Origin of the sequence: Burkholderia sp. E168m15 (assembly GCF_016586105.1) — a bacterium.
GTDB classification, from domain to species: Bacteria; Pseudomonadota; Gammaproteobacteria; order Burkholderiales; family Burkholderiaceae; genus Burkholderia; species Burkholderia orbicola.
The window spans coordinates 1-46,901 of record NZ_BCPO01000154.1 but is presented as its reverse complement, the minus strand read 5'-3'; the positions used below and the strand labels follow the sequence as shown (position 1 = coordinate 46,901).

Annotated in this window: 38 protein-coding genes, 1 tRNA gene and 4 pseudogenes; 28 read left to right on the top strand and 15 right to left on the bottom strand. The window is 66.7% G+C overall.

The genetic code is table 11. The annotated features are described in order from the left end of the window. On the top strand, positions 1-2,257 hold a 2,257-nt coding region (locus JMF86_RS22690; protein ID WP_201317154.1), incomplete at its 5' end, for a glycosyltransferase family 4 protein. A gap of 381 nt (positions 2,258-2,638) precedes the next feature. Here the strand turns inward: JMF86_RS22690 and JMF86_RS22685 are convergent. After that, positions 2,639-3,814: an acyltransferase gene (locus JMF86_RS22685; protein WP_011548080.1), complete on the bottom strand. Its 1,176-nt coding sequence runs from the start codon at positions 3,812-3,814 to the stop codon at positions 2,639-2,641. 219 nt (positions 3,815-4,033) lie between these two features. Here JMF86_RS22685 and JMF86_RS22680 point away from each other — a divergent pair, with 219 nt between their 5' ends. Next, on the top strand, positions 4,034-4,177 hold the full coding sequence (locus tag JMF86_RS22680; RefSeq protein ID WP_006479318.1) for a hypothetical protein: 144 nt from the start codon (positions 4,034-4,036) through the stop codon (positions 4,175-4,177). A gap of 230 nt (positions 4,178-4,407) precedes the next feature. Further along, on the top strand, positions 4,408-5,295 hold the full coding sequence (gene galU, locus JMF86_RS22675; protein WP_011548079.1) for a UTP--glucose-1-phosphate uridylyltransferase GalU: 888 nt from the start codon (positions 4,408-4,410) through the stop codon (positions 5,293-5,295). Between the two features lie 373 nt (positions 5,296-5,668). Here the strand turns inward: galU and JMF86_RS22670 are convergent, their stop codons facing one another. Continuing rightward, complete coding sequence (locus tag JMF86_RS22670) at positions 5,669-6,787, bottom strand: acyltransferase (protein ID WP_011548078.1); 1,119 nt, start codon at positions 6,785-6,787, stop codon at positions 5,669-5,671. A 267-nt stretch (positions 6,788-7,054) separates the two neighbouring features. Here JMF86_RS22670 and JMF86_RS22665 point away from each other — a divergent pair, with 267 nt between their 5' ends. The 3 genes and pseudogenes from JMF86_RS22665 (at position 7,055) to JMF86_RS22655 (ending at position 8,631) form a co-directional block, all read left to right on the top strand. Continuing rightward, entirely contained in the window at positions 7,055-7,504 is a 450-nt protein-coding gene (locus JMF86_RS22665; protein WP_011548077.1) for an HU family DNA-binding protein, read from the top strand. 220 nt (positions 7,505-7,724) lie between these two features. Further along, positions 7,725-7,814, top strand: a pseudogene (locus JMF86_RS22660) (ATP-binding cassette domain-containing protein); the annotation flags it as partial. 48 nt (positions 7,815-7,862) lie between these two features. Then, a pseudogene (locus JMF86_RS22655) lies at positions 7,863-8,631 on the top strand (AadA family aminoglycoside 3''-O-nucleotidyltransferase). A gap of 175 nt (positions 8,632-8,806) precedes the next feature. Here the strand turns inward: JMF86_RS22655 and JMF86_RS22650 are convergent. The 3 genes from JMF86_RS22650 to JMF86_RS22640 all read right to left on the bottom strand — a co-directional run bounded on the left by JMF86_RS22650 (position 8,807) and on the right by JMF86_RS22640 (position 12,190). Further along, positions 8,807-9,280 (bottom strand): VOC family protein, encoded by a 474-nt coding sequence (locus tag JMF86_RS22650; protein WP_011548076.1) that lies wholly within the window; start codon positions 9,278-9,280, stop codon positions 8,807-8,809. Between the two features lie 391 nt (positions 9,281-9,671). Then, positions 9,672-10,829, bottom strand: coding sequence for a porin (locus JMF86_RS22645; RefSeq protein WP_011694681.1), 1,158 nt, complete (start codon positions 10,827-10,829; stop codon positions 9,672-9,674). Positions 10,830-11,245: 416 nt separating this feature from the next. Beyond that, positions 11,246-12,190 carry a YihY/virulence factor BrkB family protein gene (locus JMF86_RS22640; RefSeq protein WP_011548074.1) on the bottom strand — a complete coding sequence of 315 codons (945 nt, stop codon included), beginning with the start codon at positions 12,188-12,190 and terminating at the stop codon, positions 11,246-11,248. A 142-nt stretch (positions 12,191-12,332) separates the two neighbouring features. Here JMF86_RS22640 and fdnG point away from each other — a divergent pair, with 142 nt between their 5' ends. The 7 genes from fdnG to JMF86_RS22605 all read left to right on the top strand — a co-directional run bounded on the left by fdnG (position 12,333) and on the right by JMF86_RS22605 (position 21,841). Continuing rightward, positions 12,333-15,404, top strand: coding sequence for a formate dehydrogenase-N subunit alpha (gene fdnG / locus JMF86_RS22635; protein ID WP_079999363.1), 3,072 nt, complete (start codon positions 12,333-12,335; stop codon positions 15,402-15,404). 10 nt (positions 15,405-15,414) lie between these two features. Then, positions 15,415-16,329 carry a formate dehydrogenase subunit beta gene (gene fdxH, locus JMF86_RS22630; protein ID WP_006479309.1) on the top strand — a complete coding sequence of 305 codons (915 nt, stop codon included), beginning with the start codon at positions 15,415-15,417 and terminating at the stop codon, positions 16,327-16,329. Further along, the gene (locus JMF86_RS22625) at positions 16,326-16,952 is read left to right on the top strand and encodes a formate dehydrogenase subunit gamma (protein WP_011548072.1); all 627 of its coding nucleotides are present in this window, start codon (positions 16,326-16,328) and stop codon (positions 16,950-16,952) included. The genes fdxH and JMF86_RS22625 overlap by 4 nt, the downstream gene beginning before the upstream one ends. A gap of 389 nt (positions 16,953-17,341) precedes the next feature. Continuing rightward, positions 17,342-18,277 (top strand): formate dehydrogenase accessory protein FdhE, encoded by a 936-nt coding sequence (gene fdhE / locus JMF86_RS22620; RefSeq protein WP_012338470.1) that lies wholly within the window; start codon positions 17,342-17,344, stop codon positions 18,275-18,277. A 74-nt stretch (positions 18,278-18,351) separates the two neighbouring features. After that, the gene (gene selA, locus JMF86_RS22615) at positions 18,352-19,791 is read left to right on the top strand and encodes an L-seryl-tRNA(Sec) selenium transferase (RefSeq protein WP_011694683.1); all 1,440 of its coding nucleotides are present in this window, start codon (positions 18,352-18,354) and stop codon (positions 19,789-19,791) included. Beyond that, entirely contained in the window at positions 19,788-21,713 is a 1,926-nt protein-coding gene (gene selB / locus JMF86_RS22610; protein ID WP_011548070.1) for a selenocysteine-specific translation elongation factor, read from the top strand. The genes selA and selB overlap by 4 nt, the downstream gene beginning before the upstream one ends. Positions 21,714-21,745: 32 nt before the next feature. Further along, positions 21,746-21,841 (top strand) — tRNA-Sec (locus JMF86_RS22605). A 125-nt stretch (positions 21,842-21,966) separates the two neighbouring features. On the opposite strand, the gene JMF86_RS22600 is transcribed toward JMF86_RS22605, so the two are convergent. After that, entirely contained in the window at positions 21,967-23,022 is a 1,056-nt protein-coding gene (locus tag JMF86_RS22600) for an aldehyde reductase (RefSeq protein ID WP_011694684.1), read from the bottom strand. Positions 23,023-23,081: 59 nt separating this feature from the next. Between JMF86_RS22600 and JMF86_RS22595 the strand changes: the two genes are divergently transcribed. The 3 genes and pseudogenes from JMF86_RS22595 to JMF86_RS22585 form a co-directional block, all read left to right on the top strand. Beyond that, positions 23,082-24,128, top strand: a complete 1,047-nt coding sequence (locus tag JMF86_RS22595) for an AraC family transcriptional regulator (RefSeq protein ID WP_011548068.1) — start codon at positions 23,082-23,084, stop codon at positions 24,126-24,128. 45 nt (positions 24,129-24,173) lie between these two features. After that, positions 24,174-24,320, top strand: a pseudogene (locus tag JMF86_RS22590) (LacI family DNA-binding transcriptional regulator); the annotation flags it as partial. 49 nt (positions 24,321-24,369) lie between these two features. After that, positions 24,370-24,900 (top strand): annotated as a pseudogene (locus tag JMF86_RS22585) (glycoside hydrolase family 3 N-terminal domain-containing protein); the annotation flags it as partial. A 78-nt stretch (positions 24,901-24,978) separates the two neighbouring features. Here JMF86_RS22585 and JMF86_RS22580 read toward each other — a convergent pair. Then, on the bottom strand, positions 24,979-25,797 hold the full coding sequence (locus tag JMF86_RS22580; protein ID WP_011548067.1) for a response regulator transcription factor: 819 nt from the start codon (positions 25,795-25,797) through the stop codon (positions 24,979-24,981). 175 nt (positions 25,798-25,972) lie between these two features. On the opposite strand from JMF86_RS22580, the gene JMF86_RS22575 reads away from it, so the two are divergent. Beyond that, positions 25,973-26,818, top strand: coding sequence for a carbon-nitrogen hydrolase family protein (locus JMF86_RS22575; protein WP_011548066.1), 846 nt, complete (start codon positions 25,973-25,975; stop codon positions 26,816-26,818). A 131-nt stretch (positions 26,819-26,949) separates the two neighbouring features. Further along, entirely contained in the window at positions 26,950-28,290 is a 1,341-nt protein-coding gene (locus tag JMF86_RS22570) for an APC family permease (protein WP_011548065.1), read from the top strand. A 41-nt stretch (positions 28,291-28,331) separates the two neighbouring features. Here JMF86_RS22570 and JMF86_RS22565 read toward each other — a convergent pair whose 3' ends face one another. Further along, a complete protein-coding gene (locus JMF86_RS22565; protein ID WP_011548064.1) occupies positions 28,332-28,685 on the bottom strand; it encodes a helix-turn-helix domain-containing protein in 354 nt (117 codons plus the stop codon). 92 nt (positions 28,686-28,777) lie between these two features. Between JMF86_RS22565 and JMF86_RS22560 the strand changes: the two genes are divergently transcribed. The 4 genes from JMF86_RS22560 (at position 28,778) to JMF86_RS22545 (ending at position 30,455) form a co-directional block, all read left to right on the top strand. After that, entirely contained in the window at positions 28,778-29,104 is a 327-nt protein-coding gene (locus JMF86_RS22560; protein ID WP_041489489.1) for a nuclear transport factor 2 family protein, read from the top strand. Beyond that, the gene (locus tag JMF86_RS22555; protein ID WP_011548062.1) at positions 29,104-29,883 is read left to right on the top strand and encodes an SDR family oxidoreductase; all 780 of its coding nucleotides are present in this window, start codon (positions 29,104-29,106) and stop codon (positions 29,881-29,883) included. Before JMF86_RS22560 ends, JMF86_RS22555 begins: the two co-directional genes overlap by 1 nt. A 28-nt stretch (positions 29,884-29,911) precedes the next feature. Beyond that, positions 29,912-30,127 carry a DNA-3-methyladenine glycosylase I gene (locus tag JMF86_RS22550; RefSeq protein ID WP_226292317.1) on the top strand — a complete coding sequence of 72 codons (216 nt, stop codon included), beginning with the start codon at positions 29,912-29,914 and terminating at the stop codon, positions 30,125-30,127. 115 nt (positions 30,128-30,242) lie between these two features. Beyond that, positions 30,243-30,455 (top strand): hypothetical protein, encoded by a 213-nt coding sequence (locus JMF86_RS22545; protein ID WP_041489409.1) that lies wholly within the window; start codon positions 30,243-30,245, stop codon positions 30,453-30,455. A gap of 61 nt (positions 30,456-30,516) precedes the next feature. On the opposite strand, the gene JMF86_RS22540 is transcribed toward JMF86_RS22545, so the two are convergent. The 3 genes from JMF86_RS22540 to JMF86_RS22530 form a co-directional block, all read right to left on the bottom strand. Further along, complete coding sequence (locus JMF86_RS22540; RefSeq protein ID WP_011548059.1) at positions 30,517-30,942, bottom strand: NUDIX hydrolase; 426 nt, start codon at positions 30,940-30,942, stop codon at positions 30,517-30,519. 188 nt (positions 30,943-31,130) lie between these two features. After that, positions 31,131-32,519 carry a nucleobase:cation symporter-2 family protein gene (locus tag JMF86_RS22535; protein WP_011548058.1) on the bottom strand — a complete coding sequence of 463 codons (1,389 nt, stop codon included), beginning with the start codon at positions 32,517-32,519 and terminating at the stop codon, positions 31,131-31,133. Between the two features lie 264 nt (positions 32,520-32,783). Continuing rightward, positions 32,784-33,743, bottom strand: coding sequence for a LysR family transcriptional regulator (locus JMF86_RS22530; RefSeq protein WP_041489408.1), 960 nt, complete (start codon positions 33,741-33,743; stop codon positions 32,784-32,786). A gap of 134 nt (positions 33,744-33,877) precedes the next feature. On the opposite strand from JMF86_RS22530, the gene JMF86_RS22525 reads away from it, so the two are divergent. The 3 genes from JMF86_RS22525 (at position 33,878) to JMF86_RS22515 (ending at position 36,330) form a co-directional block, all read left to right on the top strand. Further along, a complete protein-coding gene (locus tag JMF86_RS22525; RefSeq protein ID WP_011548056.1) occupies positions 33,878-34,597 on the top strand; it encodes an SDR family oxidoreductase in 720 nt (239 codons plus the stop codon). Positions 34,598-34,840: 243 nt separating this feature from the next. Further along, positions 34,841-35,176 carry a putative quinol monooxygenase gene (locus tag JMF86_RS22520; protein ID WP_011548055.1) on the top strand — a complete coding sequence of 112 codons (336 nt, stop codon included), beginning with the start codon at positions 34,841-34,843 and terminating at the stop codon, positions 35,174-35,176. After that, positions 35,173-36,330 carry an iron-containing alcohol dehydrogenase gene (locus JMF86_RS22515; protein WP_011548054.1) on the top strand — a complete coding sequence of 386 codons (1,158 nt, stop codon included), beginning with the start codon at positions 35,173-35,175 and terminating at the stop codon, positions 36,328-36,330. The genes JMF86_RS22520 and JMF86_RS22515 overlap by 4 nt, the downstream gene beginning before the upstream one ends. Before the next feature lie 36 nt (positions 36,331-36,366). Here JMF86_RS22515 and JMF86_RS22510 read toward each other — a convergent pair whose 3' ends face one another. Further along, positions 36,367-37,530 (bottom strand): MFS transporter, encoded by a 1,164-nt coding sequence (locus JMF86_RS22510; RefSeq protein WP_011548053.1) that lies wholly within the window; start codon positions 37,528-37,530, stop codon positions 36,367-36,369. Positions 37,531-37,753: 223 nt separating this feature from the next. Further along, entirely contained in the window at positions 37,754-39,934 is a 2,181-nt protein-coding gene (locus JMF86_RS22505) for an ornithine decarboxylase (RefSeq protein ID WP_041489407.1), read from the bottom strand. Positions 39,935-40,442: 508 nt separating this feature from the next. Here JMF86_RS22505 and JMF86_RS22500 point away from each other — a divergent pair. Beyond that, entirely contained in the window at positions 40,443-42,743 is a 2,301-nt protein-coding gene (locus tag JMF86_RS22500; protein ID WP_041489406.1) for an Orn/Lys/Arg decarboxylase N-terminal domain-containing protein, read from the top strand. A gap of 65 nt (positions 42,744-42,808) precedes the next feature. Next, on the top strand, positions 42,809-44,194 hold the full coding sequence (gene potE / locus JMF86_RS22495; protein WP_011548049.1) for a putrescine-ornithine antiporter: 1,386 nt from the start codon (positions 42,809-42,811) through the stop codon (positions 44,192-44,194). 3 nt (positions 44,195-44,197) lie between these two features. Here potE and JMF86_RS22490 read toward each other — a convergent pair whose 3' ends face one another. Beyond that, the gene (locus tag JMF86_RS22490; RefSeq protein WP_011548048.1) at positions 44,198-45,106 is read right to left on the bottom strand and encodes a LysR family transcriptional regulator; all 909 of its coding nucleotides are present in this window, start codon (positions 45,104-45,106) and stop codon (positions 44,198-44,200) included. A 198-nt stretch (positions 45,107-45,304) separates the two neighbouring features. Between JMF86_RS22490 and JMF86_RS22485 the strand changes: the two genes are divergently transcribed. After that, positions 45,305-45,889 carry a putative glycolipid-binding domain-containing protein gene (locus JMF86_RS22485; RefSeq protein WP_011548047.1) on the top strand — a complete coding sequence of 195 codons (585 nt, stop codon included), beginning with the start codon at positions 45,305-45,307 and terminating at the stop codon, positions 45,887-45,889. A 4-nt stretch (positions 45,890-45,893) separates the two neighbouring features. Here the strand turns inward: JMF86_RS22485 and JMF86_RS22480 are convergent, their stop codons facing one another. Next, positions 45,894-46,886 carry a sulfonate ABC transporter substrate-binding protein gene (locus tag JMF86_RS22480; protein ID WP_011548046.1) on the bottom strand — a complete coding sequence of 331 codons (993 nt, stop codon included), beginning with the start codon at positions 46,884-46,886 and terminating at the stop codon, positions 45,894-45,896. Positions 46,887-46,901: the final 15 nt, after the last annotated feature.

Genomic DNA, 46,901 nt, shown 5'->3' with positions numbered 1-46,901 from the left:
GTGCTTTCCCGACGCGGACCTGTTCAGCCTCGTCGATTTTCTCGACGACCGCGCATTCGTGCGCGGCAAGCCGGTGAGGACGTCGTTCATCCAGAAGCTGCCGTTCGCCCGCACCAAGTACCGCAGCTACCTGCCGCTGATGCCGCTCGCGATCGAGCAGCTCGACGTGTCCGAGTACGACCTCGTGATCTCGAGCAGCCACGCGGTCGCGAAGGGCGTGCTGACCGGGCCGGATCAGGTGCACATCAGCTACGTGCATTCGCCGATCCGCTATGCGTGGGACCTGCAGCACCAGTATCTGGAACAGTCGAACCTCACGCACGGGCCGAAATCGCTGCTCGCGCGGATGATCCTGCACTACATCCGCAACTGGGACACGCGCACCGCGAACGCGGTGGACGGCTTCGTCGCGAACTCCGCGTTCATCGCACGGCGCATCAAGAAGGTCTATCACCGCGACGCGGCGGTGATCTTTCCGCCGGTCGACGTCGACGCGTTCTCGCTGAACGCGGTGAAAGAGGATTTCTACCTGACCGCGTCGCGGATGGTGCCGTACAAGAAGATCGACCTGATCGTCGAGGCGTTTTCGCGCACGCCCGAGCGCAAGCTCGTCGTGATCGGCGACGGCCCCGAGATGCAGAAGATTCGCGCGAAGGCCGGCCCGAACGTCGAGATCATGGGCTACCAGCCGTTCGCGGTGCTGCACGACCGGATGCGGCGCGCGAAGGCGTTCGTGTTCGCGGCCGAGGAGGATTTCGGGATCTCGGTCGTCGAGGCGCAGGCGTGTGGCACGCCGGTCATCGCGTACGGCAAGGGCGGTGCGCTCGAAACCGTGCTCGACCCGCAATCGAACCTGCACCCGACCGGCCTCTTCTTCGACGAACAGACGCCGCACGCGATCGTCGCGGCCGTCGACGATTTCGAGCGTGCGCCGCAGCGCTTCACGCCTGACGCGTGCCGCGCGAACGCGGAGCGCTTTTCCGCCGACACGTTCCGGCGGCGCTTTCTCGACTACGTGGAGCAGGCGCTGCCCGGTTCGACCGCGCAGCGCGGCACGGCTGCCCCGCTGCCGGCCGCGCGCGGCCCGGCGACGCTCGTGCTCGACCAGAGCGGCGTGCTCGGCGGCGCCGAGCTGTCGCTGCTCGAGATCATGAAACACATGCGCGCGAACGCCGACGTGCTGCTGTTCGCCGACGGTCCGTTCCGCGCGGCGCTCGACGAGATCGGTGCGCGCGTCGACGTGGTCGAGCAGGGTGCGCTCGCGGGCGTGCGCAAGCAGGGCGGCGTGTCGTTCGGCGCGGTGAAGCAGCTCGTGCGGCTGGTGCGCGACGTCGCCCGGCGCGCGCGCCGCGCCGAGGTGATCTACGCGAACACCCAACGCGCGATGGTGGTCGCCGCGCTCGCCGGGCGGCTCGCGCGCAAGCCGGTGGTCTGGCACCTGCGCGACATCGTCAGCACCGATCATTTCGGCGGCAAGCAGTTGAAGGCGATCAAGTATTGCGCGCGGCTCGGCGTCACGCGCGTGATCGCGAACTCCGACGCTTCCGCGCAGGCGTTCCGCGCGCTGACGGGCTTCACGCCGCAGCACGTCGACGTCGTGTTCAACGGCATTTCGGCCGAACCGTTCGACGCGCTGGAAGGCGTGAGCCAGGCCGCGCTGCGCGCGCGCCTCGGGCTGCCAGCGGACGCCTGGCTGGTCGGCTCGTTCAGCCGTCTCGCACGCTGGAAGGGGCAGCACGTGCTGCTGGAGGCCGCCGCGCGGCACCCGGACATGCATGTGGTGCTGGTCGGCGCGCCGCTGTTCGGCGAGGACGACTATGCGGCGCAACTGCACGAATTCGTCGCGCAGCACGGGATGGACGAACGCGTGCATTTCCTCGGGTTCCAGCGCGACGTGGCCGCGTGCATGACGGCGGTCGACGTTGTCGCGCACACGTCGATCACGCCGGAGCCGTTCGGGCGCGTGATCGTCGAGGGGATGCTCGCGCGCCGGCCGGTCGTCGCGGCGCGGGCGGGCGGCGTCGTCGAGATCATCGAGGACGGCGACAACGGGCTGCTTTGCGAGCCGGGCAACGCGGCCGCGCTGGCCGATGCGCTGGCGACGCTCAAGCGTGACCGCGCGCTGCGCGAGCGGCTCGTCGCGAGCGGGCGTGCGACCGCGGTGCGCCGGTTCGGGACCGAAACCTACGTGGAGCGGGTCGAGAAGATCCTCGCGGATACGGCGAAAGCCGCCAAGGCCGCGAACGCGAAGAAGTAGCAGCCGGCGCGAGCCGGCGGGAAAGGGGCCCCCATGCGGCGTTGCGCTGCGCGGGGGCTTTGCTTTTCAGCGGGCGAGGTGTCTGGCTCCGGCAGACGGGTGTGTTTGCGTCGCGAATCCGCGGCGGGCGCGAGCGTGGCCGACCGTCATCTGAAACCCGGATCGAGCCATCGGCAACGCGAAGCGGGCAGGCGGACCGTTGAAGTCGTGCCGCGGCAAACCCCGCAGAGACGGCTTACGCGGGGCGTAGCGCGGTCGGAGAGCGGCAGGCTGCCGTTCCTTGTCGAACCGGCCCGCGACCGCGTGCCGGCCGTGAAAAAGCCCCCGCGCAGCGAGACGCCGCACGAGGGCTCCGAGACCGGACGGGCCGGCCGGCCCGCGTCAGACGGCCTGTTCGGGCGTCGACGCGACGACGCGGGCGGCGCGGGTCGGCTTGAAGCTGGCCGACCACATCATCGCCGGTCGTTCGAACATCCGGTAGAACAGGTACGCGACCGGAATCGCGACGGCCATGAACGCGAACGACGGCCAGATCGACAGTTGCAGTTCGGAGTGGAACAGCACCGAGCCGAGGCAGACGAACAGCGGCAGGTGGATCAGGTACAGCGAGTAGCTGAAGTCGCCGAACCAGCTCAGCACGCGCAGCGGCGGCGTCGGGCGCGGCGGGCGGGCGAGCGCGCGGTACAGGAAGCACGCGAAGCCGGCCGACCACAGCTGGAATGCACCGTACTGGCCGACATGGAACGCGCCGCAGCCGGCGGCCAGCAGCACGGCGGCCGCGACGTACCACGCGCGCGACGGCACGACGGCCGTGTCGCGTGACTGCTGCGCGCGCACGTCGGCGATCCATGCGCCGATCGTCCAGGACAGCCAGTACGACGTGAAGAACTGCAGGTCGTGCCGTTCGAGCAGCCACGCCGACGCGACGTTGACGAGCGCGACCGTGGCCACGACCGCCGGCATGCCGATGCGCCGGCGAAGCGCGAACAGCAGCGGATAGATCGCATAGAACTGCACTTCGAGCGACAGCGTCCACAGTGCGCCGTTCGACCCGTACGTGTAGCCGGCGACGCCCTGCAGCGAGAACAGGTTCACGAGGAACGCGACCAGGCCGACGTCGCGGATCTTGTGGCTGACGGGCTCGATCTGCAGGCTGACCGCGTCGAGCGCGAGCGTGAACAGCAGCGCGGCGAGCAGCACCGGGTAGATGCGCGCGAAGCGGCGCACCCAGAAGTTCGGCGCGTCGAGCCGGTACGCGGGGTTGGCCGCGAGCTTGAGCGCCGCGTTGCGGTGGATGCAGTAGCCGCTGATCACGAAGAAGATCGGGACGCCGGCGGAGCCCCATGCGAACGGGAAGGTCAGGTAGCCGGCGATCACGCCCGGGCTGAGTGCATGACCGTAAGCATGATGGAAGCTCTGCATGCCGACCCAGACGACCTGGCGGCAGTGGAAATAGGCGACGAGCAGCGCCGCGAAGCCGCGCATCGCGTCGATCACGTGTTCCTTGTGATCGGCGACGGGCGGCGCGGCCAGAGACGATCCGCTGAAAGCTTGCATGCGATTCGATTCCTTGCGACGGATGGACGGGAAGTTTGATCCAATCGTAATGCGCAAGAATTCGGTCAATGAATAAAAAAATCTCGCCCGGAAATATCGGTATTCCACATCATGGATTTATCCCGGCCGCGAAAGCGGTTCGTCGAGGGGCGCGAATTATTTGCCGATTTTTTTCTGATAGTTTGAAAGCTCCAGTTGATTGATGCAAGGAGCGGCAAGATGGACATGCATTGGATCGCGAGCGCTGCAGTACTGCTGGTCATGGCCGTTCTGTCGGCGTACCGCGAGGCGCTGAAGAACGAACCGATCCGCCCGGGCCTCGAGCGGGGCGGCGTGCCCTATATCGAGGAATTCGAATCGTAAGAATTTGTATCTGGAAAATCGGTAATTTGTTTCTGCTTCGGCAATCGGTTCGGCAATATCGACCGAATTGAAACGATTATATTTTTTCCGGAATAATTGGGCAATCAGTTCATATCGAAAATGAGCGGAGCGGAATTGGCAGTGCCGTCGATTCTCGATATGCCGTTCGGAACACAATCGCGCCGGGTCGCGGGTCGACGCGGCGCAGTCAACGCTATCAGGATGCGAACATGTTGAAAGTCACCAAGGCCGTGTTCCCCGTTGCCGGTCTCGGCACGCGGTTCCTCCCGGCAACGAAGGCGAGCCCGAAGGAAATGTTGCCCGTCGTCGACAAGCCGCTGATCCAGTACGCGGTCGAGGAAGCGATCAACGCCGGTATCACCGAGATGATCTTCGTCACCGGGCGCAGCAAGCGCGCGATCGAGGATCATTTCGACAAGTCGTACGAGATCGAGGCCGAGCTCGAGGCGCGCGGCAAGGAAAAGCTGCTCGAGCTCGTGCGCGGCATCAAGCCGAGCCACGTCAACTGCTTCTACGTGCGCCAGCCGGAAGCGCTCGGCCTCGGCCACGCGGTGCTGTGCGCGGAGAAGCTCGTGCACGGCGAGCCGTTCGCGGTGATCCTCGCCGACGACCTGCTGCACGGCGAACAGCCGGTGCTCAAGCAGCTCGTCGACGTGTTCGACCACTATCACAGCTCGGTGATCGGGGTCGAGACGATCCCGCGCGAGGACAGCCGCTCGTACGGCGTCGTCGAAGGCCGGGAATGGGAAGAGGACATCATCAAGCTGTCGGGCATCATCGAGAAGCCGGCGCCGGAGGATGCGCCGTCGAACCTCGGCGTGGTCGGCCGCTACGTGTTCATGCCGACGATCTTCGATCACCTGCGCAAGCTCAAGCCGGGCGCGGGCGGCGAACTGCAGCTCACCGACGCCGTCCAGTCGCTGCTCGCGAACGAACAGGTGCTCGCGTATCGCTACTACGGCACGCGTTTCGACTGCGGCAGCAAGATCGGCTATCTGAAGGCCACCGTCGAGCTCGCGCTCCAGCATCCGGAAGTGAGCCGCGAATTCGAGGCGTACCTGCGTACCTGCTTGCCCGCGCTGGCTGCCGTCGCTTAAAGCGGCCGCGCGCTCCGTCGTTTCAGGTGGTGGTTGTTCCGTTGGCCCCGGCCGCTCGCGCGCCGGGGCTTTTTTGTTTTTGCGGGCGCCCGAGCAGGATGCGCGACGTCTCGGTTGGCGTGCCGCGAACGTGCGGCAGGCGGTGTCCCGCGATGCGTGACGCGTACCGACGAGGCCGGACGTCGCGCGTGAAACCGGTGCCGAAGCATGCGCCGCGTGACCGGATCGGTGGAGGGGTTGCGCGGCATGCACGACACTCGCACGGGTGTCGCGCGATGACGCAGCGGCGGCTGCCATGCAGCCGGCCCTCGGGTGTCGCCGATATCGAAGCGTTCCCGTCCGGCTTTCGCCGTACGTCGCTTTCGCGTGCCGCTCAGCGCGGCGACGCGCTCGGCTGCGTGGCGAAGTGCCGGGCCAGCAGCGCGGCGATCGGCTTCTTGAAGTCGAGCAGCCGCTTTTCGAGATAACGCCAGGACAGGTGCGCGAGCAGCACGGCGAGCGCGAATTGCAGCATTTCCGGCAGCGCGTCGCGGACGATCTCCGGCATCGGCACGTGCGCGAAGGACGCGGGCAGTGCGCCGAAGCGCGCCGGAATCAGGTTGTGGAACAGATAGAAGCCGTAGCTGATCGTGCCGAGATAGGCGAGCGGCGCCCAGTCGAGCAGCGCGACGACGGGATGCTCGGGCGCGCTGACGATCCACAGCATCAGAGCGGCGAGCGACGCCGACAGGCCGAGATCCGCGAGCCCCGCGACCGCATCGGGCAGCGCCGTGAACGCCGGCAGCACGAGGAAGAACACGACGCCTGCCGCGCCGAGCCAGCCGGGCGGCACGCGGCGCGCGGCCGTCGCGCCGCGATCGGCGAGCGCCATCGCGCCGACGCCGCCGAGCGCGATCAGCGCGAAATTCCACGGGGAAAACGCGTAGATCAGCACCGGCGACGCGTCCGACAGGTAGAGCGCGAGATGCGCGATCGCGCACAGCACGACGGCCGCGACGCCGAGCGCGACGTGTCGCGCGGCGGGCACCGTGAGCAGCGCGAGCGGTGCGATCAGATAGAACTGCTGTTCAACGGCGAGGCTCCAGAAGTGCGACGTGGAGCCGGGCCAGCCGTCCTTGACGACGCCGATCCAGTAATTCGACAGGAACGCCGCGTGCCATGCGAGCCCGAGATTGACGCCGCGCTGGTAGAACAGCGCGTGTGCGATCGCGAGCGCGGCGAGCAGCAGGTAATACACGGGAAAGATCCGCAGCGCGCGCTTCGCGAGGAACAGCGCGAGTGCGTGACGGCGCGTCATGGTGCCGCGCTCGACCGCCTGGCGGTTGCGATGCAACTCGCCGACGATCAGGAATCCGCTGATGAGGAAAAACGTCCACACGCCGAGCTTGCCGACGTCGACGGCAAGGACATGGCCCTTGTGGGACAGGAAAACGAGGATGACGGCGAGGGCTCGCAGGCCGTCGAGTCCTTTGACGTATCTGACTTCGCGCATGGAGGCATCCGGGCATTGAGCGTGCCCAGTATAGGTGCGCAAATATCGAACGTAATTCGCGTTCGGACACGTTTGAGCCCATACGTGAAGGTGTTTTTGGATGCTCGAGCGTCGATGAAGTCGGTCGCGCGCAACAAAACCTGCGGGAAACCCCGCGAAAACGCATAAAAGTACTGCACGAAGCGTCAAGGCGCTTGTAGAATCCGGCGTTGAAGCGCGCGCGTTGCACGCTTCGTGTATCCAACGACCACACCTGGTAGGAGAAACATGGCGACTTCCGCAAAAAAGGTGGCCAAGAAGGCTGCCGCACCGGCGACCAAGAAAGTGGCTGCCAAAAAGGCTGCGCCCGCGAAGAAAGTAGTGGCCAAGAAGGCTGTCGCGAAGGCAGCACCGGCTGCTCCGACGCCGCTGAAGGACAAGTTCACGAAGGCATCGCTCGCAACGCACATCGCTGAGCGCGCAGCTGTCGAAGTGAAGGCGGTCAAGGCAGTGCTCGTCGCACTCGAGAACGTCGTGCTGGGCTCGGTCCACAAGAAGGGCGCAGGCGAGTTCACGCTGCCGGGTCTGCTGAAGATCACGGCGCAAGTCGTGCCGGCGAAGAAGAAGCGCTTCGGCAAGGATCCGTTCACGGGCGAAGAGCGTTGGTTCCCGGCGAAGCCGGCCAGCGTGCGCGTGAAGGCACGTGCGCTGAAGAAGCTGAAGGACGCGGCGGCGTAATGCCGCGCAACGACTGCCGAATGCATGTCGGCAGCCGTTGCGATGTCCCGAGATCCCCGTACGCGAAAGCGTGCGGGGATTTTTATTGCGCCGCGCAAAGCGCGCGGTAGCGAACAGGCGGCGTCGCGATGACGGGTTGCCTGACGCGTGGCACGCGGCGGATCGTATGTCGCGCATCTGCATCCCCATCGCCGAGCGGCGAGCTTCGTTCGCGCGACGCATGTCGGTGTCGGTGCGGCAGGGCGAAACGCTCGACATCGTCGGCGAATCGGGAGCGGGGAAGTCGACGCGCGCGATGGCGCTGCCCGGGTGTTGTTTCTTCGCGCTCCGTCGGGCGCGCATCGCCAGGTTTGTCGTCGTGACGGGCTTCATTCCGCACGACATCGCCGCACAGCTCGCCGCCGCGCGCGCCGTGATCGAACGGCACCTCGGTGCGACGCTGCAAGCGGTCCATCTGTTCGGATCGGCGCTCGACGGCGGCCTGAAACCGCGCAGCGACATCGATTTGCTGGTGACGGTCGCGGTGCGCCCGGACGAAGCGGTGCGACGCGCACTGCTGTCGGACCTGCTCGGCGCGTCGGCGCCGCCCGGTTGCAGCGGTGGCATGCGCGCGCTGGAGGTCACCGTCGTCGCGCACGACGACGTGGTGCCGTGGCGTCATCCGGCGCGACGCGAGTTGCAGTTCGGCGAATGGCTGCGCGGCGATCTGGAAGCTGGCATCGTCGAGCCGCCGCTGGTCGATCACGATCTGGCCATCCTGCTGACGAAGGCGCGGCAGCACGGTGTCGCACTGGTCGGGCCGCCTGCGGACGTGCTGTTCGAGCCGGTGCCCGCGCGCGACCGTTGCGCAGTGGGAAGCCGAACCGGACTGGCGTGGCGACGCGTGCAACATCGTGCTCGCGCTCGCACGCATCTGGTACAGCGCCGCGACCGGCGCGATCGCGCCGAAGGACGTCGCCGCGACGTGGGTGCTGGAGCGCCTGCCGGACGTGCACCGGCCGATCGTAGCCGCTGCGCGAGCGGCCTATCTCGATGGCGAAGCGGGCGCGGCAATCCTGTCGGGCGGACCGCTGGCCGAATTCATCGGCTACGCGCGGCGGACGGTCGAGTCGATGCTGTCGGCGTAGCGACGGGCGCCAGCGACGTACGCAAACGACGTACGCCAATGACGTACGCCACCGGGTTACCGGTCGGCCCACGGATAGCAAACGCATGCAAGCCCGCTACACGCGCAGCCCGTCGAGCCGAGCCCGTGCAGACGACCCGGCGCGGCGTCACGCGAGTGCGGCCCGACGCGCTCCGTCAGCCCGCGGTGCCCGCGAAGGCTGCCTTCAGCGCGGCGTCGTCGAACTTGGTCATCTGCATCATCGCGGCGGCCACGCGTCCCGCCTTGACCGCGTCGCGATCGGCCATCATCGGAATGAGCGCCTCCGGAACGATCTGCCATGACACGCCATAACGATCCCGCAACCAGCCGCAGCCGTCGGCCGTGCCGCCGTTGTCGAGCAGGGCGCTCCAGTAGCGGTCGAGTTCCGCCTGGTCCGCGCAGCTGACGAGCAGCGAGATCGTGTGGTTGAACGCCTCCGTGCGCGGGTGGCTCATCGCAAAAAATGGCTGCCCGAACAGATCGAATTCGACCATCCGCGTGCTGTCGGTGCCGGGCACCGCCGTGACGCGCACGATGCGCGAATCCGGAAAGATGCCGGCATAGAAGGCCGCTGCTTCTTCGGCTTCCGTCGAATACCAGAGAAAAGGCGTGATCTTCTGAATCGTCATGACGAGTCTCCTGTCTGTATGGGTCCGGGGCAAACCATGTGCCGCCATCGATACGACGGACGACGCCTGCCGAAATCGGCACGCGGCGCAAACAAATCCCGCTTCGGTTGAGCCGGCGATGCCGGCTGTGCGGATAGTAGTCGTCCTGCCGGGAAACGGCGACCTCGCCGGGCGTAGGAAACGGTGTCGCGGGCACCTTGCAGCCGCCAGGCGCCGCTGCGGGCGTGCCCACCTATGTCGGGGTGTCGGCTCGGGCGCGGCGGCCCTGCAGGCGATGTCGGCCTGCCACGGGGCGCGGACGAAAAAAAGCCAGCCGCGGCCGAAACCGGGGCTGGCTTTCCAGGTCGGCGGCAAGGCGTCGGAGACGCCAGGCACGCCGGATACTTCGTTTTTAGAACTTGTGACGCAGGCCGAGTGCGACGATTTCCTGCGAGCTCTTGCCGGCGATGCCGTACGAGCCGACCGACGCTTGCGCATCGGTACCGTCGGCGTTCTTGCCGCTTGCGTGCTGGTACGCGCCAACCAGGTAGATGTCCGTACGCTTCGACAGCGAGTAGTCCGCGCCGAGCGAAACCTGGTGGTACTTGGCGTCCGTCTGGCCGCTGCCCTTCGTGTAGATGTAGCCGACGCCCAGCAGCAGCGGTGCCGATGCCTGGTACGTGACGAATGCGCGACCCGTGTTGTACTTCTGGTTCGTGCCGAAGCCCGAGTTCGCATCCGCCTTGTATTGCGCGTTGCTGTAGCCGAGGCCGAACGTCACCGGGCCGAATGCGTACTGGCCAGCGACTTGCGCGATGCCGATCGACGATGCCGACGTGTACGCGTTGTTGATGAAGTTACCCGAGCCGTCGAAGATCGCGTCCGACGTGCCGGCCCAGCCGGTGCGCTGGCCAACTGCGCTCAGCGGAGCCGAGTTGTTCGCGTGGAAGTAACCTGCAGCCAGGCCGAGCGGGCCGTTGTTGTACGCTGCCGCTGCCGCCCACGTCTGACCCTTGCCGGTCGAGCCGGCGACGCCGCCGAGTGCGTACAGCGCTTCGACCTGGAGGCCTGCCCAGACCGGCGACGTGTACTTGATCGCGTTGCTGACGCGCAGGCTGTTGTCGTTGTTGTCGACGTCACCCGGCGTGGCGAACACGCTGCCGAAGTAGTTGTCAGCCGTGACTGCCTGGACCAGGTCGACCAGCGGGTCGTACTGGCGACCCAGCGTCAGCGTACCGTACTGGTCGCTTTGCAGGCCGACGAAGGCTTGACGACCGAACATGCGGCCACCCTGGCCCAGTGCGCCCGATGCCGAGTTGAAGCCGTTTTCCAACTGGAAGATCGCCTTCAGGCCGCCACCGAGGTCTTCCGAACCCTTCAGGCCGAAGCGGCTGCCTTGCAGGTTGCCGCTACCCATCGACCACGAATTGTTACCTTGACCATCGTTACCGTGAACATAGGTGATCGACGTGTCGATCACGCCGTACAGCGTGACGCTCGACTGAGCTTGAGCAGCGCCGGCCGCGCCCAGCAGGGCGAGCGAGAGGGTCGAGAGAGCAAGTTTCTTCATCGTTGAGTTTCTCCACGCAAGTGATTCATCGTTATTTGTTGCGGATTGGAGAATAGCTCAGTGCCATACACGCAAGAAAGCTTAAAAAATAAAGTGTCTCGAAAAGGTAACAGCAGGAAAAAGTCCATATATATCAAGCACATCAGAGACTGTTCCTGTTTATGAAATAGTTGACAATTGCTGCGCTGCGATTGTTTCAATAGCTGACGTGCATGGCGACACAACCCCTGTTTCGGCCCGTTGCAGCAAGGAAAAGAGGGTGTGCAAACGTTTGCGGTTGCAGGTGTGCGTGCGCCAACGTGTAAAGAAAGCGTCGACGCCGCGCGAATGCGCGGCGGACACCGGGGTTGCAAGGGAGCGGGAGGGTGTGCCTGGGCGCGCGAGATCGATGCGCGGCCCGTTTCAGGGCGGCGCAATCAGTCGTCGCGCGGGCGATCGTCGGCGTGACCGGGTCGAGCGGCTGGAGCCGGCGCGGCCGGCGCCGCATGCTCGGCCGGCCGATGCGCGTTGCCACGGGCCGCCGCGAACTCCGCGCCGAGCAGCAGCACGATCGCGGAGAAGTACAGCCACATCAGCAGGACCGCGAACGATCCGGCCGCGCCGAACGCACTCGCGGTGCCCGCATGCGCGAGATACAGCGCGAACAGCTTCTTGCCGCCGGAGAACAGGATCGCGGACACGATGCCGCCGATCGCGGCGTCGCGCCACGCGACGCGCGCATCGGGCAGGAATTTCATCAACGACGCGAACGCGGCGGCGAGCACCGCGATGCCGACGAAGAACTGCACGAGGTTCGTGACGACCACGTACGGCGAATCGCCCAGCAGCCAGGTGCCCACGAAGGTGATCGCGGTGTCGAGCACGAGCGACACGATCAGCAGGAACGCGACGCCGAGCACGAGCCCGAACGAGATCAGCCGGACCCGCACCAGTCCGAGCATGCTCGACCAGCGGCTTTCGGTGGCCGGCCAGATCACGCTGAGCGCGGCGCTGAGCGACGCGAACGTGGCCGACGCGCCGATCGCGAGCGCGGCGAACGAGATCAGCGTGGCGAGGCCGCCGCGCTCGCCGGCGCGGTGCGCGTTCTGCACGATCGTCTGGATGCTGGCCGCCGCGTCGTCGCCGATCAGCTGGTGCGCCTGTTCGAACACCTGGCCGCGCGCGGCGTCGTCGCCGTAGAACCAGCCGGCCACCGCGATCACCATCACGAGGGTCGGCGCGAGCGAGAACGCGGAGAAAAACGCGATGCCCGCGGCCATCGCGGAGCAGCGGTCGGACGAGAAGCGCTTGAACGCGGTGAGGGCCCAGTTGGCCTGCTGCTGGGCGAGGCGGGTGGCTTCGGAAGTGATCTGTCGTTTCATGACGGTTCGGTTGCGCGCGGAACGCGGATCATCTCAGTTAATCGGACAAATCGGTATTGATCCGAGGATTCGATCATAGTTGCCTGAACTGTCTATAATTCCTTTCAGTCGTACCCCACCCCACAATAACGCCGAGACCGCCATGCTACAAATGTCCCGGCGCCAGTTCCTGAAGGTGACGGCCACGTCGCTTGCCGGATCGAGTCTTGCCCTGATGGGCTTTTCTCCGTCCGAAGCGCTGGCCGAAGTCCGACAGTACAAACTGGCGCGCACCGTCGAAACGCGCAACACCTGTCCTTACTGTTCAGTGGGTTGCGGCATCCTGATGTACAGCCTCGGAGACGGCGCGAAGAATGCGCAGCCGAGCATCATCCATATCGAAGGCGATCCCGACCACCCGGTCAATCGCGGCACGCTGTGCCCGAAGGGCGCGAGCCTGATCGACTTCATCCACAGCCCGAACCGCCTGACGCACCCCGAGTATCGTGCGCCCGGCTCGGACAAGTGGGAACCCATTTCGTGGAACGACGCGCTCGACCGCATCGCGAAGCTGATGAAGGCCGACCGCGACGCGAACTTCGTCGAGACGGCCGAAGACGGCGCGAAGGTCAACCGCTGGCTCACGACCGGCATGCTGGCTGCGTCGGCGGGCAGTAACGAGGTCGGCTACCTGACGCACAAGACCATCCGCAGTCTCGGGATGCTCGCATTCGACAATCAGGCGCGTGTCTGACATGGCCCGACGGTGGCAGGTCTTGCCCCGACGTTTGGCCGTGGAGCGATGACGAACCATTGGGTCGACATCAAGAACGCGGACGTGATTCTCGTGATGGGCGGCAATGCAGCCGAGGCCCATCCGTGCGGTTTCAAGTGGGTAACGGAGGCGAAGGCGCACCGCAAGGCGCGGCTGATTGTCGTCGACCCGCGCTTCACGCGTACGGCCTCGGTGGCCGATTATTACGCGCCGATCCGCACCGGCACCGACATCGTCTTCCTGGGCGGCGTCATCAACTATCTGCTGACGAACGACAAGATCCAGCATGAGTACGTGAAGAACTACACGGACTTCTCGTTCATCGTGCGCGAGGATTTCGCGTTCAACGACGGCATCTATTCCGGCTACGACGCCGAGAAGCACGCGTACCCGGACAAATCGAGCTGGGACTACGAGCGCGGCGACGACGGCTTCGCGAAGGTCGATCCGACACTGCAGCATCCGCGTTGTGTATACAACCTGCTGAAGCAGCACTACGCGCGCTATACGGCGGAGATGGTCCAGCAGGTCTGCGGCACGCCGAAGGAGAAATTCCTGAAGGTGTGCGAGATGCTCGCGACCACGGCCGTGCCCGGCCGCGCCGGCACGGTGCTGTACGCGCTCGGCTGGACCCACCACTCGATCGGCGCGCAGATCATCCGCACCGGCGCGATGGTGCAGTTGCTGCTCGGCAACATCGGCATCGCCGGCGGCGGGATGAACGCGCTGCGCGGCCACTCGAACATCCAGGGGCTGACCGACCTCGGGCTGATGTCGAACCTGCTGCCGGGCTACATGACGCTGCCGATGCAGGCCGAGCAGGATTTCGACGCGTACATCAAGAAGCGCGTGCAGGAACCGCTGCGGCCGAACCAGCTCAGTTACTGGAAGAACTACAAGGCGTTCCACGTCAGCTTCATGAAGTCGTGGTGGGGCGACGCGGCCACCGCGGAGAACAACTGGGCCTACGACTACCTGCCGAAGCTGGACAAGCAGTACGACCTGCTGCAGGCGATCGAGCTGATGAATGCCGGCAAGATGAACGGCTACATCTGCCAGGGCTTCAACCCGCTCGCGGCGGCGCCGTCGAAGGTGAAGACGGCGGCGGGTCTCGCGAAACTGAAATGGCTCGTGATCATGGATCCGCTCGCGACCGAGACGTCCGAGTTCTGGAAGCACCACGGTGACTACAACGACGTCGATGCGTCGAAGATCCAGACCGAGGTGTTCCGTCTGCCGACCACCTGCTTCGCGGAGGAAAACGGCTCGCTCGTGAGTTCGAGCCGCGTGCTGCAGTGGCACTGGAAGGGCGCCGAGCCGCCGGGCGAAGCGAGGAGCGACCTCGAGATCATGTCGGGGCTGTTCCTGCGCATGCGCAAGCTGTACCAGAAGGACGGCGGCAAGTATCCGGACCCGATCGTGAACCTGACCTGGCCGTACGCGAACCCGGAGAGCCCGACGCCCGAGGAACTGGCGATGGAGTTCAACGGGAAAGCGCTCGCCGATCTGCCCGATCCGAAGGACCCGGCGAAGACGCTCGTGAAGAAGGGCGAGCAGCTCGCCGCGTTCGCGCAACTGAAGGACGACGGCACGACCGCGAGCGGCTGCTGGATCTTCTGCGGCGCGTGGACCCAGGCCGGCAACCAGATGGGGCGGCGCGACAACTCCGACCCGACCGGCATCGGCCAGACGCTGAACTGGGCGTGGGCGTGGCCGGCGAACCGGCGCATCCTGTACAACCGCGCGTCGTGCGACGTCGCGGGCAAGCCGTTCGACCCGACCCGCAAGCTGATCGGCTGGAACGGCAGCGCGTGGAAGGGCGCCGACGTGCCGGACTTCAAGGCGGACGAACCGCCCGAAAACGGGATGGGGCCGTTCATCATGAATCCGGAAGGCGTCGCGCGCTTCTTCGCCCGCGCGGGGATGAACGAAGGTCCGTTCCCCGAGCACTACGAGCCGTTCGAGACGCCGCTCGGCGCGAACCCGTTGCACCCGAACAACCCGCTGGCGCTGAACAACCCGGCCGCCCGCGTGTTCCCGGACGACCGCGCGTCGTTCGGCAAGGTGGCGGACTTCCCGCACGTGGCGACCACGTACCGGCTGACCGAGCACTTCCACTACTGGACCAAGCATGCGCGGCTGAACGCGATCATCCAGCCCGAGCAATTCGTCGAGATCGGCGAAGACCTCGCGAAGGAAGTCGGCGTCGCGCATGGCGAGCGCGTGAAGGTGTCGTCCAAGCGCGGCTACATCATCGCGGTCGCCCTCGTGACGAAGCGGATCAAGCCGCTGACGATCGACGGCAAGAAGGTCCAGACGGTCGGCGTCCCGTTGCACTGGGGCTTCAAGGGTCTGACGAAGCCCGGCTATCTCGCCAATACCCTGACTCCGTCCGTGGGTGACGGCAACTCCTATACACCGGAATTCAAGTCGTTCCTGGTGAAGGTCGAAAAGGCGTAAGGGGGAAGAGATGGCATTGCAATCGCTGGATATCAAGCGGGTCTCGGCCACCACGACGCCACCGCCCACGGTGCGCGAACCGGTGACCGGGAGCGTCGCGAAGCTGATCGACGTATCGAAGTGCATCGGCTGCAAGGCATGCCAGACGGCATGCATGGAGTGGAACGACCTGCGCGACGAAGTCGGCACCAACGTCGGCGTGTACGACAACCCGGCCGACCTGAGCGAGCATTCGTGGACGGTCATGAGGTTCTCCGAATACGAGAACCCGGCGGGCGACCTCGAGTGGCTGATCCGCAAGGACGGCTGCATGCACTGCGAGGACCCGGGCTGCCTGAAGGCGTGCCCGTCGCCGGGCGCGATCGTGCAGTACAACAACGGGATCGTCGACTTCCACGAGGAGAACTGCATCGGTTGCGGCTACTGCGTGACCGGTTGCCCGTTCAACGTGCCGCGGATCTCGAAGAAGGATCATCGCGCGTACAAGTGCACGCTCTGTTCCGACCGCGTCGCGGTCGGCCAGGAACCGGCCTGCGTGAAGACCTGCCCGACGGGCGCGATCGTGTTCGGCACCAAGGAGGACATGAAGCAGCACGCGGCCGAGCGGATCGAGGACCTGAAGGAGCGCGGCTTCGAGCATGCGGGGCTGTACGACCCGCAGGGCGTCGGCGGCACGCACGTGATGTACGTGCTGCACCACGCGGACAAACCGTCGCTGTACCACGGGCTGCCCGACAACCCGTCGATCAGCCCGATGGTGAAGCTGTGGAAGGGCATCGCGAAACCGCTCGCGGTCGCGGGCCTCGCGCTGACCGCGCTGGCCGGGTTCTTCCACTACACGCGGGTCGGTCCGAACGAGGTCACCGACGAGGAAGAAGCCGCTGCCCGCGACGAGGCACGACGCATCAAGGAGGACGCGAAATGAACCACGACGACCCCAACCTGATCGTCCGCTACACGCCGAACGAGCGCACGAACCACTGGATCACCGCGATCACGTTCGTGCTGCTCGCGTTGTCCGGGCTCGCACTGTTCCATCCGTCGATGTTCTGGCTGACCGCGCTGTTCGGCGGCGGCCAGTGGACGCGGATCCTGCATCCGTTCGTCGGCCTCGTGATGTTCGTGTCGTTCGCGATTCTCGTGGTGCGCTTCTGGCACCACAATGCGCTCGACGCGGACGATCGCCAATGGCTGAAGCAGATCGGCGACGTGCTGACCAACCAGGAAGACAAGCTGCCGGCGGTCGGGCGCTATAACGCCGGACAGAAGCTGCTATTCTTCACGCTGGTGGCGTGCCTGCTGCTGCTCCTGCTGTCGGGAATCGTGATCTGGCGGCGCTACTTCTCGTTCTACTTCCCGATCGGGGTGATCCGCGCGGCCGCTGTCGTGCATGCCGTGGCGGCCTTCGTGCTGATCGCGAGCATCATCGTGCACATTTACGCGGCGTTGTGGGTGAAGGGTTCGATCGGTGCGATGGTGCGCGGCACCGTCACGCTGGGCTGGGCCCGCAAGCATCACCCGAAGTGGTTCCGTGAAAGCGTGAAATAACGCAGCGGAGCGGGGCGGTACGCCGATTGCGGCGTGCTGCTCCGCCCCCGCAGGAATCGCCCGAAAGCGCCGATTCGTCGGCGCTTAGTTGGGGGCTGTTTGCGCATGGAACGCGCATGCGAATGCCCGAAATCGCCCGCAGGGCAAGGAGTGAGGAGCGCCGTTTGGCCGAGCCAAACAAGTGACGAGCGACGCCGCCATGTGGGCGATTTCGGGCATTCCCCTAAAATGGATAATTAGACACGGGTTGCCACGAGAAGGGCCGCTCGCCACGTTGCGCTCCTTGCGAATACGTCAGTATTCGCTGCGTCGCGCGCCTCGCGAGCGGCCCTTCTCGTGGCAACGCATGCGCGTTCCATGCGCAAACAGCCCCCTTGGAAGATATTTTCGTGACACAACGCATTCTGGAGCCGACCGAGATCTCGGCACTCGATCATTCGGCCATTCCGCGCTTTCGCCTGCCGGAGCGCGCGACCGCGTTCGCGGCGCGCGCCGCGCGGCTGCGCAAGCTGGCCGACCTGAACCCGATCAGCGGCTACCTGCGGCTGATGGCCACCGTCGCCGACGCGCAGCACGCGACGCTGCAGGCGCTGGAGCTGCCGCTGCCGTCGAAGGAAGCGATCGCACGCGCGCAGGAACATTCGATGCCGCTCGTGCCGGCGCTCGACGGCGAACGCGATGCGCGCTGGCGCGCCGTGCTGTATGAACTGCTCGACCGCGTCGAAAGCGCCGGGCTCGTCAACCCGCAGCTCGCGAAGCTGCTCGACCGGTTGCGCCTGATGGCGCCCGCCGAGCTCGACGCGCAGGCCGATGCGATCCTCGCGCTGCGCTTCGCCGAGGTCGATCCGGCCACCGCGCCGTTCCTGATGGCCGCGCTGCAGGTCGTATGGACTGACCTCGCGAGCCGCGTGACGCCCACCGATGTCCCGTATCTCGACCAGCCGGGGCTGTGCCCGGTGTGCGGCACGCATCCGGTCGCGAGCGTCGTGCGGGTCGGCGGCCAGTATCAGGGCTACCGTTTCCTGCAGTGCGGGCTGTGCACGACCGAGTGGCACATGGTGCGCACCAAGTGCTCGCACTGCGATTCGACGAAGGGCATCGCGTATCACGGGATCGAAGGCGGCAGCGAAGCCGTCAAGGCCGAATCGTGCGACGAGTGCAAGACCTATCGCAAGATCGGCTATCAGGAGAAGGACTACGAGTTCGAGCCGCTGGCGGACGATCTCGCAAGTCTCACGCTCGACCTGCTGATGAACGAGGCCGGCTACCAGCGCAGTTCGCCGAACCCGCTGCTGTGGCCGGACGTGTCGCGGGAAGCGGACTGACGGCACGGGGCCGGGGCGGTGCGCGAGCGCCGTCCCCGGCCGACTGCGAAGCATGAGACTGGAGCCACAACGACGTGACCGAACCGGGTGTGAATGAACTGAATGCCGTGCTGGCGCGTGTGCCGTCGGTCGAGCGCGTGCTGTCGTCGGCGCCGCTGCAGCCGCTCGTCGCCGACTATGGCCGCACGCGCGTGCTCAACGCCGTGCGCGCCGAACTGGAACGCTGGCGCACGGCCGCGCAGCGCGATCCCGCGGCGGCCGAGCCGCTCGACGAGCCGCGCATTGCCGCCGCCGTCGCGCGTACCCTGGCCGCGCAGAATGCGGGCGCCGTGCGCACCGTGTTCAACCTGACCGGCACCGTGCTGCACACGAATCTCGGACGCGCGCTGTTGCCCGACGACGCGGTGCGCGCGGTGGTCGACGTGCTCACGCGGCCCGTCAACCTCGAGTTCGATCTCGCTACCGGCCGTCGCGGCGATCGCGACGACCTGATCGACGCTCTGCTGTGCGAACTGACGGGCGCGGAAGCCGCGACCGTCGTCAACAACAATGCGGCGGCCGTGCTGCTGACGCTGTCGGCGCTCGCGACGAAGCGGGAAGTCGTCGTGTCGCGCGGCGAGCTGGTCGAGATCGGCGGCGCATTCCGCATTCCCGACATCATGAGCCGCGCCGGCGCGAAGCTGCGCGAGGTCGGCACGACCAACCGCACGCATCTGCGCGACTACGCGGATGCGATCGGTCCGCGCACGGCGCTGCTGATGAAGGTGCACTGCAGCAACTACGCGATCAGCGGCTTCACGAAGGAGGCGACGCTCGCCGAACTCGCGCCGCTCGCGCGCGAGCACGGCGTGCCGGTGGCCGTCGATCTCGGCAGCGGCACGCTGGCCGACCTGTCGCAATGGGGGCTGCCGCACGAGACGACCGTGCAGGAAACCGTCGCCGCCGGCGCAAACGTTGTCACGTTCAGCGGCGACAAGCTGCTCGGCGGCCCGCAGGCCGGCTTGATCGTCGGCGATCGCGCGCTCATCGCGAAGATCAAGAAGCATCCGCTCAAGCGTGCGCTGCGCGTCGGCAAGCTGACGCTCGCGGCGCTCGAACCGGTGCTGCGCCTGTATCAGTCGCCCGAATTCCTGCGCGAGCGCCTCACGACGCTGCGCTTGCTGACGCGCCCGCAGCGCGAGATCGCAGAAGCGGCCGAACGGGTGCGGCCTGCGTTGCAGGCTGCGTTCGGCAGCGGTTTCGACGTGACGGTCGAACCGATGTTCAGCCAGATCGGCAGCGGCGCGCTGCCGGTCGACCAGTTGCCGAGCGCCGGGCTCGTGGTGCGCTCGGCGGACGGCAAGCGCAGCGGCCGCGCGCTCGCACAGCTCGAGAAACGGCTGCGCGAATGGCCGCGCCCGGTGATCGGCCGCGTGGCCGACAACGCGCTGCGGCTCGATCTGCGCTGCCTCGAAGTAGCCGACGAAGCGGCGTTCGTCGCGCAATGCGTGCCGCTCGCGGGGCCCGCTGCATGATCGTCGGGACCGCGGGGCACATCGACCACGGCAAGACCACGCTCGTGCGTGCGCTGACGGGCGTCGACACCGATCGCCTGAAGGAAGAGAAGGCGCGCGGCATTTCGATCGAACTCGGCTACGCGTATACGCCGCTCGGCAACGGCGACGTGCTCGGCCTGATCGACGTGCCGGGCCACGAGAAGCTGATTCATACGATGGCCGCCGGCGCGTGCGGCATCGACTTCGCACTGCTCGTGATCGCCGCCGACGACGGCGTGATGCCGCAGACCCGCGAGCATCTCGCGATCCTGCAACTGCTCGGCGTCACGCATGGCGCCGTCGCGCTGACGAAATGCGATCGCGTCGATGCCGCGCGCGTTGCCGAGGTGCGCGACGAGATCGCCGTCTGGCTGCACGACTCGACGCTGGCCGGCGTGCCGATCTTCGAAACGCGTGCAACGGCGGCCGACGATTCCGGCGTCGCCGCGTTGAAGCAGCACCTGGCCGACGCGGCGATCGCGTGGCGCACGCGTCGCGACGACGGGTTGTTCCGGCTCGCGGTCGATCGCGTGTTTACGCTCGCCGGGCAGGGCACCGTCGTGACGGGTACCGCGTTCGCGGGCCGCGTCGCGACCGGCGACACGCTCGCGATCGTGCGCACGGGCGGCGCGGCCCGCGTGCGCAGCATCCATGCGCAGAACCGGCCGGTCGAGGCCGGCCGCGCGGGCGAGCGTTGCGCGCTGAACCTGGCCGGCGTCGACAAGGCAGACATCGAGCGAGGCGACACCGTCGCCGATGCGCGGCTCGTCGCGACGTCGCCGCGCCTGGACGTCGAGCTGACGTTGCTCGCGGACGCCGGGCTGACGCTGACGCACTGGGCGCCGCTGCACGTGCATCTCGGCACGCTGCATCGCGTGGCCCACGTCGCGCTGCTGGACGGCGACACGCTCGCCGCCGGCCAGCGGATGCGCGTGCAACTGGTATTCGACGAGCCGGTGTTCGCGCTGCCGGGCGACCGCTTCATCGTCCGCAATCCGCAGGCGACGCGCACCGTCGGCGGCGGCCGCGTGCTCGATCCGTTCGGGCCGGCCCGCAAGCGCCGTACGCCGGCGCGCCGCGCGTGGCTCGATGCGCTCGCGGCGTGGCTCGACGAAGGGCGCCTCGATGCGCTGCTCGCGCAGGCGCCGCTCGGCATGGCGCGCGCGACGCTCACGCATCTGACGGGATTCGCACCCGATGCGCTGGCGTTGCCGGACGATGCGCTGGCGATCGGCCAACGCGATGCCGCGGCGAACGAAGGCGCGGTGATTTCGCATGCGCACTGGCGGGCCTTGCAGACGCGGGCGGTCGACACGCTGCGCGCGTACCACGAACGCATGCCCGACGAGCAGGGGCTCGACGCCGCACGCCTGCGACGGATGGCTGCGCCGCTCGTCGGCGATACGCTGTGGCGCGCGCTCGTCGATGCGCTGGTGACGGGCGGCGAGGTCGCGCGCAGCGGGCCGTGGCTGCATCTGCCGTCGCATTCGGTGAGCCTCGAGCCGCGCGAGGAAGCGCTGGCGCGGCAACTGCTGCCGCTGATCCACGCGGGGCGCTTCGATCCGCCGTGGGTGCGCGACCTGGCCCGCGACACGGGTGCGGCCGAGGATGCGGTGCGCACGCTGCTGCGCAAGCTTGCGCGGCGCGGCGACGTGCACCAGGTCGTGCGCGACCTGTTCTATCACGCGGACATCGCGCGCGAGCTGGCGGAGCTGGTCGCGCATCTCGCGCCGTCGCGCGGCGGCGGGCTCGATGCCGCGACGTTCCGCGACGCGACGGGGCTCGGTCGCAAGCGCGCGATCCAGATTCTCGAGTTCTTCGATCGGGTTGGGTATACTCGCTTCCACCGCGATCTTCACTACCTGCGGCCTGACAGCGGTTGGGCGGGTATTCAGGCGTAGGCGCTCGTTGTTCTTCGGTTTCTTTTTCCCGCGGAAGGCATTCGTATCCGGTGGTACGGCCGGGCTTCAAACCCGGTTGGGGGTGTCAGACACTCCCGGGTCAGTTCGACTCTGGCTGCCTTCCGCCATTTCTGGCTTCCGACGACTTCAGTAAACGCCCCGCAGGTTGCTGACAGGCCCCGGCAGCGCATTCTATTGCCCGTCGTATCGTCAGGCCGAAACAAGATCTCGGCGGAGGCAGGTGGCGCGCATGCTATCGCCGGCCGGCATCGCGCAGTAGCCCGAGGCGCACGAGGCTTTCGGCCGTGGCGACGATGGCGTCCTCGCGCGGGCGGGGCGACCAGCCGAGCAAGCTGATGGCCTTCTGGCTGGTGGCGTTCAGATTGCGGCCGAGCAGCGGCAGCGATCCGCGCAGCGCGGGATCCCTGAGCGCGCCGATGCGTACCAGCCAGTCGGGCAGCACCCGGGTCGACACATGGCGCGCGGCGTCCCCCATGCGCGCCTTGAGCACTTGCGCGACTTCGGCGAGCCACATGCTTTCGCCTGCAATGGCAATGAAGCGCTCGCCGTCCGCGGCTTCGTGGGTCATGGCTCGCACATGCAGGTCGGCGACATCGCGCACGTCGACGAAGCCGGAATTGATTCGCGGATTGCCGGGCTGGCCGTCCAGCATGCCCCTGATCAGGCGGATGGAATGCGAATAGTCGTCGCCGAGCACGGGGCCGAGAACCGTCACCGGATTGATCGCGGACAGTTGCATGCCGCGTCCTTCTCGCGCGACGAAATCCCAGGCCGCGCGCTCCGACAAGGTCTTCGACTTCTGATAAGGCCAGACATCGGCGGCCGCCAGGTTGCTCCAGTCGGTCTCGTCGAAGGGGCGGCGCATTGGCCCATGCCCGGCGCAGATCGCGCCGAAAGCGGAGGTCAGCACGACGCGCTTGACGCCGGCGTCCCGCGCCGCACGCAGCACACGCAGCGTGCCTGCCACGGCGGGCTTGACCCAGTCGTCTTCGCTCGTCTGCGTGCCGGTGGGCGTGGGCGACGCGCCATGTACGACGTAGGTGCAGCCGGCAGTGGCCTGTTGCCAGCCGTCGTCGGCGAGGAGATCCGCCTCGACGAATGACAGACGGCCTCCGGGTTCCGCGCCGCCTCTTTCGAGCTGTGCGCGCACCTGCGTCTCGCGTGCGAGCGAGCGAACGGTGGTGCGTACCTGATAGCCTCGATTCAGCAGCGCCAGGATGCAGTGTTGTGCAATGAAGCCGGTGCCGCCCGTGACGAGAACCGATACATCGTGGGTATTGCTGTTCATGTCGTTGATTGTCCGGGACGAAGAACCGGAAGGTTAAGGCCCGGCCTGCAGCATTGTTAATGCTCTATAGTGCGATTTACTTGCGCGACAGTACGATGATGAGTGACGACCCCTTCTCCGACATCCTGAGGCTCACGAACGCCGAATCGCTGGCGACGGGAGGCTTCTCCGCCGGCGGCGCTTGGGCTGTGCGATTTCCGGCACCCGACAAGATCAAGTTCTTTGCGGTGGTGAAGGGCACGTGCTGGGTCTCCATCGACGGAGAAGAAACGCCTATCCGCTTTGGAAGCGGTGACGTCGGATTGTTGACGGCGAAACGCTCGTTCGTCCTCGCAAGTGATCCTTGCGTGCCACCCGTCGACGCGATGGCGTTGTTCTCGGGCGCCGGAAGGTCGACGGTGAAACTCGGCAACGGCGATGAATTCGCGCAGATCGGCGGGCACGTATTGCTCGATCCGGTCACCGGCAGCTTGCTGTCGGACGTTCTGCCGCCATGGATTCACGTACCGGCCGCATCGCCGCAGGCAGTGAAGGTCCGCTGGCTTCTCGAGCAACTCGTGGAAGAGCGTGCGGCCGATCTGCCCGGCGCGCAACTCGTATCGGCCCAGCTTTCACAGCTGCTCTTCATTCAGATATTGCGCGCCCATTTGAAAACGTCCGCGTCCTTGACGGGATGGCTGCGCGCGTTCGGCAACCCGCGCATCGCACCCGCACTGCGGTTGATGCACGGCGACCCCGCGCGTTCATGGCATCTGGATGAGCTTGCCGCCGCGTGTGCGATGTCACGGACCACGTTCGCTTCTCACTTCAGGGCGAGCGCCGGTGTCGCGCCGCTGACCTATCTGGGAGAGTGGCGCATGCGTCTTGCGGAGCGCCGTTTGCGCGACGAGGACATCCCGGTGGCCCTGCTTGCGCAGTCGCTCGGTTACTCGTCCGAAAGCGCATTCAGTAACGCGTTCAAGCGCATGTCCGGGCATTCACCGACCGCATATCGCCATATCGTACGGACTGCTGCTGAAGGCGCGGGCAGCGGGCGCGGCGGCGTTCGCGCGGCCGTGGAGGCTACCGGTGCGACTCCGCAGCCGTTTCCGTTGGAACCTCGGTGAAATGCTCGAGCGACTCGGCGTTCCCATACAAGACATTCCACACATATGAAAAAAGGCGCGAACGCGACGATCCGGGACGTGGCAATGGCAGCCGGGGTGTCTGTCGCGACCGTATCGAAATATGTCAACGGGACCAAGCGCTTCTCGCCGGAAGTGGAGTTCCGCCTGAAGCAGACCATCGAGAAACTGGGTGGATACGTCGTTGAAGCCTGCGCAGCGCGCCGCCTTGCTCGTGGCGGCAATGGCATTGCCCGACAAGGAGGCGCAACTGGTGGGCGGCCCCGGCGTAATCGCCGAGCTCCCGCAATGCTTCGGTGCACGTCACATTCCCGGGCTGCCGAAATACCACATCCCGACGCTGCGCATCACGAATGGCCCGGTCGGGATCGGCCAGAACGATTGCGTTCCCGCCGGCTCGGCGTCGAGCGGTGCGGCGGCGTTGACGAGTGCCGCGTCCGCGAAAGCCACTGCGTTGCCGTCCGCGATCGCGGTGGCGGCATCGTTCGACCATGCGGTGGCGACGCAATTCGGCGACGTGATCGGCAAGGAAGGCGCGAACCTCGCGCTTCATGTGTTCGAAGCACCGGGCATGAACCTGGCCCGATTGCCCGTCGGCGGCCGCAATTTCGAATACATGGGCGAGGACCCGTATCTGACCGGCACGCTGGGCGTCGCTGAAATTCAGGCGGTTCAGTCGCACGGGATGATCGCGATGGCGAAGCATCTCGTCGCGAACGAGCAGGAAACGAACCGGATGACCATCTCGGAAAACGTCGACGACCGGACGTTGCATGAACTGTACATGCTGCCGTTCGAGGCGGGTGTCCGAGCCGCGACGCCGCCGCTCGCATCACGCGGATTCACCGGCTCTCGCGGGATCGTAGAACAGCGCAAAGAGTTCCGACTGCGACCCGACACCGAGCTTTGCGTAGATGTGCTTCTTGTGCGCGCGCACGGTTTCGAACGAGATCGACAGCTTCTCCCCGATCGCCCGCGTGGAGAAGCCGCTCAACGACAGCATTGCCACTTCGATTTCACGCGTCGTCAACGCGCCGCGCCCGTGCTTTCCGGTCAGCATGCCGAAGCGCGTGTGCGGATCGGGCGCTTCATGTTCCCTCGCGCGCGGTGTTTCGTTCACGACGAACGTCTCGAAGCGCAGGCGCTGCTGCATCAACGACAGCACCCAGGGTGTGTAAAGCGTCAGCAATGCCATCTCGCGCTCGTCGTACTTGCTCGTCTTGCCGAGCGAGAAGCCCAGCGTGTGATCGCGATCGATTACGACGTTGAAATGCACTTCGTCGCCGACGATGTTCTTCTTGAAGTACCGCTGGTAGTACTCGGTCATCCGGAAATTGTCCGGTGCGACGTCGGCGAGCGTGTAGAAGCCCGACGCCTGCGTTTCGAACGCGGCGAGATAGAACGGATCGAGCTGGTAGAGCGCGGCCAGGTAGTCCTGGAACATCAGGTCGATCTTGCCGTCCGGCATCGCCTGTTCGGCGAGCACGAGCGGCGCCGCATCGCGCGCGAAGCGCAGCGCGACCCAGTTGTCGAAGTCGAGATGCCGCTCCAGCACGCGCGTGAGCCGCGCCCAGAAATGCGGGCCATCGAGGGCGTCGATGGCCGAGCCAATCTCCCGATGAAAGGCGAGATCTCGCCATTCGAGGTCCATCGTGTGCTCCGGTGAGGGTAACCCTGGCGGGGAATTTCAGGTCAAAAATAATAACCCGATAATCGGCCTCAATTCGACGGGCCGCGGGCTATGCACCGCTTCGCTCGACGCGCGTTGCATCCCGCATGCAACGCATACGACATGCCAATGAAAGGCGATTGGAAGGAGAGGCTTCATGCAGGTAGAACTCGCGCAACTGTCGCTCGTCGACGGGGATGTCGCACACAACACGCGCAAGGTGATCGACACGATCGAACGCGTCGACGTGGCCGGCGGCACGAAACTGATCGTGTTCCCCGAAACGACGCTGTCGGGTTTCCCGACGCGGGAGAACGTCGCCGAGGTCGCCGAGACGCTCGACGGCCCCCGGCTGCTGGCGGTACGCGACGCGGCGCGTCGCACGGGCGTGGCCGTTGCGGTGGGCCTCGCGGAGCGCGACGGCGGACGGTTCTACAACACCACGGTACTCGTCGACGAGCGGGGCGACATCATCCTGCGCTATCGCAAGACCCATCTGTGGGCGTCGGATGTCGGCGTATTCACGCCAGGCGACCGCTTCGCGACCTGCGCCTGGAACGGCCTGACGGTAGGCCTGCTGATCTGCTACGACATCGAATTCCCCGAGACGGCGCGCGCGATCGGCGCGCTCGACGCCGATCTGCTGATCGTCACCAACGGCAACATGGACCCGTTCGGGCCCGTGCATCGCCGTGCGATCGCCGCACGTGCGATGGAGAACCAGATGTTCGCGGTGATGGTGAACCGCTGCGGGGCCGGCGACGATGACCTGACGTTCGCGGGCCTGTCCACGCTGGTCGATCCGTTTGGCGACAGCACGATCGAACTCGGCCGGGACGAAGCCGTCGCACCGGCGAACCTCGATCTGACGCGCCTCGAAGCGAGCCGCGAGCATTACAGCTATCTGCACGACGCACGCGTGGCGCTCGGTCTGTCGCCTGTCGAACAGGCTGACGGCGGGCGCGTGCTCACGATCGACGCGTGCCGTCACCGCGCCGAGTAGTCACGATCCGCGATCCATCCAATGCATGGAGCAGGGCGCGATGCCCTGCACATGCCCGGTCGTCCCATTGACGTGCCGGCCCGTACGGCACACAGGCATTCGCATCGCCCCACAAGGGCCCAGGAGATCACATGCAAGCGTCGTCATCCCATGAACCGGCACGCCTGAAGCGCACGCTCGGCCTGCCGTCCGTGCTGCTGTTCGGCCTCGCCTATATGGCGCCGCTGATCGTCTACGGTACCTACGGTGTGCTCGCGAAGGCCAGCGACGATACGGCCGCGCTCGCCTATCTGCTCGCGCTGGTCGCCATCGCGTTCACCGCGCTCAGCTACGGCAAGCTCGCGCGGCTCTATCCGGCCGCGGGTTCGGCCTATACGTACACGCGCAGGACGTTCAACCCGCACCTGGGCTTCATGATCGGCTGGGCAACGCTGCTCGATTATTTCTTCCTGCCGATGGTGATCTGGCTGATCGGTGCGGCGTATCTGAACGCGGCATTTCCGCATGTGCCGACCTGGATCTGGATCGTCGCGTTCATCGTGCTGACGAGCGGGTTGAACATCGTCGGCATCGAACTGGCCGCGCGCTTCAACATCGTGTTGATGGTCGTGCAACTGGCGATCGTCGCGATGTTCGTCGTGCTGTGCTGGCACTATGCGTCGGCCGCGGCGGGGCCGGGCGGCATCGCGATGGCGGAGCCGTTCTTCAAGCCGCACGTGCCGTTCGGCGCGACGATGGCCGGCGCCGCGATCGCCGCGTATTCGTATCTCGGTTTCGACGCCGTCTCGACGCTGACCGAGGAAACGATCGATCCGAAGAAGAACATGCCGCGCGCGATCCTGCTGATTGCGCTGATCGGCGGCGCGATCTTCGTGATCGCGGCGTATACGATGCAGCTCGCGCACCCCGGCGTCGATTTCAAGGATACGGATTCGGCCGCGTTCGAAGTGGCGAAGATGATCGGCGGCGACCTGTTCGTCACCGTGTTCCTCGCGGGCCTGATCCTCGCGCAGTTCGCGTCGGGCATCTCCGCGCAGGCAAGCGTCGGGCGGCTGCTCTATGCGATGGGCCGCGATGAAATCCTGCCGAAGCGCATCTTCGGGTTCATTCATCCGCGCTTCAAGACGCCCGCGATCAACATCGCGCTGGCCGGCGTCGTCGGGTTGATCGCGCTGAAGCTGGATGTCGCCACCTCGACGTCGTTCATCAACTTCGGCGCGTTCCTTGCCTTTACCGCCGTCAATCTGTGCGTGATTCGGCTGTATTTGTCGGGCAATCACGGCGAGCGCCGGATCGGCGTGTTCGGCGGACTCGTCTTTCCCGCGATCGGTGCGGTGTCCGATATCTGGCTGCTCGTGAGCCTCGAGAAGACGGCGCTCGTGCTCGGCGTCGTGTGGTTCGCGCTCGGGCTCGTGTATCTGTGCTGGATCACGCGGCTGTTTCGCCAGGCACCGCCCGAAGTGGCGATTTGAACGGGGCGGGCAGCGTGCAGCGCATCAGCCGGCAGGCTCGGTCATTCTGCCGACTCGGGTGATGACGAGAAGCGCGCGCGTTGCTCGGCCCATTTCAGCATGGCGTCCAGTGCGGGGCACAACGCCTGCCCCCAATCGGTGAGTCGGTACTCCACCTTTGGCGGCACCTGCGGATAAAGCTTTCGCGACACGATTCCGTCGGCTTCCAGTTGCCTCAGTTGCTGCGCCAGCATCTTCTGGGAAATGCCAGGAATCAATCGTTCGAAATCCGAATATCGCTGCACTTTTCCGTCGAAGAGATGGAACAGGATGATCAATTTCCAGCGCCCTTCAAGCAGCTGAATCACCTGTTCTACCCCAAGCGCAGCCGTCGCCGGCGTGTATTCCTTTCCCATGGCTCAGTCACTTACTTTTTAGTGCGTTCTTGTGGAATGGTTAGTCTATGACGAGAATGTCCGTCATGAAAGCCCATAGCGAGAACGCAAACATGACGCTGTTACTGCCAGACCCGATTCACGCCTATTTCGAATTCAGCAACGGCGCCGATACGCGTCGGGCCGCGCACTGCTTCACGCCGGATGCGGTCGTCGTCGACGAGGGCCGGACGCACCGGGGGCACGACGCGATCGAGTCGTGGAAACGCACGTCGCGCGAGCAATTCGAGTTCACGGTCGAGCCTGTCGCCGTCTCCCGGGATGGCGATCGCGTGACGGTCAGAGCCAGGGTCGACGGCAACTTCCCGGGAAGCCCGGTGCAACTCGATCACGTGTTTGATCTGGCCGGCGACCAGATCCGGTCTCTGGAGATCCACTGATGGCCATGACGCTGGAATTGCAGGGCAAGCGCGTCCTGGTGACGGGCGGGACGATGGGTGTCGGAAAGGCCGTCGTCGGCTTGTTCCGCGAACTCGGCGCGAAGGTACTCACCACCGCGCGCACGCCACCGGCCGATACGCCCGCCGACATCTTCGTCGCGGCGGATCTGGCGACCCTCGAGGGCTGTGAAGCAGTGGCCGAGGCCGTGATGGCCAACTTTGGCGGCGTCGACGTGATCGTCCACGTCGTGGGCGGTTCACGATCGCCTGCCGGAGGTTTCGCTGCATTGAGCGAAGATGCTTGGCAGGACGAACTGAACCTGAATCTCCTGCCCGCGGTTCGACTGGACCGCGCATTGTTGCCGGGCATGCTGGCACAACGCGCAGGGGTCGTCATTCACGTCACGTCGATCCAGCGCGCGCTTCCGTTGCCGGAATCGACCACGGCCTATGCGGCAGCGAAAGCGGGGCTTTCCACCTATAGCAAGAGCCTGTCGAAGGAAGTCTCGCCCAAGGGCATTCGCGTGATCCGTGTTGCGCCCGGGTGGATCGAAACCGAAGCGGCCGTCGCTTTCGCGGAACGGCTCGCCGAGCAGGCGGGAACCGACTATGAAGGCGGCAAGCAGATCATCATGGATTCGCTCGGCGGCATTCCGTTGGGACGGCCGTCGACGCCCGGCGAAGTGGCGAATCTGATCGCCTTCCTGGCGTCCCCGCGTGCCGCGTCGATTACCGGCGCCGAGTATGTGATCGATGGCGGCACGATTCCGACTGCGTGAGCATGCGAGTGGCCATCGCCAACGCTGGATGCAGCGCACGATCGACAAGCGACCCGTCACGCGATGCGAGTGGGCTGACGGCGACCCGCCGATGCAGGCGTATCACGACCGCGAATGGGGCGTCCCGGCACGCGGCGAATTGGGCCTGGTGGTCGGCAATCGCGTCATGGCCGACGATTCGCCCCACGTGTCCGGCGCAGAAACGGTGGTGCGGCACGTTACGACGCCGATCGCCGGAACTTGATCGGGAAAAGCACCAGAAGCTTGCGGATTTTGTTCCGGTTATAGTGGAATGACTGAAGGTAGACGCGGCGCTTTTTGCCGATACCGTTCAGGTCATGACTGTAGACGGGTGCTGTATGAAAAACACAATCGACAAGACCGCCGGACCGATCTGGGGCGTGGCAGCAGGATTGCTTCTTGCTGGGGCAGGATTGAGTCTGGGTATTTTCCCCGCGGCGTTGCGCAGCGCGGGCAGCGCAAACGACTTCATGGCGTCGGGCGCCGCGATGCTGGGCATCTTCCTCGTCGTCTATTCGACGCACGAACTGCGAAGAAAACGCTCGCACTGAGCGTTCGCGCGCCGCCGATTCGCGGCGATCGACGCGGGCCGACGGACGGCTCGGGCGTGCGCTACGTCTTGCGGATTTCGTGGTCGTAGACGAGTTCGACGATTCGCTTCGTCGGAATACTTGCGCGCAGGCGGTCGACACCGTCGATCGGAAACCACTTGCATTTCGCGATCTCGTTGCTCGCTTGCGGCGTCTGGTCCGGCCCGACTTCCGCGAAGAACACGTGGTGGATCTTCGCGAGCCCGGTGAACTGCATCGAGTACACCAGATCCTGGCCGGTCATGCCGGTTTCTTCGCACAATTCGCGATGCGCGGCTTCGAGCGGGGTTTCCCCACGCTTGATCGTGCCGCCGGGAAGGGCCCAGCGCGACGCCGCACGCGTGACGAGCAACACGCGCTCATCGCGATAGCAGACGACGGTCGCGCGTTCCTTGATCGGGACGGCACTCGTTTCGGGGGCGTGGTCGGGCGTGAGGATCAGGGGCATGCCGTGATTCTAACCAGCCCAAATCGATCGGCCAAGGCGGCCTGACCGGGTTTGACGATCAGCGCCCGGCCGGGGCGCTCCCGCGATGGCGACGGCCATGCCGCGCCGGCACCCGGAGGCCGGTGCCGGCCGGCGCGACGCACGGTGCGACCCATCCCGCGCACCGCGCCGTCGCGCGGTTCCTTCGATTACTTCTTTTCCGGCAGGAACCAGTTCATCACGAGCGCACAGATGCCGCCCGTCGCCACGCCCGATTCCAGCACGTTCTTCAGTGCATGCGGCAGGCTGTTCAGGATGTCCGGCACCTGCGACACGCCGAGGCCGAGCGCCAGCGACACCGCGATGATTAGCAGCGCGCGACGGTCGAGATGGACGCCCGCGAGAATGTTGATGCCCGACGCGGCCACCGCACCGAACATCACCATCGCCGCACCGCCGAGCACGGGCTCCGGCACGGCCTGCAGCACGCCGGCGACGACCGGGAACAGGCCGAGCACCACCAGCATGCCCGCGATCCAGATGCCGACGTGACGGCTCGCGACGCCGGTAATCTGGATCACGCCGTTGTTCTGCGCGAATACCGAGCTCGGGAACGTGTTGAACACGCCGGCCAGCAACGAGTTCGCACCGTTGACCAGCACGCCGCCCTTGATGCGCTGCATCCACACCGGCCCCTCGACCGGCTCGTTCGAGATCTTGCTGGTGGCCGTCACGTCGCCGATCGCTTCGAGCGACGTGACGAGGTAAATGATCAGCATCGGCACGAACAGCGCCCACGAGAAGCCGATGCCGAAGTGCAGCGGCGTCGGCACCTGGAACAGCGCGGCCTGGTGCATGCCGGTGAAATCGAGGCGGCCGAGGAACGCGGCCGCGAGGTAGCCGATCGCGAGCGCGATGACGAGCGCGGTGCTGCGCACCCAGACGACCGGCACGCGGTTCAGCAGGATGATCGTGCCGAGCACGAGGCCCGACAGTGTCAGGTTCTCCGCGCTCGCGAACGTGCCCTTGGCCATCGCGCCGTAGCCGCCGCCCATGCTGATGAGGCCGACCTTGATCAGCGTGAGGCCGATCAGCAGCACGACGATGCCGGTAACGAGCGGCGTGATCAGGCGCTTCACGAACGGCAGGATGCGCGACACGCCCATCTCCACGAATGACCCGCCGATCACGACGCCGAAGATCGCGGCCATCACGGTCTCGACCGGCGTGCCTTGCTTGACCATCAGGCTGCCGCCGGCGATCAGCGGGCCGACGAAGTTGAAGCTGGTGCCCTGGACGATCAGCAGGCCGGCGCCCAGCGGGCCGAAGCGCTTGCACTGCACGAAGGTGGCGATGCCGGAAATCACCAGCGACATCGACACGATCAGGGTCGTATCGCGGCTGGACACGCCGAGCGCCTGGCAGATCAACAGGCCGGGCGTGACGATCGGCACGATGATCGCCAGCAGGTGCTGGAGGGCGGCGACGAACGCGACCATCGGCGCCGGCCGGTCGTTCGGGCCGTAGACGAGGTCGCGGGCCGCTTCTGCGGCGTCGGCGCCATGGGAGGCGGAGGGGGCGGAGGAGGCGGGTTGCATGGCGAGCGGGCCGGACAAGGTGGAAAGTGCGGCATTTTAGCCGAAGGGGCCGCCGGCGCTGCCCGGCTGGGCCGCGATAGGGGGATTCGGCGGCGCGCGGAAAAGGCGTCCGATCGGCGCCCGGCGATCAGCGCGTCGACCGAGTGGCGATCGCGGTCCTGTCGGGCAACCGATTCACGAATGGCGAAATGCTGCCTATCGACGGCGGCGGCCGGCTGATCTGAGCCGCGCGACATCAACCAGCCGTCAGCCGGCGGCGCGTGTTTACTTGCCGCGCGCCGCTGTGCGTGGCGGCCGGGCATCCGGATACGCGCGCTGGCACACGGCGATGACCGTATCGCGCAGGCGGCGATGCACGGGGTCGCCGTGCATGCGCGGATGCCACAGCGCGGATACGAGGATCGCCGGCAGGCGGGCCGGGATCTCGAAACTGCGCAGCCCGAGGGCTTCGGTGAGCCCCTGCGAGCACGCGTTGCCGAGGCTCGAGCGCGGCACCAGCGCGATCAGGTCGGTGCTGGCCGCGACACGCATTGCGTCCGGGTAGCCTGGCACGACGACGTGCACGGCGGGGCCGTTGCCCGTGTTGGCGGTCGAATCGTCGACCAGCCCGCCGAAATCGCCGAGCTGGACCGCCATGACGTGGCGGCAGGCTGCATAGCGCGCGGGCGTGATCCGGGCCGACGCGAACAGCGGATGGCCGGCGCGCGCCACCGCGACGTGCCAGTCGTGAAAGAGCATGCGCGTGTGCAGCTCGGGTGCGTCGTCGCCGCGCTTGCCGATTTCGAGGTCGACCGTGCCGTCGCGCAGCGCTTGCGGATCGCGGTCGAGCTTCGGGACGAAGCGGATACGCACGCGCGGCGCGACGTCGCCGAGTGCGGCCACCACCGGGCCGGACAGCATTTCCATGAACGACGCGGCTGCCCGGATCGTGAACGTGGCCGTGAGCGTCGCGAGGTCGACGTCGGCCGTCGCCGGCCGGAGCACGGCGCGGGCGTCGCTCGTGACGGCATGCACGCGGTCGCGCAACGCGGCTGCATGCGGCGTCGGCACGAGCTTGCGTCCGGCGCGCACGAGCAACTGGTCGCCGGTGGCAGTGCGCAGCCGCGTGAGCGTGCGGCTCATCGCGGACGTGCTCAGGCCCAGCCGGCGCGCGGCGCCGGTCACGCTGGCTTCCGACAGCAGCGCGTCGAGCGCGGTGACGAGGTTCAGGTCGATGTCTTCCATGCGGACAGGATACGCCACTGTGCGGTTTGACATGGCGTTCGGTGCAACGATGGATTGCATCCGGTGCGTCTGGCGCCTGTCGTGGTGCCCGCCTATAGTGGGCGTATCACGAAACACGGCAAAGGCGAAAAACCATGCAATCGACTGAATCGAATCGACGAAACGCCCCCGCGATCCTCCTCGTCGCGGCGTCGCGCGGCCTCGGGCTGGCGATGGCGGAGGCATTCCTGAACAAGGGCTGGCACGTGACGGGCACGGTGCGCGAAGGATCGGGACGCACGAAGCTGCACGACCTGGCCGACCGGTTCGACGGCCGGCTCGAGATCGGCACGCTCGACATCTGCGAGCCCGCGCAACTGGCCGCGCTGCGCGAGCGCCTGTCGGGCCGGCGCTTCGACATGCTGTTCGTGAATGCCGGCACGACCAACGATCCGAATGAAACGATCGGCGAAGTGACGACCGACGAATTCGTGCGCGTGATGATCACGAATGCGCTGGCGCCGATGCGCGCGATCGAGACGCTGCAGGATCTCGTGCCCGACGACGGGTTGATCGGCGCAATGTCGTCGGGGCAGGGCAGCGTCGCGAACAACGTGACCGGAATGCGCGAGGTGTATCGCGGCAGCAAGGCCGCGCTGAACCAGTTCATGCGCAGCTTCGCGGCACGTCAGGCCGATACGCGCCGCGCGCTGGCGCTGATGGCGCCCGGCTGGGTCCGCACCGAACTCGGCGGACCCGATGCACGCCTGACCATCGAGGAGAGCGTGCCGAGCCTCGTCGACGTGCTGCTGGCGAAGCGGGCGCGGCCCGGGCTCGAATACCTCGACTATCTGGGACGCACGGTGCCCTGGTAAGCAGCGTGGTGGCGCAAGCGCGCGGCGGCCGGCCGGGCTCCGGCTCGCCGCGCGCTTGCCGTGAGGGACTGGGTTCGAGGTTTTCGCGGCCGGTCGCGGCACTGCGAAGGCCGTGCCGATTCAATACAATGCAACGACGCGTCAGTGATACGGTGCCGCCTCATCGCGTTTGAATCCATCCGGTTCATCGCGGATGGGGTGCGCTCCCGTCATGACGGGCTTGTGTCGAACCTGGAGCGCAGCATGAACGAACCCTACCTGCAGGTCATCGCGCATTACTTCGCGAAGCCCGGCAACGGCGACCGCGTGATCGAACTGCTCGCGGAACTCGCGCCGGCCACGCGGGCCGAGCCGAAGAATCTCGACTACGCGTATTTCCGGTCGCCGGAGCACCCCGACCACATCGTGATTCTCGAACGCTATCGCGACGCCGACGGCCTCGACGCGCATCGGGAAACGCCGCATTTCCAGCGGATCGGAATCGGGGCGATCATGCCGTTGCTCGATCGCCGCGACGTGTCCCGCTACATGGTGCAGCCGGACACCGGCACGGCGACGCCACCGGGAGGCACCCGATGAACCCGTTTCAATTCCGTACCGTTCCGACCCAGATCGTCGAATTCGGCGCCGCGCGCCGGCTCGGCGCGCTGTTGCGCGAACGCTTTCCGGCGCTCGTGCGGCTGTGCGTCGTCACCGATGCGTTCCTGCATCGCAGCGGCGTGCTCGCGCCCGCGCTGGAGAGCCTCGCCGCGCATGGCTGGCAGGTCACCGTGATCGACGACGTGATCGCCGATCCGCCCGAGCACGTGGTGCTCGAAGCCACCGCGCGGGCCGTCGCGGCCGATGCCGAGATCGTGCTCGGGCTCGGCGGCGGCTCGTCGATGGACGTCGCGAAGCTGATCGCGGTGCTCGCGCCGGGGCAGCAGGCGCTGGCCGACATGTACGGCGTCGACAAGGTCGCGAGCGCGCGGCTGCCGCTCGTGCAGATGCCGACCACGGCCGGCACGGGCTCCGAGGTCACGGCCGTGTCGATCGTCACGGTCGGCGAGGCGCGCAAGATGGGGGTCGTGTCGCCGCATCTGTTCGCGGACGTCGCGATCCTCGACGCGGAACTCACGCTCGGCCTGCCGCGCGCGGCGACGGCCGCCACCGGCATCGACGCGATGGTGCATGCGATCGAGGCGTACACGTCCGCGCGGCTGAAGAATCCGGTGTCCGACATGCTGGCCACGCACGCGCTGACGCTGCTGTCGCGCAACCTGCTGCCCGCCTGCGACGACGGCCGGAACCGGCACGCGCGCGAAGCGATGCTGGTCGGCGCGATGTTCGCGGGGCAGGCGTTCGCGAATGCGCCGGTCGCGGCCGTGCACGCGCTGGCTTATCCCGTGGGCGGGATCTTCCATGTGCCGCACGGGCTGTCGAATGCGCTGGTGCTGCCGCACGTGCTGCGCTTCAATGCGCCGGCCGCCGCGCCGCTGTATGCGGAACTGGCGGCCATCGCCGCGCCGTCGGCCACGGGCAGCGACGAAGCGAAAACGCACGCGCTGATCGCCGAGATCGACCGGCTGATCGTCGCGACGGGCATTCCGCGCACGTTGCGGGAGGTCGGTATCGGCGAGGCCGACCTGCCGAGGATGGCGTCGGACGCAATGCTGCAGACGCGCCTGCTCGTGAACAATCCGCGCGAGGTGACCGAGGCCGACGCGCTGGAGATTTACCGGCAGGCGTGGTGATGCGGCGAGCGGGCGTGGCGCGTCGCCCGGCACGATTCAAGACGCGCGCACGGCCTGCCGAGTGGGCCGTGCCGCGACCCACGCGCATGCCAGCGCGACGGCCACCAGCACGCAGCCGGCCGACGGTGTAACGAGCAGCGCACCGTGCCCGACGAGCACGCCGCCGAGCGCCGATCCGAGCGCGACGCCCGCATGCATCGCCGATACGTTGAGGCCGACGCTCGCATCGGCCAGCGTCGGCCCGGTGTGAATCAGATAGTTCTGCACGATCGGCGAGATCGACCAGCTGATGCCGCCCCACAGCATCATCGCGGGGACGAACACGAGCGGCGACGCACCGGCCGCCGGCAGCGCGGCCATCGCAATGAGAAACACGGCAGGGCATGCGCACAGCGCGCGCGCTGCGCCGAGCCGATCCGAGCAGAACCCGCCGAGCCACGCACCGGTCACGCCGGCCATCCCGAACGCAACGTACAAGCCTTCGAGCGCCGCCGCGCCGGGCGACAGCACGGCCTGCAGATACGGCGTGAGATACGCGAACAGCGTGAAATGGCCGCCGATCATTGCGATCGACACACATTGCGCGGCGAGCAATCGCGGTTGCGACAGCACGGCGCGATACGACGGCATGCCGGGCGTGCCGGCCGCGGCAGGCGTCATGCGCGGCAGCCCACGCGCGAGCCAGATCCCGAGCGGCAGCGCGGCCACCGCGATCGACACGAACACCGCGCGCCAGCCGGCCCATTCGGCGATGCGCATCCCGATCGGCACGCCGAGCACGAGCGATGCGCTGATCCCCATGAAGACGATGCCGATCGCACGGCCGCGTTGCGACACCGGCGCGAGTTCCGCCGCGAACCGCGTCGCGACGAGGATCAGCGTCGCGCAGCTCGCGGCCATCAGCACGCGCGCGGCGAACAGGCTCGCATAGCCGGGGCTTGCGGCGGCGCACAGGTTCGCGGCCGCGAACGCGCCGAGCGCTGCGAGCAGCGCGGTGCGCCGTTCGACCCGTGCGACGAACGAGGCCGCCACCAGCGCGGCGAGCGCGAACACGGCGGAGAAGATCGTGGTGAGCTGTCCGGCAGCGGCGATCGAGACGTGAAGGCCGGCGGAGATCGCCGGCAGGATGCCGACGCAGATGTTTTCGGCAACGCCGGCCAGGAACACGGCGGCGGCCAGCAGATACACGCGAACGTCCAACGCAAACCCCTCCTGTACGCGCGATGCGACGGCGCCGGGCAGGGGCGCGGCCGCATCGGATCGAATCGACGGATGGGTTTCGACGCGAGGCTTCGGTTATCCCGGAAAGGAGGACGGTACCGCACGGTCGGAACGCGCGCAAGTGCCGGCGCGCGGTCGTGGCGGCGCCGGGCGGCGGATGCGAAGAACAGGACGGTGGGCGGCACGCCGCCGCCCACCGCGCTTACATGCGCGACGCGTCGGCGCCGGCCGCGACCACGTAGGCCGACGCCTGCTTCGTGCCGTCCGGCTTCGTCTGCAGGTACACGCCCTGGATTTCCGGCTCGAAGCCCGGCAGTGCGTTGATCCCGGCTTCGAGCGCGCGGAAGTAGTCGAGCGCCGGGCCGCCCCACGCTTCGCCGGGCACCACGCAGAAGATGCCGGGCGGATAGGGCAGCGCGCCTTCGGTCGCGATCCGGCCTTCGATGCGCTCGAGCGTGACGAGCTCGACGTTGTTGCGGATCAGCTCGGCATTCGCGGCCTGCGGCAGCATCGCCTGCTTCGGGAACTGCGCGCGCCGGAACATCTGTTTCTGCAGGTGCTTCATGTCGTGGCTGCGGTAGAAGTCGTGCATGCGCTGGCATAGCTGCCGCAGGCGCATCGTGCCGTACAGCTCCGGATATGCTTCGCACAGCGACGGAATCGCTTCGCGCAGCGGTGTGTCCTGGTCGAGATGGCGCTCGAACTGCGCGAGGTGCGCGACCAGATGCTGCAGCTTGCCGAAGCTTTCCGACGGCGTGAGCAGGAACAGGATCGTGTACAGGTCGGCCTTCTCGGGCACGACGCCGTGCTCGCGCAGGTAGCGCGCGAGGATCGGCGCCGGCGCGCCGAACGGCGCGTATTCGTGCGTGTCGCGATCGATGCCTGGCGTGGTCAGCAGCAGCTTGCACGGATCGACGAAATACTGGTCGTCCGCATAGCCTTCGAAGCCGTGCCACGTGTCGGCCGGATGGAAGCGGAAGAAACGCAGGTCGTCGACGATCTGCTCGGTCGGATAGTCGGCCCACGGGCGGCCATCGATCTCTTGCGGGACGAACGGACGGATCTGCCGGCAGGTTTTCAGCAGCAGCTTGCGCGCGTCGACGCCGTGTGCGACGCAGTCGCGCCACAGGCGCTTGCCGGCCGGGCCCGCATGCATCTGCGCGTTGACGTCGAGCGCCGCGAACATCGGGTAGAACGGGCTCGTCGACGCGTGGATCATGTACGCGTTGTTGAAGCGCCGGTGATCGCAGAAACGCTTCTGGCCTTCGATGTGGCGATCCTTCTTGTGGATCTGCGACGTCTGCGAGAAGCCGGCCTGTTGCTTGTGTACCGACTGCGTGACGAAGATGCCGGGATCGTCGGGGCCGAGCGTGAGCATCAGCGGCGAGCAGTCCTGCATCATCGGAATGAACTGCTCGTAGCCGACCCACGCCGAATCGAACAGGATGTAGTCGCACAGATGCCCGATCCGGTCGACGATTTCGCGTGCGTTGTAGATCGTGCCGTCGTAGGTGCCGAGCTGGATCACCGCGAGCCGGAACGGGCGCGGCAGGTCGGCGCGCTCGGGCGCGACGTCGCGGATCGCGTCGCGAATGCGCGCTTCGCCGAGCGCCGCGCTGTCGACGCCGCCGATGAGGCCCCACGCGTTGCGCGCGGTCTCGAGGTAGACCGGCCGCGCACCGGACAGCACGAGCGCGCCGAGGTGCACCGACTTGTGGTTGTTGCGGTCGAACAGCACGAGATCGTCGGGCGCGAGCAGCGCGCTCGTGACGACCTTGTTCGACGTCGACGTGCCGTTCAGTACGAACCAGGTCTTGTCCGCGTTGTAGATCCGTGCGGCGTTGCGCTGCGCTTCCAGCGCGGGCCCTTCGTGGATCAGCAGGTCGCCGAGCCGGACGTCCGCGTTGCAGAGGTCCGCGCGAAACAGCGTCTCGCCGAAGAAGTCGAAGAACATCCGGCCGAGCGGATGGTTCGAGAAGAACTGGCCGCCCTGATGGCCCGGGCAGTCGAATTCGACGTAGCCGCGCTGCACGTAGTCGCGCATGACCTTGAAGAACGGCGGCAGCAGGTTCTCGCTGTAGATGTCGGCGGCGGCGGAGATCTGCCGGCCGTAGTAATGGCGGCCGCCGTGCCGGAGCTGGATCACGCCGCTCGCGCGCGGCAGGACCGACGGCGGCACTTCCTGGTCGGGCTCGACCGCGACGAAGAACGGAATCGCGAAACCGGTTCTCTCGACGGTTTTCAGCACCTTTTCCGCGGCATCGATGCCGACGACGATGGCCGCGATATTCGTGAAATCGGTCTGAAATACGTCGACCTGTTCATGCGTGGTGAGAAAGGCGCCGATCAGCGCCGGCTCGACTGCGATTTTCAACAGGCTCACGCGAACTCTCCGGTAAATGACCTGAAACGGGAGCCGCATTCGCGCCGGGACGCAATCGTGAACCGATACGCGCTACAGCCGATTGAAAACGGTCCCGCGAATGCTGAATGCCGATTGCGCATTGCACCTGAAAGCCTTGCGCGGCGCGGCACGAGCGCGATGGGGCAAGGCCCGGCGCAGCCGATCGTAGCAACAAAAGCACGCGGATTCAATCGATCGGAATCAGCAATTCCATGGCGGCATGAGCATGATCAAGTCATCGGGAATTGGCGTGCTGCAGCGCACATAAAAATGATCCAATGATGAAAATCCGATTCGAAAGGGCCGATTGTTTCACCGAATCGTCGGCTTCTCATCGAAAGGCATCCATGGCATAGTCGGCTCCGAACTGGATGGCGAATCAAGCCGGAATTGCGCGCGTCTCATGCCGCTGCCCGTGACTGCTTCCCGCGTGCTCGTGAGACGAACGATACCAATCGAAGAGCAACGCAACAGCGAGGGCAACATCATGAATACTTCCGTCGGCGGCATTCGCCGTCTCGGCATGCGTGCGCTACTGGTCGACGACGAGATCGCGCAGGAAACCGCGACCGGGCGCGCGGTCCGCACGCTGAGCGCGGAGCTCGCGCAACGCGGTGTCGACGTGCTGACGGCCACGTCCGCCGACGATGCCATCGTGCTGATCCGCTCCGATCCGTCGATCCAGTGCGTGCTGCTCGACTGGGATCTCGGCGTGGACGGTCACGGGCCGTCCGAGGCGGTGGTCGACGCGATCCGGCATCGCAACGGCAGCGTGCCGATCTTCCTGCTGGCCGACCGCAGCGTCGCGTCGACGGTACCGGCCGCGGTGATGGGCAAGGTCGACGATTTCGTGTGGCTGCTCGAGGATACGGCCGACTTCATCGGCGGGCGCATTCACGCGGCGATCGAGCGCTATCGCTCGACCGTGCTGCCGCCGATGTTCGGCGCGCTCGCGAAGTTCTCGCGCGTCTACGAATACTCGTGGCATACGCCGGGCCACACCGGCGGCACCGGCTTCCTGAAATCGCCGGTCGGCCGCGCGTTCTTCGAATACTTCGGCGAATCGCTGTTCCGCTCGGACCTGTCGATCTCGGTGGGCGAACTCGGCTCGCTGCTCGACCACTCGGGCCCGATCGGCGAAAGCGAGCGCTACGCGGCGCGCGTGTTCGGTGCGCATCGCACGTATCACGTGACGAACGGCTCGTCGACGTCGAACCGCATCATCCTGATGGCGAGCGTGAGCCGCGACCAGATCGCGCTGTGCGACCGCAACTGCCACAAGTCGGCCGAGCACGCGATGACGATGTCGGGCGCGATTCCGACCTACCTCGTGCCGACGCGCAACCGCTACGGGATCATCGGGCCGATCGCGCCGGAGCGCCTCACGCAGGTGGCGATCCGCGAGGCGATCGCATCGAACCCGCTCGCGGCCGGGCTGGCCGATCGCCAGCCGAAGCACGCGATCGTCACGAACTCGACGTACGACGGTCTTTGCTACAACGTGACGCGCGTCGAGGAACTGCTCGGCGCGAGCGTCGACCGGCTGCACTTCGACGAAGCGTGGTACGGCTACGCGCGTTTCAATCCGATCTACCGCGACCGCCATGCGATGCACGGCGACCCGCGCGACCACCACAAGGATCGGCCGACGGTGTTCGCGACGCAGTCGACGCACAAGCTGCTGACCGCGCTGTCGCAGGCGTCGTACATCCACGTGCGCGACGGCCGCAGCCCGATTCCGCATGGCCAGTTCAACGAAACGTTCATGATGCACGCGTCGACGTCGCCGAACTACGCGATCATCGCGTCGAACGACGTCGCGGCCGCGATGATGGACGGCCCCGGCGGCGCCGCGCTGACGCGCGAGTCGATCGAGGAGGCCGTCGCGTTCCGGCAGATGATCGCGCGGATGAACGGCGAATTCGGCGCGAAGGGAGACTGGTTCTTCGAATGCTGGCAGCCCGACACCGTGCTCGAGGCACGCACGGGCCGCACGCTGCCGTTCCACGAAGCGCCGCCCGAGCTGCTCGCGAGCGACCCGGCGTGCTGGGTGCTGCGCCCCGGTGCGCAATGGCACGGCTTCGGCAATCTCGAGGACGGCTATTGCATGCTCGACCCGATCAAGGTGTCGATCGTCACGCCGGGCGTGGCGCCGGCCGGCGGCCTGATGCCGGTCGGTATCCCGGCGAGCGTCGTCACCGCATATCTCGATGCGCGCGGGATCGTCGTCGAGAAGACGACCGATTTCACGATCCTGTTCCTGTTCTCGATCGGTATCACGAAGGGCAAGTGGGGCTCGCTCGTCAGCGCGCTGTGCGATTTCAAGCGCGACTATGACGCGAACCTGCCGCTCGACATGGCGATTCCGTCGCTCGCGAAGGAGCATGGCGCGCGCTATGCGGGCATGGGGCTGAAGGATCTGGCCGACACGATGTTCGCGGCGATGGAGCAGCTGGGCACGACGCGCCTGATGTCGGAGGCGTTCTCGATCCTGCCGAAGCCGGAGATGAGCCCGGTGCATGCGTACGAGCACCTCGTGCAGGGCCGCGTCGAGCAGGTCACGCTCGACGAGCTGGCCGGGCGCACGGTGGCCACCGGCGTCGTGCCGTATCCGCCGGGTATTCCGCTGTTGATGCCGGGCGAGAGCGCGGGGCCGGCCGGCGGCCCGGTGCTCGGCTACCTGAAGGCGCTCGAGGCGTACGACCGGCGTTTTCCCGGATTCGCGCACGACACGCACGGCGTGGAGGTCGAGGACGGCACGTACCGTGTGTACTGCCTGACCGCCTGACACCCGACCGGGCGAACGAACGAGCGACCGGCCGCACGGCGGCCTCACATCGAAGGATCGACACCATGGAAAACGCAGCGCACCTGGCCGACGCAGCCCCGGCGGCCGCGCAGAAGCACCGGATGAACGTCTGGCAGCTCACCGTTCTCACCGCGGTCAACATGATGGGCTCCGGCATCATCCTGCTGCCGTCGAAGCTCGCGCAGGTCGGCACGATCTCGCTGCTATCGTGGATCGTCACGGCCGGCGGCTCGCTCGCGCTGGCCTATGCGTTCGCGCGCTGCGGGATGCTGAGCCGCAAGCCGGGCGGGATGGGCGGCTACGCGGAGTACGCGTTCGGCAAGGCCGGCAACTACATGGCGAACTATACGTACGGGCTGTCGCTCGTGATCGCCAACGTCGCGATCGGCGTCACGGCGGTCGGCTACGGCACCGTGCTGTTCGACGCGACGCTGTCGCCGCTGCAGACGGGCCTGTGGACGATCTTCCTGCTCGTGCTGACGACGGTCGCGAATTTCGGCGGCTCGCGCATCACCGGCCGGATCGGCGCGGTGACGGTGTGGGGCGTGATCATTCCGGTCGTCGTCGTGTCGCTGATCGGCTGGTTCTGGTTCAGCGGCGCAACCTGGGGCGCCGCGTGGAATCCGAACCACATGCCGTTCGGGCCCGCCGTCGGCAGCTCGATCGCGGTGACGCTGTGGGCGTTCCTCGGGCTCGAATCGGCGTGCGCGAACTCGGACGCCGTCGAGAATCCGGAGCGCAACGTGCCGATCGCCGTGCTCGGCGGCACGATCGCGTCGGCGATCTTCTACATCGTGTCGACCAACGTGATCGCGGGGATCGTGCCGAATGCGATTCTCGCGAAGTCGAACGCGCCGTTCGGCATCGCGTTCGCGACGATGTTCACGCCGACCGTCGGCACGATCGTCACCGCGCTGATGGTGATCGCGTGCATCGGCTCGCTGCTCGGCTGGCAGTTCACGGTCGCGCAGGTGTTCAAGAGCTCGGCGGACGTCGGCTACTTCCTGCCGGTGTTCGCCCGCGCGACGCGCACCGGCACGCCGATCGTCGGCATGGTGATCCTGCTGGTCGCGCAGGTCGCGCTGGCGCTGATGACGATCAGCCCCGAGCTGAGCAGCCAGTTCCAGAAGATCGTCGATCTCGCGGTCGTCACGAACCTGGTGCCTTACGTGATGTCGATGGCCGCGCTGATCACGATCCAGAAGGTCGCGAAGGTGCCGCCGGGCAAGGCGCTCGTGACGAACGTGATCGCGATGGTCGCGACCGCATACAGCTTCTACGCGCTGTTCAGCTCGGGCGAGCAGGCGCTGATGCTCGGCGGCCTGTGCGTGTTCCTCGGCTGGACGCTGTTCGGCTTCGTCAGCGCGCGCTTCTACCAGATGGAAGTCGACGCGCACGTGAAGGAGCCGGGGAAGTCGCTGCAGGCGTGACGGCTAGCGCTGACCTTGCGTCAGCAGCGGCGGGAGTTCGCTTTTCAGCAGATCGACGACGGCACGCACGCGCGGCGGCAGCGGCCGTTGCGCGTGCACCAGCACGTTGAGCGCGAAGTCGGGGACGTCGTAGTGCGGCAGCAGGCGCACGAGCCGGCCGTGCGCGAGCGCGTCGGCGCAAGCCGGGTGCTGGACCACGCCGATGCCGCCTCCCGCCGCGATCGTGTCGAACATCGGGCGCCAGTGGCTCGCGGTCATGACGGTGCGGATGCGTGCGTATTCGACTGCGCCGCCGTCGTGCCGCAGCGGCACCTGTTCGTTCGCGAACACGCCTTTCACGCGGATGAACGGATGGTTCGCGAGATCGGCCTTCGTATCGATCGGGCCGTGCCGCTCGAGATACGACGGCGCGGCCACGAGCATGCGGCCAACCGCGCCGAGTGCGTACGCGACGAATCCGCCATCGCCGAGCTGGCCGACCCGGATCGAAATGTCGACGCCCTCGGTGACCGGATCGACGATATCGTCGTTCAGCACGAGGTCGATGTGCAGCTTCGGATACGCGGTGCGGATCTGCATCAGCACGCCCGGCAGCACGACCTCGCCGAAACATTGCGGCGCCGCGAGCCGGATCGTGCCGTCGAGCGCATGCGCCGTCTTCGACACCGACGCAACGGCCAGCTCGGCCGCTTCGAGCAGCGCCTTGCTGCGTTCGTAGAAAATCCGGCCTTCCTCCGTGCACGCGAGGGTGCGTGCACTGCGCATCAGCAGCCGCGTGCCGAGATGCTTTTCGAGCTTCTCGATGCGCTCGCTGACGGCCGGTTGGCCCATGTCGAGATCCCGCGCCGCGCCGGACATCGTGCCGCGCTCCACGACCCTCACGTAGATGCGCATCGTCGCCAACAAGTCCATGAAGTCGCGCCTCGTGTCTTCCGGTTCGATTTTTACCGATCGACGGATGGTACCAAAGCGGTGGAGGGACGATGGTGTGCGTTGGGCCGATACTGACTATCGGCCAGTGCGTTCATGGCGCCGCCGAGGCCGCGTGCGTTCATTCGCACGGTGAGCGAAAATCGGCCTTCTTCCGCGCGACCCGACAGGAGCCCCGACATGACGCAACGCAATGAAGCCCGACGCACGCACTGCGTTGCCTGGCAGATCGTGCAGACGTGGCAGGCGGCCGAATGGTGCCGGCTCGACGCGTCGCAAACGGGCATCGCGCTGTCGGGGGCGGTGACGGGCGCGCTCGATGGCACGCCGTTCCGGATCGACTACGCGATCGCATGCGGCGCCGACTGGCTCACCCGTTCGGCGCGCGTGACGCATCGGACCGGCACGGCGCCGCCACGGCAATGGGACATCGCATGCGACGCGGGGCAGTGGACGATCGACGGCGTCGATGCCCCGATGCTCGCAGGCGCGACCGACATCGATCTCGGCTTCAGCCCGTCGACCAATACGCTGCCGATCCGGCGGCTGGGGCTCGCCGTCGGCGAATCGGCCGCGATCCGCACCGCGTGGCTGCGTTTTCCCGACTTCGACATCGTGCGCGGCGAGCAGCGCTATACGCGCACGGCGCCGCACGTGTATCGCTACGAGAGCGGCACGTATGCGGCCGACATCGAAATCGACGACGCGGGCCTCGTCACCGACTACGACGAATGGCGGCGCGTCGGCGCGGCGTCTGCGTCGTGACGGATCAGCGCGCGCTGGCGACCGACAGCTTGCCCGGAATCAGCTTCAGCGTGGTGAACGCGTCGGCGATGCTCTGCTGGTACGCGACCGTCGCGTCGGTGATCGGCTGCACGCCGTAGCCGGCGCGCTTGAGCGCGACTTCGAGCGTCGGCGCATCGAGGCCGACGAGCGGCGACAGTTGCGCGGCCACCTCGGGCACGTGATCGCGCGCCCAGCGATCGACCGCGTCGACTTCGTCGAGCAGCGCGCGCAGCACCTGCGGGTGGGCGGCCGCGTACTTGCGTGCGGCGAGGTAGTACTGCGTGTTGCGCACGAGCCCTTCGCCATTCGCGACCACGCGCGCGCCGAGCTGCCGTTCGGCGGCGGCCAGATACGGATCCCAGATCACCCACGCATCGACGCTGCGCTGCACGAACGCGGCGCGCGCGTCGGCCGGGGTCAGGTAGATCGGCTGGATGTCGGCATACGTGAGGCCCGCATGCTCGAGCGCCTTCACCAGCAGGTAATGGACGTTCGAGCCCTTGTTGAACGCGACCTTCTTGCCGCGCAGTTGCGCGAGGGTGCGGATCGGCGAATCGGGCAGCACGACGATCGCCTCGCCCTGCGGCGCGGGCGGCTCGTTGCCGATGTAGACGAAATCGACGCCCGCGGCCTGCGCGAAGATCGGCGGGGTTTCGCCGACCGTGCCCACGTCGATCGCGCCGGCGTTCAGCCCTTCGAGCAGTTGCGGGCCGGCCGGGAATTCGAGCCATTGCACCGTGACGCCCTGGCTCGCCAGACGCTTCTCGAGCGTGCCGCGCGCCTTGAGCACGACGAAGTTGCCGTATTTCTGGAAGCCGATGCGCAGCCGCGTGCCGCTGTCGTCGGCCCGGGCGGCTGCGGCCGCGAGCGGTCCGAGCGCGAGCCCGGCCAGCCCGGCGGCCGCGCCGTGCAGCCACTGGCGGCGGCGCGGGTTCACCGGGGTCGTTTCAAGGTCTGCGTGCGGTGTGTCGTTCATTAGGGCGTGTTCACG

Coding starts and splice junctions, on each gene's coding strand:
- JMF86_RS22685 (WP_011548080.1), bottom strand. CDS start 3,814: ATGCAAGCTTTCAGCGGATCGTCTCTGGCCGCGCCGCCCGTCGCCGAT.
- JMF86_RS22680 (WP_006479318.1), top strand. CDS start 4,034: ATGGACATGCATTGGATCGCGAGCGCTGCAGTACTGCTGGTCATGGCC.
- galU (WP_011548079.1), top strand. CDS start 4,408: ATGTTGAAAGTCACCAAGGCCGTGTTCCCCGTTGCCGGTCTCGGCACG.
- JMF86_RS22670 (WP_011548078.1), bottom strand. CDS start 6,787: ATGCGCGAAGTCAGATACGTCAAAGGACTCGACGGCCTGCGAGCCCTC.
- JMF86_RS22665 (WP_011548077.1), top strand. CDS start 7,055: ATGGCGACTTCCGCAAAAAAGGTGGCCAAGAAGGCTGCCGCACCGGCG.
- JMF86_RS22650 (WP_011548076.1), bottom strand. CDS start 9,280: ATGACGATTCAGAAGATCACGCCTTTTCTCTGGTATTCGACGGAAGCC.
- JMF86_RS22645 (WP_011694681.1), bottom strand. CDS start 10,829: ATGAAGAAACTTGCTCTCTCGACCCTCTCGCTCGCCCTGCTGGGCGCG.
- JMF86_RS22640 (WP_011548074.1), bottom strand. CDS start 12,190: ATGAAACGACAGATCACTTCCGAAGCCACCCGCCTCGCCCAGCAGCAG.
- fdxH (WP_006479309.1), top strand. CDS start 15,415: ATGGCATTGCAATCGCTGGATATCAAGCGGGTCTCGGCCACCACGACG.
- JMF86_RS22625 (WP_011548072.1), top strand. CDS start 16,326: ATGAACCACGACGACCCCAACCTGATCGTCCGCTACACGCCGAACGAG.
- selB (WP_011548070.1), top strand. CDS start 19,788: ATGATCGTCGGGACCGCGGGGCACATCGACCACGGCAAGACCACGCTC.
- JMF86_RS22600 (WP_011694684.1), bottom strand. CDS start 23,022: ATGAACAGCAATACCCACGATGTATCGGTTCTCGTCACGGGCGGCACC.
- JMF86_RS22595 (WP_011548068.1), top strand. CDS start 23,082: ATGCTCTATAGTGCGATTTACTTGCGCGACAGTACGATGATGAGTGAC.
- JMF86_RS22580 (WP_011548067.1), bottom strand. CDS start 25,797: ATGGACCTCGAATGGCGAGATCTCGCCTTTCATCGGGAGATTGGCTCG.
- JMF86_RS22575 (WP_011548066.1), top strand. CDS start 25,973: ATGCAGGTAGAACTCGCGCAACTGTCGCTCGTCGACGGGGATGTCGCA.
- JMF86_RS22570 (WP_011548065.1), top strand. CDS start 26,950: ATGCAAGCGTCGTCATCCCATGAACCGGCACGCCTGAAGCGCACGCTC.
- JMF86_RS22565 (WP_011548064.1), bottom strand. CDS start 28,685: ATGGGAAAGGAATACACGCCGGCGACGGCTGCGCTTGGGGTAGAACAG.
- JMF86_RS22560 (WP_041489489.1), top strand. CDS start 28,778: ATGACGCTGTTACTGCCAGACCCGATTCACGCCTATTTCGAATTCAGC.
- JMF86_RS22555 (WP_011548062.1), top strand. CDS start 29,104: ATGGCCATGACGCTGGAATTGCAGGGCAAGCGCGTCCTGGTGACGGGC.
- JMF86_RS22550 (WP_226292317.1), top strand. CDS start 29,912: ATGCAGCGCACGATCGACAAGCGACCCGTCACGCGATGCGAGTGGGCT.
- JMF86_RS22545 (WP_041489409.1), top strand. CDS start 30,243: ATGAAAAACACAATCGACAAGACCGCCGGACCGATCTGGGGCGTGGCA.
- JMF86_RS22540 (WP_011548059.1), bottom strand. CDS start 30,942: ATGCCCCTGATCCTCACGCCCGACCACGCCCCCGAAACGAGTGCCGTC.
- JMF86_RS22535 (WP_011548058.1), bottom strand. CDS start 32,519: ATGCAACCCGCCTCCTCCGCCCCCTCCGCCTCCCATGGCGCCGACGCC.
- JMF86_RS22530 (WP_041489408.1), bottom strand. CDS start 33,743: ATGGAAGACATCGACCTGAACCTCGTCACCGCGCTCGACGCGCTGCTG.
- JMF86_RS22525 (WP_011548056.1), top strand. CDS start 33,878: ATGCAATCGACTGAATCGAATCGACGAAACGCCCCCGCGATCCTCCTC.
- JMF86_RS22520 (WP_011548055.1), top strand. CDS start 34,841: ATGAACGAACCCTACCTGCAGGTCATCGCGCATTACTTCGCGAAGCCC.
- JMF86_RS22515 (WP_011548054.1), top strand. CDS start 35,173: ATGAACCCGTTTCAATTCCGTACCGTTCCGACCCAGATCGTCGAATTC.
- JMF86_RS22500 (WP_041489406.1), top strand. CDS start 40,443: ATGAATACTTCCGTCGGCGGCATTCGCCGTCTCGGCATGCGTGCGCTA.
- potE (WP_011548049.1), top strand. CDS start 42,809: ATGGAAAACGCAGCGCACCTGGCCGACGCAGCCCCGGCGGCCGCGCAG.
- JMF86_RS22490 (WP_011548048.1), bottom strand. CDS start 45,106: ATGGACTTGTTGGCGACGATGCGCATCTACGTGAGGGTCGTGGAGCGC.
- JMF86_RS22485 (WP_011548047.1), top strand. CDS start 45,305: ATGACGCAACGCAATGAAGCCCGACGCACGCACTGCGTTGCCTGGCAG.
- JMF86_RS22480 (WP_011548046.1), bottom strand. CDS start 46,886: ATGAACGACACACCGCACGCAGACCTTGAAACGACCCCGGTGAACCCG.